The 57,671-nt window shown below is 74.3% G+C and carries 45 protein-coding genes and 1 tRNA gene; 28 read left to right on the top strand and 18 right to left on the bottom strand.

Annotated features, from left to right (window positions below; translation table 11 throughout):
• Positions 1-63: 63 nt before the first annotated feature.
• From ACFY15_RS21150 to pepN, 3 genes are all read left to right on the top strand, one after another.
• Positions 64-3,396: a S8 family serine peptidase gene (locus ACFY15_RS21150; RefSeq protein WP_390691050.1), complete on the top strand. Its 3,333-nt coding sequence runs from the start codon at positions 64-66 to the stop codon at positions 3,394-3,396.
• A 316-nt stretch (positions 3,397-3,712) separates the two neighbouring features.
• Entirely contained in the window at positions 3,713-4,741 is a 1,029-nt protein-coding gene (locus ACFY15_RS21145) for an aspartate-semialdehyde dehydrogenase (protein WP_390691049.1), read from the top strand.
• Between the two features lie 150 nt (positions 4,742-4,891).
• Positions 4,892-7,465, top strand: a complete 2,574-nt coding sequence (gene pepN / locus ACFY15_RS21140) for an aminopeptidase N (RefSeq protein ID WP_390825930.1) — start codon at positions 4,892-4,894, stop codon at positions 7,463-7,465.
• A 229-nt stretch (positions 7,466-7,694) separates the two neighbouring features.
• On the opposite strand, the gene ACFY15_RS21135 is transcribed toward pepN, so the two are convergent.
• Entirely contained in the window at positions 7,695-7,949 is a 255-nt protein-coding gene (locus ACFY15_RS21135; protein ID WP_390825929.1) for a hypothetical protein, read from the bottom strand.
• A gap of 245 nt (positions 7,950-8,194) precedes the next feature.
• On the opposite strand from ACFY15_RS21135, the gene ACFY15_RS21130 reads away from it, so the two are divergent.
• Together ACFY15_RS21130 and ACFY15_RS21125 are read left to right on the top strand one after the other, a co-directional pair.
• Positions 8,195-8,779, top strand: coding sequence for a hypothetical protein (locus ACFY15_RS21130; RefSeq protein ID WP_390825928.1), 585 nt, complete (start codon positions 8,195-8,197; stop codon positions 8,777-8,779).
• 93 nt (positions 8,780-8,872) lie between these two features.
• Positions 8,873-9,187, top strand: a complete 315-nt coding sequence (locus ACFY15_RS21125; RefSeq protein ID WP_390825927.1) for a 4a-hydroxytetrahydrobiopterin dehydratase — start codon at positions 8,873-8,875, stop codon at positions 9,185-9,187.
• 38 nt (positions 9,188-9,225) lie between these two features.
• Here ACFY15_RS21125 and ACFY15_RS21120 read toward each other — a convergent pair whose 3' ends face one another.
• From ACFY15_RS21120 to ACFY15_RS21110, 3 genes are all read right to left on the bottom strand, one after another.
• The gene (locus ACFY15_RS21120) at positions 9,226-10,128 is read right to left on the bottom strand and encodes a LysR family transcriptional regulator (RefSeq protein WP_390825926.1); all 903 of its coding nucleotides are present in this window, start codon (positions 10,126-10,128) and stop codon (positions 9,226-9,228) included.
• A gap of 9 nt (positions 10,129-10,137) precedes the next feature.
• Positions 10,138-11,082, bottom strand: coding sequence for a DMT family transporter (locus ACFY15_RS21115; RefSeq protein WP_390825925.1), 945 nt, complete (start codon positions 11,080-11,082; stop codon positions 10,138-10,140).
• A gap of 206 nt (positions 11,083-11,288) precedes the next feature.
• Positions 11,289-12,266: an EamA family transporter gene (locus tag ACFY15_RS21110; RefSeq protein ID WP_390825924.1), complete on the bottom strand. Its 978-nt coding sequence runs from the start codon at positions 12,264-12,266 to the stop codon at positions 11,289-11,291.
• Between the two features lie 165 nt (positions 12,267-12,431).
• On the opposite strand from ACFY15_RS21110, the gene ACFY15_RS21105 reads away from it, so the two are divergent.
• Positions 12,432-12,941 carry a MarR family winged helix-turn-helix transcriptional regulator gene (locus ACFY15_RS21105; protein ID WP_390687340.1) on the top strand — a complete coding sequence of 170 codons (510 nt, stop codon included), beginning with the start codon at positions 12,432-12,434 and terminating at the stop codon, positions 12,939-12,941.
• 134 nt (positions 12,942-13,075) lie between these two features.
• On the opposite strand, the gene ACFY15_RS21100 is transcribed toward ACFY15_RS21105, so the two are convergent.
• Genes ACFY15_RS21100 through ACFY15_RS21090 form a run of 3 tightly spaced genes read right to left on the bottom strand, consistent with a single transcriptional unit; the run spans position 13,076 to position 15,587 of the window.
• On the bottom strand, positions 13,076-13,315 hold the full coding sequence (locus ACFY15_RS21100; protein ID WP_390687341.1) for a hypothetical protein: 240 nt from the start codon (positions 13,313-13,315) through the stop codon (positions 13,076-13,078).
• A 20-nt stretch (positions 13,316-13,335) separates the two neighbouring features.
• Positions 13,336-15,342 (bottom strand): 4-alpha-glucanotransferase, encoded by a 2,007-nt coding sequence (locus tag ACFY15_RS21095; protein WP_390825922.1) that lies wholly within the window; start codon positions 15,340-15,342, stop codon positions 13,336-13,338.
• 17 nt (positions 15,343-15,359) lie between these two features.
• On the bottom strand, positions 15,360-15,587 hold the full coding sequence (locus tag ACFY15_RS21090) for a hypothetical protein (protein WP_390687343.1): 228 nt from the start codon (positions 15,585-15,587) through the stop codon (positions 15,360-15,362).
• A gap of 228 nt (positions 15,588-15,815) precedes the next feature.
• Here ACFY15_RS21090 and ACFY15_RS21085 point away from each other — a divergent pair, with 228 nt between their 5' ends.
• Complete coding sequence (locus tag ACFY15_RS21085) at positions 15,816-18,818, top strand: beta-N-acetylglucosaminidase domain-containing protein (protein ID WP_390825921.1); 3,003 nt, start codon at positions 15,816-15,818, stop codon at positions 18,816-18,818.
• A 53-nt stretch (positions 18,819-18,871) separates the two neighbouring features.
• Here ACFY15_RS21085 and ACFY15_RS21080 read toward each other — a convergent pair whose 3' ends face one another.
• Positions 18,872-19,420, bottom strand: coding sequence for an HNH endonuclease (locus tag ACFY15_RS21080; RefSeq protein WP_042810104.1), 549 nt, complete (start codon positions 19,418-19,420; stop codon positions 18,872-18,874).
• Positions 19,421-19,668: 248 nt separating this feature from the next.
• Here ACFY15_RS21080 and ACFY15_RS21075 point away from each other — a divergent pair, with 248 nt between their 5' ends.
• The 14 genes from ACFY15_RS21075 to ACFY15_RS21010 all read left to right on the top strand — a co-directional run bounded on the left by ACFY15_RS21075 (position 19,669) and on the right by ACFY15_RS21010 (position 38,852).
• A complete protein-coding gene (locus ACFY15_RS21075) occupies positions 19,669-20,745 on the top strand; it encodes a mechanosensitive ion channel family protein (protein WP_390825920.1) in 1,077 nt (358 codons plus the stop codon).
• A gap of 125 nt (positions 20,746-20,870) precedes the next feature.
• On the top strand, positions 20,871-22,073 hold the full coding sequence (locus ACFY15_RS21070) for an ROK family protein (protein WP_390825919.1): 1,203 nt from the start codon (positions 20,871-20,873) through the stop codon (positions 22,071-22,073).
• Between the two features lie 70 nt (positions 22,074-22,143).
• Positions 22,144-23,487 (top strand): ABC transporter substrate-binding protein, encoded by a 1,344-nt coding sequence (locus ACFY15_RS21065; RefSeq protein ID WP_390825918.1) that lies wholly within the window; start codon positions 22,144-22,146, stop codon positions 23,485-23,487.
• Positions 23,488-23,491: 4 nt separating this feature from the next.
• Positions 23,492-24,433, top strand: coding sequence for a carbohydrate ABC transporter permease (locus ACFY15_RS21060; protein WP_390825917.1), 942 nt, complete (start codon positions 23,492-23,494; stop codon positions 24,431-24,433).
• Positions 24,430-25,272 (top strand): carbohydrate ABC transporter permease, encoded by an 843-nt coding sequence (locus ACFY15_RS21055; RefSeq protein WP_390825916.1) that lies wholly within the window; start codon positions 24,430-24,432, stop codon positions 25,270-25,272. The genes ACFY15_RS21060 and ACFY15_RS21055 overlap by 4 nt, the downstream gene beginning before the upstream one ends.
• Before the next feature lie 5 nt (positions 25,273-25,277).
• Entirely contained in the window at positions 25,278-26,543 is a 1,266-nt protein-coding gene (locus ACFY15_RS21050; protein ID WP_390825915.1) for a 6-phospho-beta-glucosidase, read from the top strand.
• Positions 26,534-27,523 (top strand): N-acetylglucosamine kinase, encoded by a 990-nt coding sequence (locus ACFY15_RS21045; protein ID WP_390825914.1) that lies wholly within the window; start codon positions 26,534-26,536, stop codon positions 27,521-27,523. Before ACFY15_RS21050 ends, ACFY15_RS21045 begins: the two co-directional genes overlap by 10 nt.
• A 199-nt stretch (positions 27,524-27,722) precedes the next feature.
• Positions 27,723-29,108, top strand: a complete 1,386-nt coding sequence (locus tag ACFY15_RS21040) for a hypothetical protein (protein WP_390687352.1) — start codon at positions 27,723-27,725, stop codon at positions 29,106-29,108.
• A 5-nt stretch (positions 29,109-29,113) separates the two neighbouring features.
• Positions 29,114-30,139, top strand: a complete 1,026-nt coding sequence (locus ACFY15_RS21035) for a glutamate ABC transporter substrate-binding protein (protein WP_390687353.1) — start codon at positions 29,114-29,116, stop codon at positions 30,137-30,139.
• Positions 30,140-30,207: 68 nt separating this feature from the next.
• Entirely contained in the window at positions 30,208-31,470 is a 1,263-nt protein-coding gene (locus ACFY15_RS21030) for a hypothetical protein (protein ID WP_390825982.1), read from the top strand.
• Entirely contained in the window at positions 31,467-34,397 is a 2,931-nt protein-coding gene (locus ACFY15_RS21025; protein WP_390825913.1) for a tetratricopeptide repeat protein, read from the top strand. Before ACFY15_RS21030 ends, ACFY15_RS21025 begins: the two co-directional genes overlap by 4 nt.
• A 3-nt stretch (positions 34,398-34,400) precedes the next feature.
• Positions 34,401-36,329, top strand: a complete 1,929-nt coding sequence (locus ACFY15_RS21020; RefSeq protein WP_390825912.1) for a protein phosphatase 2C domain-containing protein — start codon at positions 34,401-34,403, stop codon at positions 36,327-36,329.
• A 152-nt stretch (positions 36,330-36,481) separates the two neighbouring features.
• Complete coding sequence (locus ACFY15_RS21015; protein WP_390687356.1) at positions 36,482-37,807, top strand: VWA domain-containing protein; 1,326 nt, start codon at positions 36,482-36,484, stop codon at positions 37,805-37,807.
• 46 nt (positions 37,808-37,853) lie between these two features.
• Positions 37,854-38,852, top strand: a complete 999-nt coding sequence (locus ACFY15_RS21010; RefSeq protein WP_390825911.1) for an FHA domain-containing protein — start codon at positions 37,854-37,856, stop codon at positions 38,850-38,852.
• A 12-nt stretch (positions 38,853-38,864) separates the two neighbouring features.
• Here the strand turns inward: ACFY15_RS21010 and ACFY15_RS21005 are convergent, their stop codons facing one another.
• On the bottom strand, positions 38,865-39,908 hold the full coding sequence (locus tag ACFY15_RS21005; RefSeq protein WP_390687358.1) for a methyltransferase domain-containing protein: 1,044 nt from the start codon (positions 39,906-39,908) through the stop codon (positions 38,865-38,867).
• A 109-nt stretch (positions 39,909-40,017) separates the two neighbouring features.
• On the opposite strand from ACFY15_RS21005, the gene ACFY15_RS21000 reads away from it, so the two are divergent.
• The gene (locus ACFY15_RS21000; protein WP_390687359.1) at positions 40,018-40,422 is read left to right on the top strand and encodes a globin; all 405 of its coding nucleotides are present in this window, start codon (positions 40,018-40,020) and stop codon (positions 40,420-40,422) included.
• Positions 40,423-40,488: 66 nt separating this feature from the next.
• Here ACFY15_RS21000 and ACFY15_RS20995 read toward each other — a convergent pair whose 3' ends face one another.
• Genes ACFY15_RS20995 through ettA form a run of 3 tightly spaced genes read right to left on the bottom strand, consistent with a single transcriptional unit; the run spans position 40,489 to position 43,370 of the window.
• Entirely contained in the window at positions 40,489-41,220 is a 732-nt protein-coding gene (locus ACFY15_RS20995; protein WP_390687360.1) for a hypothetical protein, read from the bottom strand.
• A complete protein-coding gene (locus ACFY15_RS20990; protein WP_390687361.1) occupies positions 41,217-41,696 on the bottom strand; it encodes an acyl-CoA thioesterase in 480 nt (159 codons plus the stop codon). Before ACFY15_RS20990 ends, ACFY15_RS20995 begins: the two co-directional genes overlap by 4 nt.
• A gap of 9 nt (positions 41,697-41,705) precedes the next feature.
• A complete protein-coding gene (gene ettA, locus ACFY15_RS20985; protein WP_390687362.1) occupies positions 41,706-43,370 on the bottom strand; it encodes an energy-dependent translational throttle protein EttA in 1,665 nt (554 codons plus the stop codon).
• 202 nt (positions 43,371-43,572) lie between these two features.
• On the opposite strand from ettA, the gene ACFY15_RS20980 reads away from it, so the two are divergent.
• Positions 43,573-44,151 carry a hypothetical protein gene (locus ACFY15_RS20980; protein ID WP_390825910.1) on the top strand — a complete coding sequence of 193 codons (579 nt, stop codon included), beginning with the start codon at positions 43,573-43,575 and terminating at the stop codon, positions 44,149-44,151.
• A 2-nt stretch (positions 44,152-44,153) separates the two neighbouring features.
• Here ACFY15_RS20980 and ACFY15_RS20975 read toward each other — a convergent pair whose 3' ends face one another.
• The 5 genes from ACFY15_RS20975 to ACFY15_RS20955 all read right to left on the bottom strand — a co-directional run bounded on the left by ACFY15_RS20975 (position 44,154) and on the right by ACFY15_RS20955 (position 51,705).
• Complete coding sequence (locus ACFY15_RS20975; RefSeq protein WP_390825909.1) at positions 44,154-45,980, bottom strand: bifunctional phosphatase PAP2/diacylglycerol kinase family protein; 1,827 nt, start codon at positions 45,978-45,980, stop codon at positions 44,154-44,156.
• A 48-nt stretch (positions 45,981-46,028) separates the two neighbouring features.
• Complete coding sequence (locus ACFY15_RS20970) at positions 46,029-47,339, bottom strand: TQXA domain-containing protein (RefSeq protein WP_390825908.1); 1,311 nt, start codon at positions 47,337-47,339, stop codon at positions 46,029-46,031.
• A 188-nt stretch (positions 47,340-47,527) separates the two neighbouring features.
• Complete coding sequence (locus ACFY15_RS20965) at positions 47,528-47,935, bottom strand: single-stranded DNA-binding protein (RefSeq protein WP_390687366.1); 408 nt, start codon at positions 47,933-47,935, stop codon at positions 47,528-47,530.
• 100 nt (positions 47,936-48,035) lie between these two features.
• Positions 48,036-50,081, bottom strand: coding sequence for a GTPase (locus tag ACFY15_RS20960; RefSeq protein WP_390687367.1), 2,046 nt, complete (start codon positions 50,079-50,081; stop codon positions 48,036-48,038).
• A gap of 4 nt (positions 50,082-50,085) precedes the next feature.
• Positions 50,086-51,705, bottom strand: a complete 1,620-nt coding sequence (locus ACFY15_RS20955) for a dynamin family protein (protein ID WP_390687368.1) — start codon at positions 51,703-51,705, stop codon at positions 50,086-50,088.
• Positions 51,706-52,027: 322 nt separating this feature from the next.
• Between ACFY15_RS20955 and ACFY15_RS20950 the strand changes: the two genes are divergently transcribed.
• A tRNA-Arg gene (locus ACFY15_RS20950) sits at positions 52,028-52,100 on the top strand.
• A 347-nt stretch (positions 52,101-52,447) separates the two neighbouring features.
• Positions 52,448-52,990: a hypothetical protein gene (locus ACFY15_RS20945; RefSeq protein WP_390825907.1), complete on the top strand. Its 543-nt coding sequence runs from the start codon at positions 52,448-52,450 to the stop codon at positions 52,988-52,990.
• A 4-nt stretch (positions 52,991-52,994) separates the two neighbouring features.
• Here the strand turns inward: ACFY15_RS20945 and ACFY15_RS20940 are convergent, their stop codons facing one another.
• Entirely contained in the window at positions 52,995-53,765 is a 771-nt protein-coding gene (locus ACFY15_RS20940; protein WP_390825906.1) for an alpha/beta fold hydrolase, read from the bottom strand.
• 82 nt (positions 53,766-53,847) lie between these two features.
• Here ACFY15_RS20940 and ACFY15_RS20935 point away from each other — a divergent pair, with 82 nt between their 5' ends.
• The 3 genes from ACFY15_RS20935 (at position 53,848) to ACFY15_RS20925 (ending at position 57,542) form a co-directional block, all read left to right on the top strand.
• Positions 53,848-54,549: a 4'-phosphopantetheinyl transferase family protein gene (locus ACFY15_RS20935; protein ID WP_390825905.1), complete on the top strand. Its 702-nt coding sequence runs from the start codon at positions 53,848-53,850 to the stop codon at positions 54,547-54,549.
• Between the two features lie 220 nt (positions 54,550-54,769).
• On the top strand, positions 54,770-56,023 hold the full coding sequence (locus ACFY15_RS20930) for a S8 family serine peptidase (RefSeq protein WP_390825904.1): 1,254 nt from the start codon (positions 54,770-54,772) through the stop codon (positions 56,021-56,023).
• Between the two features lie 223 nt (positions 56,024-56,246).
• Positions 56,247-57,542: a hypothetical protein gene (locus tag ACFY15_RS20925; protein WP_390687373.1), complete on the top strand. Its 1,296-nt coding sequence runs from the start codon at positions 56,247-56,249 to the stop codon at positions 57,540-57,542.
• Positions 57,543-57,671 lie beyond the last annotated feature (129 nt).

The following is a 57,671-nucleotide window of genomic DNA, read 5'->3' as shown; positions in this document are numbered from 1 at the left end:
CAAAGCTGACCGGTCATCCGGCACCGAAATCCGGACCGTATCGATCTCTAGCCAGGGATGCTGATGACCCTCGAATCCCCCAGCACCACCGGGGCCATACCCGGCGCCCGGCGCGCGGCGCGCGTCGCGGCGGCCGCGGGCCTGGTGGCCGCGCTCTGCGCCACCGGCGCCGTACCCGTCTTCGCGGCGACCGGCGACAACCCGTCGGCCCCGGCTCCGGCCAAGTCGGCCGACCAGAAGCTCGGTTCGGCGGACGCCGAACTGCTTCAGGAGGCCAAGGCCAAGGGTGACGCGACCGTCACCGTCATGGTCGCGACCGCGCCGGGCCAGACCAAGCAGGTCTCCGACCAGCTGCACGCCGTCCAGGGTGCTTCGGTGGGCCAGACGTACGACAAGCTCGGCTACGTCCGCGCCACCCTCCCGACCGACAAGGCGGAGGCGGCGCTGAAGGCGGCCGCCAAGCTGGAGTCGGTGCACGGCATGGACCTCAAGCAGGAGATCCAGCTGCCGGACCCGCGCCCCGATTCGGGCAAGGACGGCGCCGGCAAGAAGACCGCCGCCGAGACCTACCCCGGTCCGGACAGGAACACCCCGGCGAAGAACCCGTACAACCCGTCCTTCGAGACCGGTGCGGTGGACTTCGTCCAGAAGAACCCGCAGGCCGACGGCCGCGGCGTCACCATCGGCATCCTGGACTCCGGCGTCGACATCGCCCACCCGGCGCTGCAGAAGACCACCACCGGCGAGCGCAAGATCGTCGACTGGGTCACCGCGACCGACCCGATCCTGGACAACGACGCCACCTGGCGCCCCCAGGTCACCCCGGTCACCTCCACCGGCGGCAGCTTCACCGCGGGCGGCCAGAGCTGGAAGGCCCCCGAGGGCACCTTCCAGTGGAGCCGCTTCAGCGAGTCGATCACCGCCACCGGTGACATGAAGGGCGACGTCAACCGGGACGGCGACACCACCGACAAGTTCGGCATGCTGTACGACCCGGTGGCCGGCACCGTCCGCGTGGACACCGACCAGGACGGCGACTTCACCAACAACGAGCCGATGAAGCCGTACAAGGACGGCTACCAGATCGGCTACTTCGGCACGGACAACCCGGCGACCGACGTCGCCGAGCGGATCCCCTTCGTGATCCAGATCCGCAAGGACGTCCCGATGGACCCGTTCGGCGGGGACTGGGTCGGCAAGAAGGCCGACTTCGTCAACATCGGCATCATCGAGTCCGAGCACGGCACGCACGTCGCCGGCATCACCGCCGCCAACAGCCTCTTCGGCGGCAAGATGAACGGCGAGGCGCCCGGCGCGAAGATCGTCTCCTCGCGCGCCTGCTCCTGGTCCGGCGGCTGCACCAACATCGCGCTGACCGAGGGCATGATCGACCTCGTCGTCAACCGCGGCGTCGACATCGTCAACATGTCGATCGGCGGTCTCCCGGCGCTGAACGACGGCAACAACGCCCGTTCCGAGCTGTACAAGAACCTCATCGACACCTACGGCGTCCAGCTCGTCATCTCGGCGGGCAACGAGGGCCCCGGTGTCAACACCATCGGCGACCCCGGCCTCGCCGACAAGGTCATCTCGGTGGGCGCCGCGGTCTCCAAGGAGACCTGGGCCGCCAACTACGGCTCCGGCGTGACCAAGAAGTACAACATGTTCCCCTTCTCCTCGCGCGGTCCGCGTGAGGACGGCGGGTTCACGCCGACCATCACCGCCCCCGGCGCGGCCATCAACACCACCCAGACCTGGCTGCCCGGCAGCCCGGTCAAGGAGGCGGGCTACTCCCTGCCGGCCGGCTACTCGATGCTCCAGGGCACCTCGATGTCCTCGCCGCAGGCGGCGGGCGCCAGCGCCCTGCTGATCTCGGCCGCCAAGCAGGCGAAGATCGCCCTGCCCCCGGCCAACCTGCGCGTGGCGCTGACCAGCACCGCGAAGAAGATCGACGGCGTCCCGGCGCACGCCCAGGGCGCGGGCCTCATCGACATCAACAAGGCGTGGGAGTCCATCCAGCGCGGCGCCAAGGCCAACGAGTTCACGGTCAAGGCCCCCGTCGACACCGCGCTCGACCAGTTCCTGAAGACCCCGGGCTTCGGCACCGGCCTCTACGACCGCGAGGGCGGCCTGAAGGTCGGCCAGAAGAAGGTCTACGACGTCGTCGTCACCCGCACCACCGGCCCGAAGTACGGCACCCGCCACAACCTGAGCTGGCGCAACAACGACGGCACCTTCAAGGTCGTCGGCGGTGGCGGCTACGACTACGTCACCCTGCCGCTGAACAAGCCCGTCACCATCAAGGTCGAGGCCAACGTCAAGTCGGCCGGCGTCCACAGCGGCATCCTGCAGCTCGACGACCCGACCACCGAGGGCATCGACAAGCAGATCCTGGCCACGGTCGTCGCCTCCACCCCGCTGGCGCAGCCGTCCTTCGCGCTCTCGGACACCTCCTCCGTCCAGCGCAACAGCCACAAGTCGTACTTCGTGACGGTCCCGCAGGGCGCCAAGACCCTCGAGGTCGCGCTCGGCGGTCTCGCCGCGGGCAGCCAGACGCGCTTCATCTCGATCCACCCGTACGGCACGGGCGTCGAGGACAGCGCCACCACCCAGTGCTACCCGAACTACGACAACCCGGCCAACAAGTGCCGCCCCGACCTGCGCTCGTACGACAACCCGCAGCCGGGCGTCTGGGAGATCGAGGTCGAGTCGCGCCGCACGTCGCCGCTGCTGGACAACCCGTTCAAGCTGGACGTCTCCGTCCTCGGCGCGGGCTTCGACCCGGCCGTCAAGGTCCTCCCCGAGGTCAAGCAGGGCACCCCGGCCCCGGTCCAGTGGACCGTGAAGAACACCGGCGCCGCCATCTCCGGCGGCAAGCTCCAGGGCGGCCCGCTCGGCTCCGCGAAGGTCGACAAGCCGACCATCGCGGCCGGCGAGACCAAGACCACCGAGGTCACCGTCGGTGAGGGCGTCTCCCGTCTGGACGTGGCCATCAACCACACCTCCGACGCCGGCGCCGACCTCGACCTCGAGGTCTACAAGGACGGCGTGAAGGTCGCCTCCTCGGCCGACGGCGACTCCGACGAGTCCGTGAGCATCGACAAGCCCGCCGCCGGCACCTACACCGTCAAGGTCATCGGCTACGCGGTCCCGTCCGGCTCCACCACGTACGACTACCGTGACGTCTACTTCTCGTCCGCCCTGGGCACCGTCCAGGTCGACGCGGCCGCCGCGGTCAACCTCGCCAACGGCGCCTCCGCGCAGGTCTCGGCGAACGTCCTGGTCTCCAGCGCGGCCCCCGAGGGCCGTCAGTTCTTCGGCCAGGTCCAGCTGCTCAACGGCCGCGGCACCGCCGCCGGCACCGGCAGCGTGCAGATCGACAAGGTCACCCCGTAAGGGCGTGAGCTGAAGGCATGACGAAGGGGCGGGTGCTCGACGAGCACCCGCCCCTTCCGCATGTGATCCGGTTTCCGGTGTTCTGGTTCCTGGTGCGCCGCGTTCGGACAACGATCACGACTGAACGGACACCAACCGCCCGCGACCAGGCAAAACGGACCGTCGGCCGCCCTGGAACACGGCCGTCACGGACTCGCCACCGGGGTTCACGGGTCCGACACTGTCCGCACCTCGGACAATGGATTGGACAAGCCTCGTGGGGTCGAACGCATGATGGCTTCACGCGCGCCCGCGTCCACGTATCGAAGGAGTCACCGTGAGGGTCGGAATCGTCGGAGCCACCGGACAGGTCGGCGGAGTCATGCGCAGCATCCTCGCCGAGCGGAAGTTCCCGGTCGACGAGCTGCGGCTCTTCGCCTCGGCCCGCTCCGCCGGCACGACCCTGGAGTGGCAGGGCCGCGAGATCACCATCGAGGACGCTTCCACGGCCGACTACTCCGGCCTGGACATCGTGCTCTTCTCCGCGGGCGGCGCGACCTCCAGGGCCCTCGCCGAGAAGGTCGCCTCCCAGGGCGCCGTCGTGATCGACAACTCCTCCGCCTGGCGCAGCCACCCCGAGGTCCCCCTCGTGGTCTCCGAGGTGAACCCGCACGCGATCAAGAACCGCCCCAAGGGCATCATCGCGAACCCGAACTGCACCACCATGGCCGCGATGCCCGTCCTGCGCCCCCTCCACGAGGAGGCCGGCCTGACCGCGCTCGTCGCCACCACCTACCAGGCCGTCTCCGGCTCCGGCCTGGCCGGCGTGGCCGAGCTCAAGGGCCAGGCCTGCGCGGTCTCCGAGGCCGCCGACCAGCTGACCTTCGACGGCGAGGCGGTGGAGTTCCCCGAGCCGGCCGTCTACAAGCGCCCGATCGCGTACAACGTGGTCCCGCTCGCGGGCAACCTGGTCGACGACGGCAGCTTCGAGACCGACGAGGAGCAGAAGCTCCGCAACGAGTCCCGCAAGATCCTGGAGATCCCCGGGCTCAAGGTCTCCGGCACCTGCGTGCGCGTCCCCGTCTTCTCGGGCCACTCCCTCCAGGTCAACGCCCGCTTCGAGCGCCCGATCGGCGTCGAGCGCGCCTACGAGCTGCTGAAGGACGCCCCGGGCGTCGAGCTGTCCGAGATCCCGACCCCCCTCCAGGCCGCCGGCAAGGACGCCTCGTACGTGGGCCGCATCCGGGTGGACGAGACGGTCGACAACGGCCTCGCGCTGTTCCTCTCCAACGACAACCTCCGCAAGGGCGCGGCGCTGAACGCGGTACAGATCGCGGAGCTCGTGGCCGAGGAGCTGCGCGGCTGACCGTGCCGCTGCGGCCGGAAGGGGCGGTGCCATTGCGGCGCCGCCCCTTCCGCTTGTCCGCCCGTGTTCGCCTCTGGATTACTCCGGCCCGGTGAAGCGGCCCGCATGGAAGGATGGCGGGGCAACGTCACCATCAAAGGAGATGAACGCGTGCCTGGCACGAATCTCACCCGTGAAGAGGCTCAGCAGCGGGCGAAGCTGCTCACCGTCGACTCGTACGAGATCGAACTCGATCTCAGCGGCGCGCAGGAGGGCGGTACCTTCCGGTCCGCGACCACCGTGCGCTTCCAGTCGGCCGAGGCGGGGGCCGGGACCTTCATCGACCTGGTCGCGCCGGCCGTGCACGAGGTCGTGCTGAACGGCACGGCCCTGGACGCCGCCGCCGTCTTCAAGGACTCGCGGATCGCCCTGGACGGCCTCGCCGCCGGGGCCAACGAGCTCCGCGTCGTCGCGGACTGCGCCTACACCAACACCGGCGAGGGCCTGCACCGCTTCGTCGACCCGGTCGACCAGCAGGCGTACCTGTACACCCAGTTCGAGGTGCCGGACGCGCGGCGCGTCTTCGCCAGCTTCGAGCAGCCCGACCTGAAGGCGACGTTCCAGTTCACGGTGACGGCCCCCGAGGGCTGGACGGTCATCTCGAACTCCCCGACACCGGAGCCCGAGGACCGCGTGTGGTCCTTCGAGCCGACCCCGCGCATCTCCTCGTACATCACCGCCCTGATCGTGGGCCCGTACCACGCGGTGCACAGCTCCTACGAGGGCAAGGACGGCCAGGTCGTCCCGCTCGGCATCTACTGCCGCCCCTCGCTGGCCGAGTTCCTCGACGCGGACGCGATCTTCGACGTGACCCGGCAGGGCTTCGACTGGTTCCAGGAGAAGTTCGCGTACGACTACCCGTTCGCCAAGTACGACCAGCTCTTCGTGCCGGAGTTCAACGCGGGCGCGATGGAGAACGCGGGCGCGGTCACCATCCGCGACCAGTACGTCTTCCGGTCGAAGGTGACGGACGCGGCGTACGAGGTGCGCGCCGAGACCATCCTGCACGAGCTCGCGCACATGTGGTTCGGCGACCTGGTCACCATGGAGTGGTGGAACGACCTGTGGCTGAACGAGTCGTTCGCCACCTACACCTCGATCGCCTGCCAGGCCTACGCCGAGGGCTCGAAGTGGCCGCACGCCTGGACCACGTTCGCGAACTCCATGAAGACCTGGGCGTACCGGCAGGACCAGCTGCCGTCCACGCACCCGATCATGGCCGACATCCGCGACCTGGACGACGTCCTGGTCAACTTCGACGGCATCACGTACGCCAAGGGTGCCTCGGTGCTCAAGCAGCTCGTCGCGTACGTCGGCATGGACGCCTTCTTCAAGGGCGTGCAGGCGTACTTCAAGGCGCACGCGTTCGGCAACACGCGCCTGTCGGACCTGCTGGGCGCCCTGGAGGAGACTTCTGGCCGCGACCTGACCGCCTGGTCGAAGGCGTGGCTGGAGACGGCCGGCATCAACGTGCTGCGGCCGGAGGTCGAGACGGACGCCGACGGCGTCGTCTCCTCCTTCGCCGTGCGGCAGGAGGCCCCGGCCCTGCCGGCGGGCGCCAAGGGCGAGCCCGTACTGCGGCCGCACCGCATCGCCATCGGCCTATACGACCTGGACGGCGGGAAGCTGGTCCGTACGGACCGGATCGAGCTGGACATCGACGGCGAGCTGACGGCCGTGCCGGAGCTGGTCGGGCGTGCCCGTCCGGCGGTGGTCCTGCTCAACGACGACGACCTCTCGTACGCCAAGGTCCGCCTGGACGAGGTCTCGCTGGCCAACGTCACCGCGCACCTGGGCGACTTCACCGAGTCGCTGCCGCGGGCGCTGTGCTGGGCGTCGGCGTGGGACATGACGCGTGACGGCGAACTGGCCACGCGCGACTACCTGGCGCTGGTGCTGTCCGGCATCGGCAAGGAGTCCGACATCGGCGTGGTGCAGTCTCTGCACCGCCAGGTGAAGCTGGCCATCGACCTGTACGCCGACCCGGCGTGGCGGGAGCAGGGCCTGGCCTCCTGGACCGGGGCCACGCTGGAGCACCTGCGCGCGGCCGAGCCGGGCAGCGACCACCAGCTGGCGTGGGCGCGTGCCTTCGCGGCGACGGCGCGCACCGAGGAGCAGCTGGACCTGCTGGGCGCGCTGCTGTCCGGTGCCGAGACGGTCGAGGGCCTGGTCGTGGACACCGAGCTGCGCTGGGCGTTCCTGGAGCGGCTCGCCGCGACGGGGCGCGCCGACGAGGCCGAGATCACGGCGGAGCTGGAGCGGGACGCGACGGCGGCCGGCGAGCGCCACGCGGAGACGGCTCGGGCCGCGCGTCCGACGGCGGAGGCCAAGGCCGAGGCCTGGGCCGCCGTGGTGGACTCCGCCGACCTGCCGAACGCGGTGCAGGAGGCCGTGATCGGCGGCTTCGTCCAGACCGACCAGCGTGAGCTGCTCGCGCCGTACGCGGAGAAGTACTTCGCGGTGGTCAAGGGCATCTGGGAGAGCCGCAGCCACGAGATCGCGCAGCAGATCGCGGTGGGCCTGTACCCGGCGCTCCAGGTGTCCGAGGAGACCCTTGCGGCGACGGACGCCTGGATGGCCTCGGCCGAGCCGAACGCGGCCCTGCGCCGCCTGGTGTCGGAGTCCCGGTCGGGCGTCGAGCGCGCCCTGAAGGCCCAGGCCGCAGACGCGGCAGCGGGAGCCTGACGCTTCCCCCTGGGCCCGCCTCCCCCCTGCGGGGGGGGGCGGGGCCGGGGGCGGTGCCCCGCAGGGCGGGACCTGGACGGCTGGCCGGGGCCGGGGGAAGGCGGGGCCGCGGTTCGCCCCAGATCGCTACGCGCTCCTCATTTCCCAGCGTCCGGCGGCCGCCCGGGGCTGATACCTGCACCAAAGGACGATCAGACCGCCCTGCGGAGCCTCCAAGCGCGCCAGATCGCTACGCGCTGCCCGGGTCCCGGCGTCTGCGGCCCGTCTGGGGCTGGTCATAAGCGGGCTCGACGTTGGCGACGGCGGTGGTGAACTCGCGGCCGGACGCCTTACGGATGTAGGCCAGTTCCATCCAGCGCTCGACGCCGGTGTCCGAGACGTTCTCGTTGATCACGGCCATCAGCACGCCCTCGACGCCGGACGCAATATCGCGAACGCGACGCCGCAGGAGGCGGCGGGGGACGTACGCGTACGTCTCACTCATCGTCCGGCTCCGTCTGCTCGGGTGCGCTGCGCAGAAACCTCGCCCACCCAGCTGCCGCGCGGGCCAGCAGTCCGGAACTGGGATGGCAGCAGCCCTGCGAATCGGGGCGTTCGTCCGCGCTGTTCATGTTCGTGCGGAGATGATGGGCTGGCAGGCGGACGGGCAGACAGGCCATCGCGTGGCCATCGGTGGTCATGTGGCGGCCACGGCCGGGGATGGACGCGATGACGCCTCAAGCTGGGCCCATGAGTCAACGCAATGACGCACTGCGGGCGGCGAGACTCCGCGTCGGCTGGCGCACCATGGATCAGGCCGCGAAGGGCCTGTCCGAGCACGGGCGGCGGCTTCTCCAGGACCGGCACTTCGATGTGTCACCGCGTACGTGGCGACGTTGGGAAGGTGAGCGGCCGGGCTGGCCGCCGGAGGAGACCGCCATCGTGCTGCATGACGCTCTCGGCCGGTGGCCCGAGGACCTGGGATTCACAACGCCTGCCGGATGGATCCGCCCCGAGGCCCCTCAAGGGGAAGACGTGAACAGAAGACGGTTCGCCACTGTCACCGCCGCCGCACTCGTTCCTGGGCCGATGTCGTCCCAACACGTAGACCCGGCACTGATCGACTATTTCGAGCAGCAGCTCGAAGGGCACTACCGGGCCGACATGTACCTGGGTCCTCACGACCTGATCGGTACCGTGAGCGCGCAGTACCAGCTGATCGACAAACTGATCCGGTCCGCGAGAGGCGAGGTGCGCCGGGGGGCTCCTGCGGGTCGGGGCCGCCTTCGCTGCGCGCGGTTGAGACCCGCTCCGCACGCATGCTCCGTGAACTGATCACACTGGAACGGGCCATGCGGCCATGGCACGATGCACCCGCAGGCCGGGAGCTCACGGAGGTCCTGGCGCCGGTTGGCAAGGGGAGCTGACATGGGCGTACCGAGAGTGCTGTCCGAGCAGGAGCTCGCCGCGGGCCTGGCCGATCTGCCCGGCTGGGAGCGCGAGGGCCACCGGATCACCCGCACCTACGAGATCCGTTACCACGCCGCCGTGGCAGCCATCGTCACCATCGCCGACCGGTCCCGGCGCGTCCAGCACCACGCGGACCTGGACCTCCGCATCGACCACCTGCGGGCTTCCGTCACGACGCACGACGCGGGACACCGGCTCACCGCGGCCGACTTCGACCTCGCCCGCCGTATTGATGCCATCGTCGCCGCCCATCAGGCAATCCCGCTGGACTGACCTGAGGTTCGTGCACCCTACGGCCGGGCGGCGTCGCCTCAGGGGCGGGTGGACGCGGTGGTCCGGAGGGCCTGCAGGACGCGGGAGGTGGTGGGGGAGGTTTCCGCGCCGCGGCGGAGGGCCGCTACGACGTGGCGGGTCGGGTGGTCGTGGGGGAGGACGCGCAGGGCGACGCCCGTCGCGCGGGCCGAGACCATGCGGGGGACGAGGGCCACGCCCATGCCCGCCTCCACCATCGCCAGGATCGCGGTCCAGCCGGACGCCGAGTGCGCCTGCTGCGGGAGGAAGCCCGCCGCCTCGCAGGCGCTGCGGGTGATCTCCGACCAGGGGCCGCTGCCCCCGTAGATCCACCCCTCGCCCGCGAGGTCGGCCAGGCGGACGACGGGGGCGTCCGCCAGGGGGTGGTCCGGGGGGAGGGCCACGTCCAGGGGGTCTTCGAGGAGGGTGATCCGGGTGAAGCGGGCGTCGGCGGTGCCCGGGGGGTGGGCGGCCAGGGAGAGGGCCAGGTCGACGGCTCCGGTGGAGAGCAGGTCGTACGACTCCGCCGCCTCGGTTTCGCGGATGTGGACCTCGATGCCCGGGTGGTCGCGCTTCAGGGCGGCCACGGCCGGGACGACCAGGGACGGGACGGCGGTGGAGAAGGCGCCGACGCGGACCTCGCCGACGTCGCCCGCGAGGTAGCCGGCCAGCTCGGCGTCGGCTCGTTCGAGCTGGGCGAAGACGGCCTCGGTGTGCCGCAGTACGAGGTGGGCCGCGTCGGTGAGGCGGACGCCCCGGCCCTGGGCCTCCAGCAGGATAACGCCCAACAGGCGGGCCAGGTTGGTCAGTTGCTGCGAAACGGCCGAGGGCGTCATGTGCAGCGCCTCGGCCGTGGCGGTCACGGTGCCCCGGTCGGCCAGGGTCCGCAGGATCCGCAGCTTCTTGATGTCCCAGTCGGTCACGGGGTGAAACTACCGGCGGGCCGCGCTGCCCATGGCGACACCGCCCAGGATCAGGGCCATGCAGAGCAGCTGGGCCGGGCCGGTCCGCTCGCCCAGGAGGAGCAGGCCGAGGCCGGCGACGCACACCGGCTGGAGGTAGTAGACGACGCCCGCGCGGGCCGCGCCGATCAGGGAGACGGCCTTGTTCCAGGCGAAGAAGGCGACGGCGGAGGAGAAGACGCCGACGTAGAGGAGCGGGCCGATGGTGGCGGGCGTCGCTTCGAAGCCGCCCTGGACGGTGAGAGAGACGGCGTAGGCGGGGGCCAGCATCAGGGCGCCGAGGACGAAGGCGGTCAGGAGGAAGGCGAGGCCGCCGACCTCGGCGGGCTTGCGCTTGAGGAGCGCGCTGTAGGTGGCGAAGGAGAGGGCGGCGGCGAACATCCACAGGTCGCCGGCGCCGAGGTCGAGGCCCAGGGAGCCGTCACCGACGAGGAGCAGCACTCCGAGGGCCGCCAGCAGCATCCCGAAGGTGCGGCGGGCGCCGAGCCGTTCGCCGCCGAGGCGGGCGTACAGGGCCATGATGACCGGCGAAGCGGCCATGATCATGCCCATGTTGGAGGCGGAGGTGGTCAGGCCGGCCTGGTGGACGAGGGTGTTGTAGAGGGTGACGCCGAAGAGGGTCGCCAGGCTGATGTAGCCGAAGTGCCTGCGGAGCAGGGCCCGCTGCTGCCAGGCCTGGCGGGCGGCGAACGGGGTGACCGCGACGGCGGCGATGATCCAGCGCCAGAAGACGGCCTGGACGGGCGGGACCGTGCCGGCCATGCCGCGGGTGGCGACGAAGCTGCCGGACCAGACGACCGTGGCCAGCAGGGCGAGGAGTACACCGAGTCCCACGGCCCCCTTCTTCCCGGTGCTGCTCGTGGTCTGCTGCCGGTCCTCTCGAGGTGTGGTCCGGGCGCGGTCCGTGACGGCCACTTCTTGGGTCCCCTTCCGGGCGGTGGTGGGTGTGGTGGGATCACCGTCGCATCCCTGACCGTCCAGGTCCATCGAAAGATTTCGACGGGTTGGTTCAGGGGAAATGAAGAGTCCCCGGGGAGGTCGGGGGCCGACCTCTCCGGGGACCTGGGGAGGGGGGTGAAAGGGGTGAGGGGGTGAGGGGGCGCTTGGCAGCGGGTGGGGTCTCAGGCAACTTGGACCTTGGGGGCTTCGGCCTGGGGGGCCTGGGGCTGGAGGGTCTCCGCCTTGGCCGGGTCCGCCTTCGCGGCGTCCGTCTTCGCCGCGTCCGCCCTTGCCGCGTCCGTCTTCGCTGCGCGGCCCGGGAGCTGGCCGAAGACCGTGGCGCCGAAGGCGATCACCATGCCCAGCACCTGTACGGGGGTCAGCGCCTGGCCCAGGGCGGCCCAGCCGATGACGGCGGCGGTGAGCGGGGAGAGCGGGCCGAGCAGGGTGACCGAGGTGGCGGAGAGCTTGCCGATGCCGCGGAACCAGAGGAGGTAGGCGGCGCCGGTGTTGATCAGCATCATGTAGCCGTAGCCGAGGAAGGCCTTGCCGTCGAGCGCCGGCGGGGCGCCCTCGACCAGGGCGGCGATCGGGATGATGACCAGGCCGCCCGCGGTGAGCTGCCAGCCGGTCACGGCCAGCGGGCCGACGCCCTCGGGGCGTCCCCAGCGCTTGGTCATCACGGTGCCCGCGCCCATGGAGGCCGAGGAGACGATGCCGGCGATGACGCCGACGAGGTCGAGCCGGGCCTGCGAGGTCAGCACCACCATGCTCACGCCGAGCGCGGCGACGACCGCGGCGAGCACGGTCCGCAGCCTGGCCCGCTCCCCCAGCAGGAGGGCGGCCAGTCCGACGACGAACAGCGGGCCCGCGGATCCCAGGACGGCGGCGACGCCGCCGGGGAGGCGGTAGGCGGCGAGGAAGAGGAGCGGGAAGAAGGCGCCGATGTTGAGGGTGCCGAGGACCGCCGACTTCCACCACCAGGCGCCCTTGGGCAGGGTCCGGGAGAGGGCGACCAGCAGGAGACCGGCGGGCAGGGCCCGCATGGCGCCGGTGAAGAGCGGCCGGTCCGGCGGCAGCAGCTCACTGGCGACGAAATAGGTCGAGCCCCAGGAGACGGGGGCGAGTGCGGTCAGGACGATCGTGGTGACACGGTTCACGGTCACTCCTCGGGCAGGGCGCGGGCGGCGGCTTGGGAGGCGACCTACCCGGGGGCCCGTCCCGGCCTCCCCGAGTAGGTCGCTCGTAAGTAGCTTAGCACTAAGCTACTTTTAAGCAAGCTACTTTCTTGTGGGCGACTAACCGGAACCCGGATACTTGCGGGTATGACCGCACTGAAGAAGGACACTGCCCCGGACGCCGTCGACGCGATCACCGACCAGTGGTACGCGGTGCGCCCCGACCTGGACACCACGCCGATGGCCGTCTTCGGCCGGATCTACCGGATCTCCAAGGCCATGGGGGACGCGGTGGAGCGGGTGTACAACCGCCACGGGGTGTCCCGCGGGGAGTTCGACGTCATCGCCACGCTGCGGCGGTCGGGGAGCCCGTTCACACTCTCGCCCCGCGAGCTGTCGGCCACGCTGATGCTCACGACGGGCGGTATGACCGGGCGGCTGGACAAGCTGGAGAAGGCCGGGCTGCTGACCCGCAGCCCCGACCCGCACGACCGGCGCGGGCTCCAGGTGACGCTCACCGAGCGCGGGCTGGCCCTGGTGGACAAGGCGGTCACCGCCGGCATCGAGGTGAACCGGGCCGCCCTCGCCGACTTCGCCCCCGAGGAAATCGAGGCGCTCGGCGGGCTGCTGCGCAGGCTCCTCGCCGACATGCCGTGAGGCCGCCGGGACCGGGCACCCCGCGTCCGGGTACGCCAAGGCGCCGGAGGTCGCCACGGGTCCGGCTCAGGCCGGCTCCGCGGACCTCCGGCGCCCGGAAGCGATGGAGTTGTGGGACCGCGCGGGGGGGCGGTTCAGCCCTGGTTCTGCTGCTTGCGCGACTTGTCGCCGATCATCACGAGGCCCGTGATGATCAGGAAGATCACGATCGGCAGGGCCACGTACAGACCGAGCGTCTCGCCGATGCTCAGTCCCGGGCCCGGGTCGTCGCCGTCGTCGCGGGTCAGCGCGAGGGCGGGAGACGTCATCAGCAGCATCATCAGCGCAGTTCCGGCCGAGACGGCGCCGGCGCGCAGAGCGTTCTTCTTGTCCACGGTGCAAACGTAGCGAACACCTAAAGCAGGCGCGCGCCCGGGGGTGCCGTACGGGTCCGCACGCCCTCCCGCACCGCGCCCAGCAGGGCGTTCGCCCGCGGCGAGGCCGTCAGCGCCTCCAGGGTCAGGGGCCGGCCCGCCGCGTCGGCCACCGGCAGCCGCCAGTTGGGGTACTGGTCCCAGGTACCCGGGAGGTTCTGCGGCCGCCGGTCCCCCACCGCGTCCGGCAGCCATACGCCGACCAGCCGGGCCGGCGTGCGCAGCAGGAAGGCGTACAGGGCCCGTACGGCCTGCTCCTCGCCCTTGGCCTCCAGCCCCAGCCGGTCCAGCATCCGCAGCCACTGCGCGGTGTCGGCGGCGTCCTCGGCCCGCTCCCGCTCCAGGGGGCGGGTCAGCAGGCCCAGCCGGTCGCGGAGTTCGACGTGGGCACCTGCCAGTTTGGCTGCGGTGGGCGGCAGGTCGTGGGTGGTGGCGGTGGCCAGGCAGTCGGCCCGCCAGGCCTCCGGGGCCAGCGGCAGCCCGTCGCCGGACCAGTCCCGCTCGAACCAGAGCACCGAGGTGCCGAGGATCCCGCGCCGGGCCAGCGCCTCCCGTACCCGGGGCTCGACCGTACCGAGGTCCTCGCCGACCACCACGGCGCCCGCCCGGTGGGCCTCCAGGACCAGGACCGCGAGCATGGCCTCGCCGTCGTAGGAGACGTACGTGCCCCCGGCGGGCGGGGTGCCCTCCGGGATCCACCAGAGCCGGAACAGGCCCATGACGTGGTCCACGCGCACCGCGCCCGCGTACCGGAACACCCCGCGCAGCAGGGCCCGGAAGGGGGCGTACGCGTGGGCCTCCAGGACGTCGGGGCGCCAGGGCGGCAGCCCCCAGTCCTGGCCGCGCGCGTTGAAGGCGTCCGGCGGGGCGCCGACGGAGACGTGCCGGGCGTGGAAGGGGCCGGAACGGGCGTCGGAGCCCTCGGGGTGCACGCCGACGGCCAGGTCGTGGACGATGCCGACCTCCATCCCGGCCTCCCGGGCGGCCCGCTGGGCGGCGGTCAGCTGGGTGTCCGTCAGCCAGACCAGCCAGGCGTGGAAGTCGGCCCGCTCCTCGCGGTCCTCGCCGGCGGCGGCCGCGCACCAGGCGGCGTGCAGGTCGAGCCCCTGGCCCTGGGCGGCGCGGTATGCCCGGTAGGCGGCCTCGCGGGCGGGGGTGCGCGGGACGGCGTACAGCAGTTCCAGGGCGGCCCTCTTCAGGGCCCACACGGCGTCGCGGTCGATCAGGGCGCCCTTCTCCAGCACCTCGCGGCGCAGCTCACCACCCCGCGCGGCCAGTTCGGCGAGGGCCTCGCGGTCCGGGCAGGCCTCCCACTCGGGGAGGTCCTCGACGCGCAGGTACACCGGGTCGGGGAAGCGGCGGGAGGCGGGCCGGTAGGGGGAGGGGTCGGTCGGAGTGCCGGGGACGGCCGCGTGCAGCGGGTTGACCTGGATGAACCCGGCGCCGTGGGCGGAGGCGGCCCAGCGGGCCAGTTCCGCGAGGTCGGCGAGGTCGCCCATGCCCCAGGAGCGTTCCGAGAGCAGGGAGTACAGCTGGACGAGCAGCCCGTGGGCCCGCTCCGGGGCCCCCGGGGCCCGGTCCGGGGCCACGATGAGGGTGGCCCCGGCGGTGCGGCCGTCGGGGGTCTCGGCGGTCAGCCGGTGCACCCCGAGGGGCAGGCGCGGGTCCCACGCGGTCTCCCCGGCCCCGTCCTCCAGGGTCACCCGCAGCCGGGTCCCGTCCGGCAGCCCGGCCAGGGCCGCGGGATCGGGCTCGCCGCGCCACTGGACCAGGGTCGGCGGCAGCAGCCGCCCGGCCGCCTCCCGTTCGGCGGATTCGGCCGTCCTCCGTACGTCCTCGGGGGTGTCGGCGGTGACGGTGACGCCGATCAGGCCGAGCACGGCGCGGACCGTGGCCGGGGGCACCTGGACGGTGACGTCCTCGGCGGGCTGGTAGGAGGTGGCGACGCCGTGGTGGGCCGCGAGCCGGGCGAGGTCGTCCATCTGCATCCTTGGGGCTGGAAGGGCTAGGAGATCGCCTCGCTCGTGAGCGGGGCCTCGTGCACGAGCGGGGTCTCGCTGGTCAGCGGGGCGTACGCCGCTCCGGGCAGCGGGGTCTCACTGGTCAGCGGCGCGTCCGCGCACCCGGACAACGGGGATGTGCCCGCCGGGGGCACGTCCCCGGGGCCCGACTGCAGGGGCAGGTGGGCGAGCGGGGCGCGGCTGCGGGCGGCGGGCGCGGTGCGGGCGGTCATGGGGGCTCCCTCGTACGTGCTTCGGACCGGTGCTCCGGATCCGGCCGGTCCGGCGGACGCGCCCATGCAACACGTGCTCCGGACACCGCAGCCATACCCAGTCCGGGGCACCGCATTCCTGGCCGATCTTGGTCAGATCACCCCACCCGGATTGACACTTCAGCCGCACGGGTGGTGGGCTCGGGCTCATTCGTACGGGCGGGTGACGACTCGGAACGGGGAGGCTCCGTGCAGCTCAGGGGCAGGAAGCGGAGCACCGCCGCGGCGGTCGCCGTCATAGGTTCGCTGCTGGGCGGGGCGGTGGCCTCGGTCCCGGAGGGCATGCTGGCCGCGATGCCCAAGTCCCCGACCGTGCCGCGTCCCGACGGCGGGTCCGCCACCGTCGCCTCCGGCGGTTCGGGACCGCTGCTCGACCCGGCGTACGACGTTCCGCGAGCTCCCTCCCAGGGTCCGGCAGTGTGGCCGCGACCGCAGTCGGCGTCGGCCGATCCGGCCCGCGAGGTGCCGGTGGCGGCGGAGGCCGTGCTGGTGGTGCCGGAGGACGTGGACCCGTACGCCGCGGACGTGGTGCGCACCGCCCTGCGCGCGGCCGGCGTACGGACCCTGCACGACCGGCCGCCGGGGGCGGTGCTGCCCGAGGGGGCGCTCGTCGTCAGGCTCCAGGGGCCGGACGCGGAGGTGGCGCTGCGGGCGCTGGGCGCGGCCCCGGCCGGTGACCTGCCCGAGGGCGGCTACCGGCTGGCGGTGGGCAGGACCGGCGGCCGGGACACGGTCGCGCTGGCCGGGGTGGGCGCGGACGGGCTGTTCCACGGCGCGCAGACGCTGCGTCAGCTGCTGGCCGCCGGGGGCGGGAAGGTGCCCGGGATGCTGGTGCGGGACTGGCCCGTCGCGCCGGTGCGCGGGGTCACCGAGGGGTTCTACGGGCAGCCCTGGACCCGTGACCAGCGGCTCGCCCAGCTGGACTTCCTGGGCCGCACCAAGCAGAACCGGCTGCTGCTGGCGCCCGGTGACGACCCGTACCGGACGACGGCCTGGCGCGAGGAGTACCCGGCGGCGGCCCGCGAGGAGTTCCGGGAGCTGGCCGAGCGGGCCCGCGCCAACCACGTGACGCTGGGCTGGGCGGTGTCGCCGGGGCAGTCCATGTGCCTGGCGTCGGCGGAGAACCGGGCGGCGCTGCTGCGCAAGGTTGACGCCATGTGGGACCTGGGCTTCCGGGCGTTCCAGCTGCAGTTCCAGGACGTCAGCTACGCGGAGTGGGGCTGCCGGGCCGACCGGGTGCGGTACGGGACGGGGCCCGTGGCGGCGGCGAAGGCGCACGCGGAGGTCGCGGGCGAGCTGGCGGCGCACCTGGCCGAGCGGCACCCCGGGGCGGCCCCGCTGTCGCTGCTGCCGACCGAGTACTTCCAGGACGGCGCCACCGCCTATCGGACGGCCCTGGCCGGGGCGCTGGACGCGCGGGTGGAGGTGGCGTGGACGGGCGTGGGCGTGGTGCCGCGCACCATCACCGGCAAGGAGCTGGCCGGGGCGCGGTCGGCGTTCGGGCACCCGCTGGTCACGATGGACAACTACCCGGTCAACGACTGGGACCCGGACCGCATCTTCCTCGGCCCGTACGCCGGGCGCGATCCGGCGGTGGCGAGCGGTTCGGCGGGGGTGCTGGCCAACGCGATGCCGCAGGGCACCCTGTCGCGGATCCCGCTGTTCACGGCGGCGGACTACGCCTGGAACCCGAGCGGGTACCGGCCCGGGGAGTCGTGGGCGGCGGCGGTGCGCGACCTGTCGGGCCCCGACCAGCGGACCCGGGCGGCGCTGGCCGCGCTGGCGGGGAACACGGCGTCCTCGGGGCTGAAGCTGGAGGAGTCGGCGTACCTGAAGCCGCTGATGGAGGAGTTCTGGCGGGCCCGCGCGGCCGGCGACAAGGCCGCGGGGGAAAGGCTGCGTGCGGCGTTCACCGTGCTGCGCGAGGCCCCGGCGCGGCTGCCCTCCCTGTCCGGGGAGGCGGGGCCGTGGCTGGAGCGGCTGTCGCGGTACGGGGCGGCGGGCGAGCTGGCGGTGGACCTGCTGCGGGCCGAGGCCCGGGGCGACGGGGCGGCCGCCTGGCAGGCCTCGCGGGACCTGGCGGCGGCCCGTGGCGCGCTGGCGGAGCGGGACGGGGTCCGGGTGGACTCCTCGGTGCTGGACCCGTTCCTGGCGAAGGCCGCGGCGGAGTCGGACGCCTGGACCGGTGCGTCCCGGCCGGCGGGGGCGGTGCGGCGGGAGCCCGGCTCCTGGACCGTGGCGCTGGAGGAGCCGCGTCCGCTGGCGGCGGTGACGGTGATGACCGACCCGCTGGCTCCGGGCTCGCGGGGCGCGGCGGTGGAGGTGCACGTACCGGGCGAGGGCTGGCGCCGGATCGGGGAGGCCGCGGGTTCCGGGTGGACCCAGGCCGACGCGGGCGGGGTCCGGGCGGACGCGGTGCGGCTGTCGTGGGCGGGCGAGGACCCGGTGGTCCACCAGGTGGTCCCGTGGTTCGCGGACGAGCCGCAGGCGGGATTCGAACTGGCCGACGGGGGCCGGGTGGACCTGGAGATCGGCGGGGCCGCGCGGACGGTGTCGGCGCAGCTGTCGGCGGTCCGCCCGGGCGAGGTGCGGGGCGCGCTGTCCCTCTCGGGCCCTCCGCCGGCGGGCATCGAGGTCCGCCTCCCGGGCCAGGTCACGCTCCCGCGCGGCGGCCGGCTCTCCCTCCCGGTCGAGATCCGCCTGCCGGCGTCCACCCCGGCCGGCACCTACGCGATCCCCGTCACCTTCGACGGGCAGGTGCGCACGCTCACGGTCCGGGCGGTCCCGCGCACCGGCGGCCCGGACCTGCTGCGCACGGCCCGGGTCACCTCCTCGGGGGACGAGTCGGCGCGGTTCCCGGCGTCGGCGGCGGTGGACGGCGACGAGGGGACCCGCTGGTCCTCGAAGGCGGTGGACGGGGCGTGGTGGCAGGCGGAGCTGGCCGCCCCGGCCCGGGTGGGGCTGCTGACCCTGCACTGGCAGGAGGCGTACGCGTCGTCGTACCGCGTGGAGACCTCGTCGGACGGGGTCACCTGGCGGGCGGCCGCCTCCGTCTCCTCCCGGGGCGGTACGGACACGGTGCGCCTGGACCCGTCCGCGGACACCCGCTACCTCCGCGTCACCTGCGATCGGCGCGCGACCCCCTACGGGTGCAGCCTCTGGTCCGCGACGGCCTTCGCGGTGGCTCCGTAACCCTGCGGCGGCCCGCCGCCGCGCCGGGTCGGTGCCCGCGCGGCGGCGGCCCGTCAGGAGGCGGCGGCCGTCGCCCCCACCCCGATGCGCTCCAGCGCGTCGTCCGCCCCGTACGGCTGGAGGTAGGGCATCCACCGCGGATCCCTGTGCCCGGTCCCGATGATCCGCCAGGCCAGCCCCGAGGGCGGGGCCGGCTGGTGCCGCAGCCGCCAGCCGAGTTCCAGCAGGTGGCGGTCCGCTTTGACGTGGTTGCAGCGGCGGCACGCGGCGACCACGTTGTCCCAGACGTGCTGGCCCCCGCGGCTGCGCGGGATGACGTGGTCCACGCTCGTGGCGACGGCCCCGCAGTACATGCAGCGGCCGCCGTCCCGGGCGAACAGCGCGCGGCGGGTGAGTGGAACGGGCCCCCGGTAGGGGACCCGCACGAAGCGCTTGAGCCGGACCACGCTGGGAGCGGGGACCGCCTGGGTCGCGCTGTGCAGGAAGGCGCCGGATTCCTCGAGGGAGATGGCCTTGTTCTCCAGGACGAGGACGAGCGCGCGGCGGAGCGGTACGACGCCGAGGGGCTCGTACGACGCGTTGAGGACCAGGACGTGCGGCACGGACTGCCTCCTTGTACGCCGGCGGCGCGTGGCTCGCGCCGGGACGATCTGTTCTCCAGTCTCCCCTTACGGCTGGTCGAAACGCCACCACGCGCCGGTAACGGGCCCGGGGTGTTTTCAACCACACTCCCTTCATCCCCAGGTGAGGATGGTCTCTCCCTCGAACACGGCAACGAGGTCGGGCCCGTGCCCGGTTAGTGTGGAAGGCCTGCCCGCACATCCCGTTCCGTTTCCGCGGGCAGGACGCCATGCCTGGAGGTTCCCCCGTGCCCTCGCCCGCGACCCTGCTCCCGTTGGCAGCGACCACCGACGACGCCGCCGAGAGCGTGACCAACGCCGCGAGCTTCATCGAGGAGAACTGGGCCACCTGGCTGAGCATCGGCCTGCGGATCCTGCTGATCATCGTGATCGCGGCCGCGCTCCGCTCGGTCGTCCGCAAAGCCCTGACCAAGCTGATAAGCCGGATGAACACGAGCGCGGAGGCCGTCGAGGGCACCGCGCTCGGCGGGCTGCTGGTCAATGCCGAGCGGCGGCGCCAGCGTTCCGAGGCGATCGGCTCGGTGCTGCGCTCGGTGGCCTCGTTCCTGATCCTGGGCACGGCGGCGCTGATGGTGCTGGCGGCTCTGAAGATCGATCTGGCCCCGCTGCTGGCGAGTGCCGGTGTGGCCGGCGTGGCGATCGGTTTCGGTGCCCGCAACCTGGTCACGGACTTCCTGTCCGGCGTGTTCATGATCATGGAGGACCAGTACGGCGTCGGTGACAAGATCGACGCGGGCGTGGCCTCCGGCGAGGTGGTCGAGGTCGGCCTGCGCGTGACCAAGCTGCGCGGCGACAACGGTGAGATCTGGTACGTCCGCAACGGAGAGATCAAGCGGATCGGCAACCTCAGCCAGGGCTGGGCGACCGCGGGCGTGGCCGTGCAGGTCAAGCCGACCGAGAACCTCCCCCGGCTCCGCGCGACCCTCCAGGAGGTGGCGGACACCTTCGCCAAGGAGTCCCCGTGGGACGAGCGCCTGTGGGGCCCGGTGGAGGTGCTGGGCCTGGACGAGGTGCTGCTGGCCTCGATGACCGTGAAGGTGTCGGCGAAGACGATGCCGGGCCAGCAGTTCGCCGTGGAGCGCGAGCTGCGCTGGCGGATCAAGGAGGCCTTCGACGCCGCCGGCATCCGGATCGTCGGCGGCCTGCAGGCGGCCGACGAGGAGGAGGCCCCGGCCGACCCGTCGGCCTCGGTCGCCCCGCCGTCGGCGCTGGCCAACCCGGCCTCGCCGCAGTCCCTGGCCACGACCCCGATCCCGGCTCCGGCCTCCCCCCGGCTCCCCAAGTAGCCCGCACCGCGCCACCACGGCACCACCGCCCCGCCGGGCTTCCGGCGGGGCGGTTTCATTGACACCGCCCGGCAAGCGATAGGAAACTTACCTAACAGTTCGCTTCGGTGAGGGAGAGCCTCGTCATGCCCGCCGCCACGCCCGGAACGCCCAGCCTGCTGCGCGCCATGAACGACCGCGCCGCCCTGGAGCTGCTGCTGACGCACGGCCCCCTGTCGCGGACCCGCATCGGACAGCTCACCGGCCTCTCCAAGCCCACCGCCTCCCAGCTGCTGGCGCGACTGGAGGCCGCCGGGCTGGTCGTGGCCACCGGAACGGACGGCGGCCGGCCCGGCCCCAACGCCCAGCTGTACGCGCTCGACGCCCGCGCCGCCCACGTCGGCGGCCTCGACGTGACCCCCGACCGGGTGCTCGCCGCCGTCGCCGACCTCACCGGCACCGTCGTCGGCCGCTTCGAACTGCCCTACGCGGAGGGCGCCGACGCCGTCGGCCAGGTCACCGGCGCCCTCGCCGGCGCCCTCGCCGACGCCGGACTCCACCGGGACGCCCTGCACCGCGTGGTCATCGCCACCCCCGGAGCCTTCGACCCCCGCTCGGGCCGGCTGCGCTATGCCAGCCACCTCCCCGGCTGGCACTCCCCCACCCTCCTCGACGAGCTGGCGGCCGCCCTGCCCGTCCCCGTCGAATACGAGAACGACGTCAACCTCGCGGCCGTCGCCGAGCAGCGCCTCGGCGCGGCCCGCGGCCACGAGGACTTCGTCCTGTTGTGGAACGAGGAGGGCCTCGGCGCCGCCCTGGTGCTCGGCGGCCGGCTGCACCGGGGCTGGACCGGCGGCGCCGGCGAGGTCGGCTTCCTGCCCGTCCCCGGACACCCTCTGGTCCGGCAGGTCACCCGGGCCAACACCGGCGGCTACCAGGAGCTGGCCGGCGTCCAGGCGCTGCCCGCGCTCGCCGCGCGGGCCGGGGTCGACACCTCGGGCCTCCCCCACGAGGCCCAGGTACCCGCCGCCGTCGGGCTGCTGCGGCGGGCCGCCGCCGAGCCCGAGGGGGCGTACCTGGACTTCCTCCGGTCGTACGCCACCGCGCTCGCGACCGGCCTGGCCTCGCTGGTCGCCGTACTCGACCCGGAGATCGTGGTCCTGGCCGGCGACGCGATCGCCGCGGGCGGCGACCCGCTGCGCGCACTGCTGGAGGCCGAGCTCGCCGAGCTGGCCCCCTCCCGGCCCCGGCTGGTCTCCGGCGAGGTCCTCGAACGGCCCGTCCTGCGCGGCGCCCTGGAGAGCGCCCTGGCCGCCACCCGCGAGGAAGTGTTCGACACCTCCCGGTAGCACCACCTCCGTCCAGCCCCGACCGGCATCCCCCCTCGGAAGTTCCTCCCCCCAGAGAGCGAGCCCCGCCATGCCCACAGCCGGACGAACGACCCCCGCGGCCACCGCACTGGCCGCCGTGTCCGCCCTGGTCCTCCTCGCCACCGCCTGCACCGGACAGGGAGCCGCCACGGCCTCCGACGACCCGAAGGCGGACACCACCCTCACCTTCTGGCACGGGTGGTCCGCGCCCGGCGAGGTCAGGGCGATCGAGGAGAACATCGCCCGCTTCGAGAAGGCCCACCCGAACATCAAGGTCAAGGTCACCGGCAACATGACCGACGACAAGATCAACCAGGCGCTGCGCGCGGGCGGCGACAAGGCCCCCGACGTGGTCTCCTCCTTCAGCACCGACAGCGTCGGCAAGTTCTGCAACTCGGGCGCCTTCGCCGACCTGAACCCCTTCCTGCGGAAGTCCGGGGTCGACAAGACGAAGGTCTTCCCCGCGCCCCTGCTGGAGTACACGCAGTTCAAGGGGAACCAGTGCACGCTCCCCCTGCTGAGCGACGCCTACGGGCTCGTCTACAACAAGACCGCCTTCGCCGCCGCCGGCATCACCGAACCGCCGCGGACCTGGAGCCAGTTCACCGAGGACGCCCGGAAGCTGACCAAACCCGCCGGGGACTCGTACGAACAGCTCGGCGTGATGCCCGTCTTCCACGGCTACGAGACCGCCCCCATGCGCCTGGCCGCCCAGTGGAGCCCCTCGTACTTCACCCCCGACGGCCGCTCCAACCTGGCCGGGGACCCCGCCTTCGCGAAGATGCTCACCGCACAGAAGGACCTGGTCGACCAGCTGGGCGGGTACGAGAAGCTGGAGCGGTTCCGGGCCGGCTTCGGCGACGAGTGGAGCGCCGAACACCCCTTCCACAAGGGACTGGTCGCCATGCAGATCGACGGGGAGTGGCGGGCCTCGATGGCCGAGGAGGCCGGGGTCGGCTTCGAGATCGGCACCGCGCCCCTGCCCGTACCGGACGACCAGGCCGCCGACTACGGCAAGGGCTACCTCTCCGGCACCGTCATGGGGATATCGGCGGCGAGCCGCAGGCAGAACGCCGCCTGGGAACTGGTGCGGTACATGACCACCGACACCGAGGCGGTGGTCTCCTTCGCCAACGCCATCCACAACGTGCCCTCGACGCTGGCCGCCCTCGCCTCCCCGCAGCTGAAGGTGACCCCCGGGTTCCGGACCTTCCTCGACATCGCCCGCCACCCGAAGTCCAGCACCACCCCGGCCCGCGCGGACGGCGGCACCTACCAGCTGACCTTCCAGAACTTCGCGTACCGCACCGAGAAGGGCGACGTGCCCGACCTCCGGGCCGGACTCGCCGCCACCGACCGGCAGATCGACACCGACATCGCCAAGGCCGAGTAGTCCGATGGCCCCGACCGTCCTCGCGGCCAGACGCCGCCGCTCCGCCCTGCGGACCCTCGCGTTCCTCTCGCCCTGGCTGATCGGCTCCGCCGTCTTCTTCGCCTACCCGCTGCTGTCCACCGCCTACTTCTCCTTCACCCGCTACGACGGCTTCCGGCCGCCCGCCTTCAGCGGCACGGCCAACTGGAGCTACGTCTTCACCGACTACCCGCTGTTCTGGCCGGCCCTGCGCAACACCCTGTGGCTGGTCGCCGTCATGGTGACCTGCCGGGTCGTCTTCGGCCTCGGCGTCGGCCTGCTCGTCACGAAGGTCAGGACGGGGGCCGGGATCTTCCGCACCCTGTTCTACCTGCCCTACCTGGCCCCGCCGGTGGCCGCGACCCTCGCCTTCGTCTTCCTCCTCAACCCCGGCACCGGCCCCGTCAACACCCTCCTCGACGGGGTGGGACTGCCCGGCCCCGGCTGGTTCACCGACCCCGGATGGTCCAAACCCGCGCTGACCGCGCTCGCGCTGTGGGGAGTCGGCGACCTGATGGTGATCTTCATGGCCGCGCTGCTCGACGTACCGAAGGAGCAGTACGAGGCCGCCGCGCTGGACGGGGCCGGCGCCTGGGCGCGCCTGCGCCACATCACCCTGCCGAACATCTCCCCGATCATCCTGTTCGCCGTGGTCACCGGGGTCATCCAGGCCATGCAGTACTACACCCAGCCGTTCGTCGCCGGGAAGGCCGCCGCCGGCGTCATCGGCGGCTCCGGGCAGCAGTTCGAGCCGGGCTACCCCGACGGGTCCACGCTGACCCTGCCCCAGCTGGTCTACAACCTCGGCTTCCAGCGGTTCGACTACGGGGCCGCCAGTGTGCTCGCGCTGGTCCTGTTCGCCCTGTCCATGGCCTTCACCGCGCTGCTGATGCGCCGCCGCGGCGGACTGACGGGAGCGGACGGATGACCGTACGCACGGGACGCCGGGCCGTACTGCACTGGATCGCCGTCCACGCGCTGGCCGTGGCCGCCGCCCTGTTCTTCGTCCTCCCGTTCGTCTTCCTCCTGCTCACCTCCCTGATGGGCGACCAGCAGGCCCTCACCCGCGACCTGTGGCCGCGCACCTGGGAATGGGGCAACTACGCGAAGGTCTGGCACACCCCCGGGTTCCTCACCTGGTGGCGCAACACCCTGCTCTACGCGGGCCTGGGCACCCTGCTCACCGTCGTCTCCTCGGTACCCGTCGCCTACGCCCTCGCCAAGTTCCGCTTCCGGGGCCGGCGGCTCGCCCTGCTGCTCGTCATCGCCGCGATGATGCTGCCGCCGCAGGTGGTCGTTCTTCCCCTGTACCTCTTCTGGGCGAGACAGCTCGACCTGTCGGGCACCCTGTGGCCGCTGATCGTCCCGATGGCCTTCGGCGACGCCTTCTCCGTCTTCCTGCTGCGCCAGTTCCTGCTGACCATCCCCGACGAGTACCTCGACGCGGCCCGCGTCGACGGCTGCGGCGAGCTGCGCACCCTGCTGCGGGTGGTCCTGCCCATGGCGAAGCCCGGCATCGCGGCCGTCGCCCTGTTCCAGTTCTTCGCCGCCTGGAACGACTACTTCGGCCCCCAGATCTACGCCTCCGACAACCCCGCCGCCTGGACCCTCAGCTACGGGCTGGAGTCGTTCAAGGGCGCGCACCACACCGACTGGAACCTCACCATGGCGGCCACGGTGCTCGTCATGGCACCGGTGATCCTCCTCTTCTTCCTCGCCCAGAAGGCGTTCGTCGAGGGCGTCACCCTGACCGGAGTGAAAGGCTGAGCCCGATGAAACTCGCAGTGGTGGGCGGCGGTTCCACCTACACCCCCGAACTGGTCGACGGGTTCGCGCGGCTGCGCGACACCCTGCCCGTCACCGAACTCGTCCTGGTCGACCCCGCCGCCGAGCGGCTGGAGCTCGTCGGCGGGCTGGCGCGGCGGATCCTCGCCCGGCAGGGGCACCCCGGCCGGATCACCACCACCTCCGACCTGGACGCGGGCGTCGCCGACGCGGACGCGGTGCTGCTCCAGCTGCGGGTCGGCGGGCAGGCGGCCCGTCTCCAGGACGAGACCTGGCCTCTGGAGTGCGGCTGCGTCGGCCAGGAGACCACCGGCGCGGGCGGGCTGGCGAAGGCCCTGCGCACCGTCCCCGTGGTGCTGGACATCGCGGATCGGGTGCGGCGGGCCGCCCCCCGGGCCTGGATCATCGACTTCACCAACCCCGTCGGGATCGTCACCCGGGCCCTGCTCCAGGCCGGGCACCGGGCGGTCGGGCTGTGCAACGTCGCCATCGGCCTCCAGCGGAAGTTCGCCGCGCTGCTGGGCGCGGCGCCCGACGACGTCCACCTCGACCACGTCGGGCTGAACCACCTGACCTGGGAGTTCGGCGTACGCCTCGGCGGGCCGGGCGGCACGGACGTGCTGCCGCGGCTGCTGGCGGAGCACGGGGAGGCCATCGCCGCCGACCTGCGGCTGCCGCGTGCGGTGCTGGACCGGCTCGGCGTGGTGCCCTCGTACTACCTGCGCTACTTCTACGCCCACGACGAGGTGGTGCGCGAGCTCGGCGCGAAGCCCTCGCGGGCGGCCGAGGTCGCCGCGATGGAGCGCGAGCTCCTCGCCCTGTACGCGGATCCCGCGCTCGACGAGAAGCCCGCGCTGCTGGCCAAGCGGGGCGGGGCCTTCTACTCGGAGGCGGCCGTGGACCTCGCGGCGGCCCTGCTGGGCGGCGGCGGCCCGTCCGTCCAGGTCGTCAACGCCCGCAACGCCGGCACGCTGCCCTTCCTCCCGGACGACGCGGTCGTCGAGGTCCAGGCGGCCGTCGACGGCTCCGGCCCGGTACCGCTGGCCGTACCCCGCCCCGACCCGCTGTACGCCGGGCTCCTCGCGCACGTGACGGCGTACGAGGACCTCGCGCTGGACGCCGCGCTGCGCGGCGGGCGCGAACGGGTCGCCCGGGCGCTGCTCGCACACCCGCTGGTCGGGCAGTTCGACCTGGCCGAGGCGCTGACGGACCGGCTGCTCGCGCACAACAAGGAGCACCTGCCATGGGCGTGAACCGCCCCTCCCCGGCCGCGGTCCTCGCGCTGGACGCGGGGAACAGCAAGACGGACGCGGTCCTGGTCGGCGCCGACGGCACGGTCCTCGGCGCCGGCCGCTCGGGGGGCTTCCAGCCGCCCCGGGCGGGGGTGGAGGCGGCCGTGGACGTCCTCGGTGAGGCCGTGGCGGCGGCCGCCGCGGCCGCCGGCCTGGCCGCGGCGCCCTTCGCCGAGCGGGTGTCGGCCTGTCTGGCCAACGCCGACCTGCCGGTGGAGGAGCGGCAGCTGGCCGGCGCGATCGCGGCGCGGGGCTGGGGCGCGGCCACGGAGGTGCGCAATGACACCTTCGCGGTCCTGCGGGCCGGGGTGGACCGGCCGCGCGGGGTCGCCGTGGTGTGCGGGGCGGGCATCAACTGCGTGGGGATGCTGCCCGACGGGCGCACCGCCCGCTTCCCCGCCCTCGGGCGGCTCTCCGGGGACTGGGGCGGCGGGGGCGGCCTGGCGGAGGAGGCCGTGTGGTGGGCGGCGCGGGCCGAGGACGGGCGCGGCGGGCCCACGGCGCTGGCGCGGGCCCTGCCGGGGCACTTCGGGCTGGCGGAGATGGCCGGGCTGATCGAGGCGGTGCACCTGGGCGGGATCCCCCGGGGGCGGCTGCACGAGCTGGTGCCGGTGCTGTTCGCGGTGGCCTCGGCGGGCGACGCCGTGGCTTCGGCGATCGTGGAGCGGCAGGCCGAGGAGGTGGTGGCGCTGGTGTCGGTGGCGCTGGAGCGGCTCGGGCTGCTGGAGGAGGAGGTGCCGGTGCTGCTGGGCGGCAGCGTGCTCGCGGCCCGGCATCCGCAGCTCAACGGCCGGATCGGGGAGCTCCTGTCCGGTCGGGCCCCGCGCGCCCGGGTCTCGGTGGTCACCGCCCCGCCGGTGCTGGGCGCGGCCCTGCTCGGCCTGGACGCCCTGGGCGCGGCGGCGGGGGCGCACGGCAGGCTCCGTACCCAATTCGGCTGAACCCGTGCCGGGGAGGGGTCCGGGCGGAACCGCGGGGGCGGGCCGGGCGTATTCACGGTGAAGGGGCGGTGGGGATGCCGGGGGAGGGTGGCCGGGGCGGTCCGGGGAGGGGATCGCCCAAGATCGAGCGCCGGGTGCTGTGGTCCGGCGCCACTACGGCCATACTGCTGCGGAGCAGAGGGACCGAGGGGGAGGCAGGGTGGCCATCACGACACGCCCGTCCGCGCCCGGGGGCGGCGCCTCCGGGGCACCCGCCGGGCCGGCCGGGCGGGGTACCGCCTGGGCCGAGGGCGTGGAGCGGCTGCGGGCGGCGGCGACGACCGAGCCGGGCCGGCTGCGGATCATCGGCGCGGTCATGGCGGCGCTGGTGCTGCTGTTCGGCGCGGTGGCGGTCTGGGAGGTCTCCGGCCGGGTCACCGCCGCGCAGGACGTGGTGGGCCGCAGCCAGCCGCTGAGCGCGGACGCGGCGAGTATCTACCGCTCCCTGGCCGATGCCGACACGGCCTCCTCCAGCGGGTTCCTCGCGGGCGCGCAGGAGCCCCGCGAGGTCCGCCAGCGCTACGAGAAGGACATGGCGAACGCCTCCCGCCTGCTGGTGAGCGCCGCGGCGAACACCGGGGCGGGCGGGGAGTCCCGCAAGGAGATAGCGCTGCTGGGCGAGCAGCTGCCCCGGTACACGGGCCTGATCGAGCAGGCCCGTGCGAACAACCGGCAGGGCCTGCCGCTGGGCGGCGCGTACCTGCGCTACGCCAACGAGCAGATGAGCACGGTGCTGCTGCCGGCCGCCCAGCGGCTGTACGAGGCGGAGACCGGCCGGCTGTACACGGACTACGACGAGGCCCGGGGCTGGCCGCTGGCCGCGACGGGCGCCGGGCTGCTGGCGCTCGCCGCGCTGGTGTGGGCGCAGCGGCGGGACTACCTGCTCACCCACCGGGTCTTCAACCACGGTCTGCTGGCGGCGACGGCGGCGGCGGCCGTGGTGCTGCTGTGGCTGACGGTGGGGCAGGCGGTGGCCCGGTCGGGGCTGGGCGAGGCCCGGGCGGGCGGGCAGGAGTCGCTGAAGGTGCTCAACGACGCCCGGATCGCCTCCCTCCAGGCGCGGGCGAACGAGAACCTGACGCTGATCGCGCGGGGTGCCGTGCTGGCCGCGGACAAGAAGTCCGACAAGTACGACGTCGACTACGAGAAGAACATGAAGCAGCTCGACGCCGGGCTGGCGCGGGCGCTGGAGCTGGCCGACGACGCGAGCGGCCGGGATCCCGTGTCGAAGGCGCTGGCGGGTGCGGCGCAGTGGAAGCAGCGGCACGCGGCGGCCCGGGAGGCGGACATGAGGGGCGACTATGAGCTCGCCCTGACCCAGGTGATCGGGGGCAAGGGGCGCAAGGACAGCAGCGGTGCCTCGTTCGACACGGTGGACGCCTCCCTGGAGCAGGCCGTGGCCCATGAGCAGAAGCAGTTCACCCGGGCCGCCCGGGGCGGGCTCGGCGCACTGGGCGGGCTGGTGACGGGCTCGGCGGCGCTGACGGTGGTCGGTGCGGGCGCGGCCCTCCTCGGCATCGGTCGCAGGCTTTCGGAGTACAGGTGAGTGCGATGCGGATACGGCGGACACGGGCGGAGCGGGCCGGCCGGCTGCGGCGTGCGGCGGGGCGGCTGCGCGGCTGGGGCGGGGTGAGCGCGATGGCCGCCGCCTGTGCCATGACGGCCGCCGCCGTGCTGCTGCCGCTGGCGCGGTCCTCACCGGGCACCGCGCACCACCCGGGCGTGGTGCACGAGCCCGCCTCGATGGCGGCGGCCCCCTTCGTGCCCGCCGACACCTGCCCGGACCCGGAGGCCAGCCTGCGCCCGTCCGCGCTGGACGGGCCGACGATCGAGCGGATCCGCAAGGCGGGCAAGCTGGTCGCGGGCGTCGACCAGAACAGCTTCAAGTGGGGCTACCGCAATCCGGACGGGCACCTCGACGGCTTCGACATCGACCTGGTCAAGGCCATAGCCAAGGACATCCTGGGCAACGAGGAGGCGGTCATCTACCGGGCCATTCCCACCAGCCAGCGGATCCCGGCGCTCCAGGAGGGCCGCGTCGACGTCGTCGTGCGGACCATGACGATCAACTGCCAGCGGCTGGAGGACGTGGCCTTCTCCACGGCCTACTTCGAGGCGGGCCAGCAGGTCCTGGCGCCCAAGGGCTCCCCGATCACGGGGTACGACGCCTCGCTGAAGGGCCGCCGGATCTGCACGGCCGCCGGCTCCACCGCGGAGGCGGCCCTCAGGTCCCAGGGGTACGGCGCGGTGGCGGTCTCGGTGCCGAACCAGCTGGACTGCCTGGTGCGGCTCCAGCTGGGCGAGGTCGACGGGATCATCACCGACAACGCGCTGGCCGCCGGGCAGGCGGCGCAGGACCCGTCGGTGCAGCTGGTCGGCGCGCCGTTCACCCGCGAGTTCTACGGTGTGGCGATGAACAAGGACGCCTCGGACCTGGTGCGCCGGGTCAACAAGGTGCTGGAGAACTACCGCGCGGGCGGTGACCAGAGCCCGTGGGCGACGTCCTACCGCAAGCACTTCGAGGACGTGCTGCCGAAGGCCGCGGTGCCGCCCGCGCCCAAGTACCGGGAGGGCTGAGGCCGGTGGTGGGGGTACCGCCCGCTCACGGGGCAGGATCGGAACCGTACGTGAGCCAGACGGGGCTGATGGACCGGGACGACGTCGACCGCGCGCTGACGCGGCTGGGCGCCGAGCACGAGGCCGTCGAGACCTCGCTGCTCGCGCTCCAGGACCATGCCGGGCGCCGGCTGCTGGAGGGCGCGGCGCTCAGCGGGGTCACCAAGGAGCGCTGGGCCGCCGCCGACGCGGCCGTCACCCGGCTGTGGACGTACTTCGACGCCTACAGCGGGGCGCTGGCGGCCGCCCGGGAGATCCGTGAGCGGCGGCGCTGGCCGAGCCGCGAGGACCTGGCCGAGCTGACGGAGCGGCTGCGCGGGCCGGGCGTGACGATCGCCGGCGCCGGGGCGGAGGGCGCCGCGCTGGCGGAGCGCTTCTCCCTGGCCGAGCTGGTGGCCCGGATGAACGAGCTGTACGCCGCCTCGCTGGACGTGGTGGTCGCCGCCGACACGGTGTGGTCGGCGCTGCCCGCGCGGATCGACCTGCTCGCCGCCGAGCTGCACCGGACGCGCTCGCTGGCGCACTCGGTGGGGGTCCGGCCGGGCGAACACCCCGCGGGGGACGACCTGGAGGAGATCACTGCCGAACTGGTGCAGCTGCGGGAGGCGGTGATCGCGGACCCGCTGGCCTTCTGGGTGCCGGCGGCGGGGAGTTCCGCCCCGGGCGGCGGCCGCCCCGACACCGCCCGCTACGACCGGGCGGCCCGTGCCCTGGACGACGTACGCCGGGAGGTCGAGGCGGTCCTGACCGTACGGCAGGACGCGGAGGCCCGGTTGATCGCGCTGCGGGACGTGCTCTCGCGGGCCGACCGGACCCTGGCGGAGGCGCGCACGGCACGGGGCGAGGTGCTGGCGAAGATCGCGGCGTCGGAGGTCCCGGCGGTCAGCGGCCCGCCGACGGCCCTTCAGGAGCATCTGGCGGCGGCGGCCGAGTACCGGCGGCAGTCGCAGTGGCACCGGCTGTCCCCGCTCCTGGACGCCCTGGAGGACCGGGCCGACGAGGAACTGCGGCGGGCCCGTGAATCGTTGACCGCGGTGACGGCGCCCCTGGCGGTGCGGGCCGAGCTGCGCGGGCGCCTCGACGCGTACCGGGCGAAGGTGGCCCGGCACGGCCTGGCGGAGGATCCGCTGCTGATCGAGCGCTACGACACGGCCCGGCGGATGCTGTGGAGCGCGCCGTGCGACCTGCGGGCGGCGGAGGGGGCGGTGCTGCGCTACCAGCAGGCGGCGGCCGAGGCGCTGGCCCCGCAGGAGGACCGACGGCCCGACGGGCCCGGGGACGAGGAGGCATGAGCCTGATCGGAACACCCTGCCTGCGCTCCGGCTGCCCGGGCGCCTACGAGGACATGGGCGGCGGCGAGGTGTACTGCGACACCTGCGGGCTGGCCCCGGTGGGTGCGGTCGCGGCGGGCGCCGAGGAGCTGGTGTCCCCGCCGACGGGGATGACGAGCGCCGCCCGGCACGGGGACTCCCGGGGGTCGGCGGGCTCGCACGGCTCCGGCCGGTCCTCGGCGTCGGCGCGCTCGGCGTCCTCCCGGTCCTCGTCCTCGCGCCGCTCGGTATCCGGGCGGCTGTCACGCTCCCTGCCCGGCTCGGGGTCCAGCAGGTCGGTCTCGGTGCGCAGTTCGGGATCGGCACCCGGCTCGTCGGGGCGCAGCCGACTGGGCGCGGGCCTGGTCAGCGTGCCGGAGGTGCCGCGTCCGGACCCTTCGTCGGCGGTGCTGGAGAACCCGGAGGTGCCGGAACGCAAGCGGTTCTGCTCGCGCTCGGACTGCGGGGCTCCGGTGGGCCGTGCGCGGGGGGACCGGCCGGGCCGGACGGAAGGGTTCTGCACCAAGTGCGGGCATCCGTACTCCTTCGTCCCGAAGCTGCGCTCCGGGGACGTGGTGCACGGCCAGTACGAGGTGGCGGGCTGCCTCGCGCACGGCGGGCTGGGCTGGGTCTACCTGGCGGTGGACCGGGCGGTCTCGCACCGCTGGGTGGTGCTCAAGGGCCTCCTGGACACCGGGGACCAGGACGCGATGGAGGCGGCGATCTCCGAGCGGCGCTTCCTCGCGGAGATCGAGCACTCCAACATCGTGCGCATCTACAACTTCGTGGAGCACCTCGACCAGCGGACGGGTTCGCTGGACGGGTACATCGTCATGGAGTACGTGGGCGGCAAGTCGCTGAAGGAGATCGCGAACGAGCGGCGCCGGCCGGACGGGCGGCGCGATCCGCTGCCGGTGGAGCAGGCGTGCGCGTACGGCATCGAGGCCCTGGAGGCCCTCGGTCACCTGCACAGCCGCAACCTGCTGTACTGCGACTTCAAGGTGGACAACGCGATCCAGCAGCAGGACCAGCTGAAGCTGATCGACATGGGCGCGGTGCGGCGGATGGACGACGGGGAGTCGGCCATATACGGCACGGTGGGCTACCAGGCACCGGAGGTCGCGGAGCTGGGGCCTTCGGTGGCCTCGGACCTGTACACGGTGGCGCGGACGCTGGCGGTGCTGACGTTCGACTTCCAGGGCTACACGAACGTGTTCGTGGACTCCCTGCCGAATCCGGAGCACATCGAGGTGTTCCAGCGGTACGAGTCCTTCTACCGGCTGCTGGTGCGCGCCACCGACCCCGATCCGGGGCGGCGGTTCGCGTCCGCGCAGGAGATGGCGGACCAGCTGACGGGCGTGCTGCGGGAGGTGGTCGCGCTCCAGACGGGCCGGCCGCGGCCGCAGCTGTCGACCCTGTTCGGCCCGGAGCTGCGCGTCCCGGACACCCAGCTGTACGAGGACGCCCCGGACGCGGAGGTCTCCCGCCTGGGCCCCCGTCCCCTTCCCCGCCGGGGCTTCGCCCTGGGCCGCCGCACAGCGCGCGCGGTCGCGGTCGCGGGCTCCGCGGCGGGTCCGGAGCCGGAGGGGCTCGCGGAACAGGGCGCTCCGGCACCGGAGGCAGCAGGCCCCGGGTCCGTGGCCTGCGGGGGCGGGACACCGGAGGCGGGGGGACGCGCCTCCGGCGGACCGGCCCCCGAGGGCCCCTGGTCCGGCCCGGCCGGGTCCGGGGTCCCTGGGGCGGCGGGACCCGCCGGGGCGGCGCCCCGGGCGTTCGGGCTCGCCGAGCCGGGCCCCGTGTCAGGCGGCCGCATGCCGGTGTCCGGCGGGGCCGCGGCCGGGGTTTCCGCGCTCGGGACCACCGCCACGCACGTGGGTGGCGCCGGCTTGCCCGGACCCCGGCAGGCACCGGCGGCACCCGCGGCTGCGGCCGTCTCCGCTCCCTTCACACCGGCCGCGGGACCGGCACCGGAGGCGGCGGGCGGGCTGGCTCCGCTCGACGCCGCCGACACCGCCCTGGCCCTGCCCGTACCGCTGGTGGACCCGGCCGACCCGAACGCCGGGTTCCTGGCCGGCCTGCTCGCCTCCGCCCCCGCCGACCTGCTCGGCGCCCTGGGCGCGGCCCCCGCCGACTCCGCCGAGCTGCGGCTGCGGGAGCTGCGCGCCCGGCTGGAGCTGGGCGAACTGGTCCCGGCCGCACGGGCCCTGGCCGAGCTGGAGGCCAAGTACCCCGACGACTGGCGGGTGGTGTGGGCGCGCGGCGTCGCCTCACTGGCCACCGGGGACAACGAGATAGCGGCCCTGTCCTTCGACGCCGTCTACGACGCCTTCCCGGGGGAGCCCGCGCCGAAGCTGGCGCTCGCGCTGTGCGCGGAGATCCTGGGCCAGCTGGACAACGCGGCCGAGTACTACCGGCTCGTCTGGATCACCGATCCGGGTTTCGTGAGCGCGGCGTTCGGCCTGGCCCGAGTCCAACTGGCTTGCGGGGACCGGGCCGCCGCGGTCCGGACGCTGGAATCCGTACCGGAGTCCTCGATCCACTACACCGCCGCACGGGTGGCGGCCGTACGGGCACGCCTGCGCGACCGGTCCCCGCAGGAGGGGCTGCTGGCCGACCTCGGAGCGGCTTCCGACCAGGTCGAGGCGTTGCGGCGGTTCGGGCTGGACCCGGAGCGGCAGGAGCGGCTGGCGACGGAGGTTCTGGGCGCGGCCCTGGACTGGGTACTGTCGGGCAGCCGGGGTGCCGACCCCGGCCGGAGCTCGTTGCTCGGCAGTCAAATGGACGAGCGGGGGCTGCGCTTCGGCCTGGAGCGCTCCTACCGCGTCCTCGCCCGGCTGGCACAGCGGGGCGAGGAGAGGATCGAACTGGTGGAGCGGGCCAACCGTTTCCGTCCCCGGACGTGGGTGTGAGTGATGTCGATGCATCGGCCGTCGGGCTGCCCCAGCTGTGCGGAGCCCCTGGAAGAGGGTGACCGTTTCTGCGGGGTGTGCGGTTACGCCCTCTCCGCCCCGCCCCCTCCCCCGGACCACGCGCCGACCCTGCCCGACCGGGCGCCGGGCGGGGGCTTCGGGCCGGGCGTGGCACCGGGGGCCGTAGTCGGGACGGCGGGCGTCCACGCCGCCGGGCGCGCGTCCGGCGCCGCGCCCGGGGGCCCCGGCGGCCCGGCAGGCGGGAACCCGGCCCCCTTCGGCCCCGGTCCAGGGGGCGATCCCGATCCCACGCCGGGCTTCGGCAGCCCGACCGGGTCCGCCGCGTACGCGGCCCGCGTCCCGGCTCCGGCGACCGGCGGCACCGCCGGCGGGCCGGGCCCCGGCGCGATGGCCGCCGGGAACGCCGGCGCCCGGGCGGGCGCCCAGGCCCACGGCGGCCACGGCGCACCGGTGGGCGGGTACTCCGGCGCCCCCGGGCAGCAGGCCGGGCCGGGCTTCGGCTCGGCCGTCGGGGTCCCCGCACCCGGCTGGGAGGGCACGCCCGTGGCCCCGGGATCCGCCGCCCCCCGGGCGTCCGCGTCCGCCGACGACGCCCCCTGGGGCGCCCCGGCGGCCGGGTTCGAGGCCCCGGACGGCGCCCACGGCCCGGCCGGCGGCACCGCGCCCGGGGCGGGGTTCGGCGCCACCCCGCAGGGCGACCGGCGCGAAACCCCGTACGGCACCGCCCCGCAGGGCGACCCGCACGAGACCCCGTACGGCGGCACCCCCCGTACGGCGGCGCATCCGGACGCCCATGACACTCCGCAACCGGACCCCGACGCCGCCACCCCGCAGGGGACCCGGCACGAGGACCCGTACGGCGGCGCCCCGCAGGGGACCCCGCACGAAGGCCCCCGCACCGGCACCCCGCAGGGGAGCGGCGGCGGCCGGACCTGCGTGGCCTGCCGCGCCGGGTACGTGGACACCGACGGGTACTGCGAGCACTGCGGCCACGCCCAGCCGCGCGAGCGGGACCACCTGGAGGAGGAGCTCTGCAGCGTGGCCGCCGTCAGCGACCGGGGCCTGCGCCACCACCGCAACGAGGACTCCTTCGCTGTGGCGGCCACGGCCCTGCCCGACGGATCGGCCGCCACCGTCGCCATCGTCTGCGACGGCGTCTCCTCCGCCAGCCGCCCCGACGACGCGTCGGCGGCCGCCGCCGGCGCCGCCAGCGAGGCACTGCTCGACGCGCTGCCACGGGGCGCGCACCCGGCGGAGGCCATGCACGAGGCGATCCTCACGGCGGGCGCCGCCGTGAGCGCCCTGGCCCCGCAGCCCCCCGGCGCACAGAACGCGCCCGCCTGCACCCTGGTCGGCGCCGTCGTCGGCAACGGCCTGCTGACCATCGGCTGGGTAGGCGACAGCCGCGCCTACTGGATCCCCGACGACCGCACCACCCTCCCCCGCCGGCTGACCGAGGACGACTCCTGGGCCGCCCAGATGGTCGCGGCGGGCCTGATGGGCGAGGCCGAGGCCTACGCCGACGTCCGGGCCCACGCCATCACCGGCTGGCTCGGCGCCGACGCGTACGAACTCGACCCGCACACCGCCAGCTTCAGACCCGACCACCCCGGTGTGGTCGTCGTCTGCACCGACGGCCTGTGGAACTACGCCGAGTCCGCGGCCGACCTGGCCCGGATCCTTCCGCCGGACGCCGCCGAGCGCCCCCTGCACTGCGCGCAGGTCCTGGTCGGGCACGCCCTCGACGGGGGAGGGCACGACAACATCACCGTCGCCGTCGTGCCGTTCGCGCCCCCTGCGGCGGAACAGGAGACGGAGCACGAAGCGGAACCCGAACGCGGACCGGAACCGGAAGCCGCCGCGGAAGAGGGCCCCGGCTCCGTGGCCGAGCGGCCGCGCCCCCCGGCCTGAGCACGCGCCCCCGGTACGAGCCCGAGCCCCCGGCCCACGCCCGGGCCCGAGCCCGCCGGCCCGAGCCCGTCGGCCCGAGCCCGCGCCACCGCCCGAGCCACGCCACGGGCGCCCGGTCCGCCCGCCCCGAGAGCCCCCGAGGAGTCACCCCGATGGCGAACTTCGCCAAGCCGCGCGCCCCGCGCTTCAGCGTGGAGGTGTACCAGAACGAGTTCCTCCCCGAGGGCGGGCGGGACGTGCACGCCATCCTGACGGTCACCTCCACCGGCGGCGCCACCGCCACCTCCGCGCGGGCACTCGGCCAGGACGCGGCCGTCGTGATCATGGTCGACTGCTCCGGCTCGATGGAGTACCCGCCGGAGAAGATGCGCGGGGCCCGCGAGGCCACCGCCGCCGCGATCGACACCCTGCGCGACGGCACGGCCTTCGCCGTGATCGCCGGGACCCACGAGGCCCGCGAGGTCTACCCCGGCCAGGGCCTCCTCGCCACCGCCGGCCCGGCCACCCGCGCCGGGGCCAAGGAGGCCCTGCGCGGCCTGAGCGCCGGCGGCGGCACCGCCATCGGCACCTGGCTGCGGCTGGCCGACGGCCTGCTGCGCCGGTCCCGGGCCGCCATCCGGCACGGCATCCTGCTCACCGACGGCCGCAACGAGCACGAGGACCCGGCCGCGCTGCGCGCCGTCCTCGACGCCTGCGCGGGCCGCTTCACCTGCGACGCGCGCGGGGTGGGCACCGACTGGGAGGTCAAGGAGGTGACGGGTATCGCGAGCGCCCTGCTCGGCTCCGCCGACATCGTCGCCGATCCGGCCCACCTCGCCGAGGACTTCACGCTCCTGATGGAGAAGGCCATGGGCAAGGAGGTCGCGGACGTCGCGCTGCGCGTGTGGACCCCGGTCGGGGCGGAGATCCGGTACGTCAAGCAGGTCTCGCCGTCCGTCCAGGACCTCACGGGCCGCCGTACCGAGGCGGGTCCCCGCGCCGGGGACTACCCGACGGGCTCCTGGGGCGACGAGTCCCGCGACTACCACGTGTGCGTGCGGGTGCCGGGCGCCTCGGTGGGCCAGGAGATGCTGGCCGCCCGCGCCTCGCTCGTCCTCCCGGGCCCGGACGGCGAGCCGCGGCCCCCGCTCGCCCAGGGGCTGGTCCGGGCGGTGTGGACGAACGACCTCGCCGCGTCGACCGCGATCAGTCCGCAGGTCGCGCACTACACGGGACAGGCGGAGCTCGCGCAGGCTATCCAACAGGGCCTGGAAGCCCGCAAAATGGGCGATGTCGACGGCGCCACGGCCAAACTCGGGCGTGCCGTGCAGTTGGCGAGCGTCTCCGGGAACGCCGACACCGCCAGGCTGCTGGCCAAGGTGGTGGATGTGGTGGACGCGGCGGCGGGTACTGTGCGCCTGAAAGCCAAGGTCGCCGATGCCGACGAGATGACCCTTGAAACGCGTTCGACACAGACCGTCCGAGTGAAGAAGACCTGAGAAGAAGCCTGCCGCGATGCCGCAGGGAGAAGGGGGAAGCGCCGCGATGCCGACCTGCCCGAACGGGCACCAGTCCGCCTCCGACGACTGGTGCGAGGTCTGCGGCCACCGTATGGCCGCCCCGACGAGCCCCCCTCCGGCGCCCTCCTACGGCTACGGCTTCCCTCCCACCACCGGTGAGCCGACCGCCCAGGCGGAGCTGTGCCCGCAGTGCCGGACCCCGCGCGAGGCCATGGCCCCGTTCTGCGAGGAGTGCCGGTACAACTTCCTGACGCGGACGGCGACCCCGTACACCCCGCCGCCCGCCCCGGACGCGGCCCCGGCCGGCACGGGTGCGCAGCCCGTCGCGGGCCCGGCCGGCGGCGGGGCCCCGCCGCCCCCGCCGCCGCTCCCCCCGCAGCCGGTGTACTCCCAGGACCACTTCGAGTACCAGGGCTCCCGGCCCTCCCGGGTCAACCGCCCAGCCGAACCGCTCCAGGCCGAGGACGACTGGCTGCTGCCGCCGCCCGCCGCCCCGGAGCCGCCCGCCCCGCCGGTGGCGGCACCGGCCCCGCCGCCCTCCGTGCCCGAGTACGCCCCGTCGGAGCCCGCCGCCCGGCCCGACTACCCGCCGCACCCCGTCCCGGAGCAGCAGGGCAGCGCCTCCTGGACGGCGACGATCGGGCCCGACCGCTCGTACTTCATGGCGATGATGCGGCGCAGCGGCCCCGAGGCGGCCGGGCTCAACCTGCCCGCCTACTCCCCGGAGCTGCACCTTCCGCTCTCCGGCGGCCAGATCACCATCGGCCGGCGCCGCGCCTCGACGGGCGAGTCCCCCGACATCGACCTCTCGGTGCCGCCGGAGGACCCGGGCGTCTCGCACAGCCACGCGGTGCTCGTGCAGCAGCCGGACCTCAGCTGGGCCGTGGTGGACCAGAACTCGACCAACGGCACCACCGTCAACATGGGCGAGGAGCCGATCCAGCCCTACGTCCCGGTCCCCCTCGCCGACGGCGACCGGGTCCACCTGGGCGCCTGGACCACCATCACCATCCGGCGCGGCTGAGCGCCCGGACGGCTAGCCTTCCGCCGCTCCGGCGGCCTCCCCCAGGGGCCACACGTAAGGCCCCTGGGGGTCGTCGAGCCAGGCCCACTGCCCCTCGCGGGTGACCGTGACGCCGAACCGCTCGCGCGGCGGCCTGCCCTCGCCGCGCCACAGGTCCAGCGCCTCCCGGGGCCGCAGTGCGCCCGCGGTCAGGATCAGCAGGAACTGGAGGCGCTCGTTCTCCACCAGCTCGTACGGGACCCCGTGCAGCGGCCCTCCCTCGCCGGGCCGCGGCGGACCCGCCGTGGCCCCGCGCAGCGGGACGAAGTAGGCGGAGGTGTGCAGGAAGCGGCCCTCCGCGAAGTCGGCGTCGTGGACCGTGAGCGCGATCAGCCCGGTCGACAGGGGGGCCAGGATCCGCGCCCCCGGCCTGCACTGGCCGAGCCAGGCGTGCGGGATCAGCGGCAGGGTGCAGGTCACCAGGATCCGGTCGAAGGGGGCGCGGGAGGGGCAGCCGCGCGCCCCGTCCCCGGTGACGACGGCGGGCCGGTAGCCCAGCAGCGCCAGGTGCGCCCGCGCCGACTCGGTGATCTCCTCGTCCAGGTCCACGGTGGTGACGTGCTCCTCCCCGAGCCGGTGGCAGAGCAGGGCGGCGTTGTAGCCGGTGCCCGCGCCGATCTCCAGCACGTCGTCCCCGTCGCGGACGTCGAGGGCCTCCAGCATCCTCGCCATCAGGGAGGGCTGGCTGCTGGAGGAGAGCAGCTCCCCGTCGCGCAGCCGGGTCGCGAGCGGCTCGTCGGTGTAGACACCGCGCAGCCAGCGGGCCCGGCGCTCGGGGTCCGGGTCCTCGCCCCACAGCCGCTCGTGGCCGGCGCCGCGGCCGGTCCAGAAGTACGGCACGAAGACGTGCCGGGGCACGGCCGCGAAGGCGGCCCGCCAGGCCGGGTCCTCCAGCACCCCGGCGGCCGTGAGCTCACGCACCTGGGCGGCGTGCGCGATCTCCCGCAGATCGCGAGCCGGCTCCTGGGGTTCCCGCGCGGTGTGTGCGGTGTGCGCGCGCCTGCCTCCCGTGCCCATGTCTCCACTGTGCGACGGGCGGCCGCCGCGTGCGAGCCCTCCCGGCCCGCCGCCGGAGAGCGGTCCTAGGACCGGGGTCCTCCGTCCGGGTGTCTGAGACGATGGTCGGGTGAATGACGATCCGCAGAGCAACGTCCAGGAGACGACCTTCTTCGAGCAGGTGGGCGGCGAGGCGACCTTCCGTCGCCTGGTCCACCGCTTCTACCAGGGTGTCGCGCAGGACCCGCTGCTGCGTCCGATGTACCCGGAGGGGGACCTCGGGCCCGCCGAGGAGCGGTTCGCACTGTTCCTGATGCAGTACTGGGGCGGCCCGGGCACGTACAGCGAGAACCGCGGGCACCCGCGCCTGCGGATGCGGCACGCCCCGTTCCAGGTGGACTCGGCGGCGCACGACGCGTGGCTGAAGCACATGCGGGAGGCGCTGGACGAGCTGGGCCTGGCACCGGAGCACGAGGCGCAGCTGTGGCGGTACCTGACCTACGCGGCCGCCTCGATGATCAACACCGCGGGCTAGCGGCCCGCGTGCCCAAGGCCCCGCCGCCCCGGGAGGGGTCGCGGGGTCTTCGGCGTGTCTTTCGGATCAGGCCTGGAGCGGCCGTACCTGGAGGGCGCCGAGGCCGCCGCCGGGACCGGGCGTCCGGGTCGCGACGGATCCGTACGGGGTGCTCAGCCGGAGCCACCCGCCGGAGGCGAACAACGCCACGGGGGCGGGCGCGCCGGGGCCGCCTGCGGACGCGGGGGCCGGCACGGCGGCGCGGACGGGCCGCAGGAAGCCCAGGGACTGGGCGGCGTGCGCGGCGCGCAGCGGGAGCTCGGTGTCGCCGAGCGTCCGCGACCAGATCTCGCGGCCGATGCGGTCGCGCTCGGAGCGGGTCCGGTGCTGCGGGGGCAGGGCCTCGTCCCGGGCCCGGAACTCGGCGACGGCAGCGGCCAGGACCGCCCGTACCGCCTCGGGGCGGGGCAGTCCGGGCACGGGCCGCCAGCCGCCCTGGGGCGGCAGGACGCCCGTCCAGGGCGGGCCGGTGACGGCGCCGGGCACCCGGGCCCCGGCGCCGGTCTCGTCGACCGACTCCAGCAGCTCGCCCGCGCTCACGGTGACGTCCAGCGGCGTCGCGAGGGGCGCGGCGAGGCGCACCGCACGGACGGCCAGGACCTCGAAGGACGGGGGCCGCCCGAAGACGGCGAGCGCGCCGCCGCCCGCCCGCGCCTGCAGGCGGACCGCGGCGGCGCGGTCGTAGTGCACCAGCCGGCCCAGGAAGGCGGCGAGGTCCGCCGCTTCCCCGGAGTCGGCGAAGTGCAGCTGGTCGGTCATGCCGCGAGGCGCCCTTCCGCGCCGCCGGAGCGTCCGGTGACACGGCCGGCGGGCTCCTCCAGGTACTCCTGGAGGAAGACCCGCTCCTCGTCGGTGATGCGGCGGGGCCGCCCCTCGGCGAGGTTGTAGGGAACGACGACCGTCTCGGCCCGGACGTAGACCGTCTCGGGCGCGTCCTCGGTCGCCTCGTCCTTGACCTCGTAGCGGATGGTCAGGGACGCGGCGCCTATCCGGGTGACCCAGGACTCGATCAGCACCGGCTCGTGCCGGTGCACGAGGGGCAGCTTGTAGTCGATCTCGTGACGGGCCACGACGGAGCCGCCCGTGAAGGACTCGCTGCCCTCCCCGGGCGCCAGGCGGAACATGAAGTCAATGCGCGCCTCCTCCAGGTAGCGGAGGAAGACCACGTTGTTGACGTGCCCGAAGGCATCCATGTCCGCCCAGCGGAGGGGGCACCGGTAGTGGTGTCTGGCCATGTGCGCGACCTAGCCCCGGGTGAGCTTCTTGTAGGTGGCGCGGTGTGGACGGGTGGCGTCCGGGCCGAGCCGCTCGACCTTGTTCTTCTCGTAGGACTCGAAGTTGCCCTCGAACCAGAACCACTTCGAGTCGCCCTCGTACGCCAGGATGTGCGTGGCGACGCGGTCCAGGAACCAGCGGTCGTGGGAGACGACCACGGCCGCACCGGGGAACTCCAGCAGCGCGTTCTCCAGCGAGCCCAGGGTCTCGACGTCGAGGTCGTTGGTGGGCTCGTCGAGGAGCAGCAGGTTGCCGCCCTGCTTGAGGGTGAGTGCGAGGTTCAGGCGGTTGCGCTCACCGCCGGAGAGCACGCCAGCCGGCTTCTGCTGGTCCGGGCCCTTGAAGCCGAAGGCGCTGACGTACGCGCGGGACGGCATCTCGACGTTGCCGACGTTGATGTAGTCCAGCTCGTCCGACACGACCGCCCAGAGGGTCTTCTTGGGGTCGATGTTGGCGCGGCCCTGGTCGACGTACGAGATCTTGACGGTCTCGCCGACCTTGATGTCGCCGGAGTCCGCGGTCTCCAGGCCCTGGATCATCTTGAACAGCGTGGTCTTGCCCGCGCCGTTCGGACCGATGACGCCGACGATGCCGTTGCGCGGCAGCGTGAAGGACAGGTCGTCGATGAGGACCTTGTCACCGAAGGCCTTGGTGAGGTTGTTGACCTCGACGACGATCGAGCCCAGACGCGGGCCCGGCGGGATCTGGATCTCCTCGAAGTCCAGCTTCCGCATCTTGTCGGCCTCGGCCGCCATCTCCTCGTAGCGCGCGAGACGGGCCTTGGACTTGGCCTGGCGGCCCTTGGCGTTGGAGCGGACCCACTCCAGCTCTTCCTTGAGGCGCTTGGCGCGCTTCTCGTCCTTCTTGCCCTCGACCTTGAGGCGCTCGGCCTTCTTCTCCAGGTAGGTGGAGTAGTTGCCCTCGTAGGGGTGCGCGCGGCCGCGGTCGAGCTCGAGGATCCACTCGGCGACGTTGTCGAGGAAGTAGCGGTCGTGGGTGACGGCCACGACGGCGCCCTTGTACTGGGCCAGGTGCTGCTCCAGCCAGTTCACGGACTCGGCGTCGAGGTGGTTTGTGGGCTCGTCGAGGAGCAGCAGGTCGGGGGCCTCCAGCAGCAGCTTGCAGAGGGCCACGCGGCGCTTCTCGCCACCGGAGAGGTTGGTGACCGGCCAGTCGCCGGGCGGGCAGCCCAGGGCGTCCATGGCCTGCTCCAGCTGGGCGTCGAGGTCCCACGCGTTGGCGTGGTCCAGGTCGTCCTGGAGCTTGCCCATCTCCTCCATCAGCTCGTCGGTGTAGTTCGTCGCCATTTCCTCGGCGATCGCGTTGAACCGGTTGAGCTTGGTCTTGATCTCGCCGACGCCGTCCTCGACGTTCTCCAGGACCGTCTTGGACTCGTCGAGCTTGGGCTCCTGCATGAGGATGCCGACCGTGTAGCCGGGCGACAGGAAGGCGTCACCGTTGGACGGCTGCTCGATGCCCGCCATGATCTTCAGAACGGTGGACTTGCCGGCGCCGTTGGGGCCGACCACGCCGATCTTCGCTCCGGGCAGGAAGTTCAGGAAGACGTCGTCGAGGATCACCTTGTCGCCGTGCGCCTTGCGCGTCTTGCGCATGGTGTAGATGAACTCAGCCAAGAGAAACCGTCCGGCAGATCGATGGTGGGCAGATACACCCCATACTGCCGTACGTCCATCCCCCGGGGAAAACGTACGTGGTCAGGGCCCTGATCAGCGCCTCGCTCCCACCGGGGAGGGGATTCCCCCGCGGGCGGCGCGCACGCGCGGCAGGATGGCGTCCGGTCCCGGTCCCGCCGCACCCCCGGAGGAAGCAGCAGCCATGGAGAGCACCGTGATCGCGCTCGCCGGTACGACGATCGCCGTGGCGGGGACCCTCCTCGCCCCCGTCCTGTCGCAGCGGCTGCTGTCACGGGCGCAGTCGGACCAGTTCGAGCGGCAGGAGCGGGCGGCCGACGCCCAGTGGGCACGCGAGCAGCGCGTCGCCGAGCTGGACAAGCGGCGCGCGTGCTACGTGGCGGCGAACTCCGGCTACCGGCGGCACCGGGTCGAGCTGATGAACTACCTGTGGCGGGTCCACAAGGGGGAGGTCACCCCGGAGGCCCGGGCGGCGCTGGAGGACGCGCGGCACTCGATGCACGCCTCCTTCGCCGAAGCCCAGATGGCCGCCTCCGACACCGTCCTGGCCGAGCTGGACTCCATGGCGCAGACCCTCGCCCACGCGTACAACCAGGTCATGCGCCTGCACGAGGGCGTCCCCGGGGCGGACGGGGCGGACGGGGCGGACGGGGCCTTCGAGGAGATACGGGTGATGCTGCTGCGGGCGAACGACCAGTGGGTGGGGATGCGGACCGCGATGCGGGCGGACCTGGGGGTGGAGCGGGGCCCGGCCGGGCCGTGAGGTCAGCGGGGGCGGTAGACGGGGAGGGCGTCGGGGAGGGTGTCGAGGACGAGGGCCGACGGGGCCTGGGCGTACTCGCCGTCGTAGGCGAACGGGGTGCCGGGCGGGATGTCGGAGATGTGCAGGCGGCGCACGCGGATGGCCACGTGGGCCGGGGAGCGGGTCAGCGGTCCGGCGAGGGCGGCGGCGAGGAGGCGGGGGCCGGGGCGGCCGCCGCCGTGGACCAGGCGCAGGTCGAGCAGGCCCTCACCGAGGCCGTCGCGGCGGCGGGGGGTGGGCCCGGAGCCGTGGTAGGTGCCGTTGCCGGCGAAGAGCAGCCAGGCGCTCCGGGGCCGCCCGGCCAGCGTCAGCCGTACGGGGCGCTCGGCGCGCAGCACCCGCCAGGCGGCCAGGAGCGCGGCGGGCCCGCCCCCGATCCGCGGGGCCCAGCGCAGCCGGTGGCGCAGCAGCTCGGGGTAGACCCCGAAGCTGAAGGTGTTGAGGAAGTACCCCCCCTCCCCGCGACCGCCTCCCGGGGCATCGGCCGGCACCCTCCCGGAGCCCGATCCGCAGGCGGACGCCGCGCCGGAAGCCGGGGCCGCGCCGGAGACCGAGGCGGACGCCCCGCCGGAAACCGGAACCGGGCCCGAGACCGAGGCGGACACCCCGCCGGAAACCGGAACCGGGCCCGAGACCGAGGCGGACACCCCGCCGGAAGCCGGAGCCGGAGCGGCGGCGCGTGCCGGACCGGGGTCCGGGGCGGGGGTCGGCGCCGCGCCACCGGCGGGCGGGGGCCCGGACGCGCCGGTGGCCGGGGGGCGGGGGGCGGCGGACGGCGGACGGGCTCCGGCGGGCGCGGCGCGGAGGCCGGGGGCCGGGGTGAAGCGGCCCACCGCGACGCGGACCGCCTGGCCCTCGGCGACGGCCCGGCAGGTGTCCTGCGGGCCGCTGAGGCCGAGGTCGAGGGCGAAGTGGTTCAGGGTGCCCCCGGGGAACACCGCCAGCGGCACGCCGGCCCGCAGGGCGGCGGTCGCGGCGGCGTTGACCGTACCGTCGCCCCCGCACACCCCGAGCACGGCCGCCCGGTCCGCGGCCGCGGCCAGCTCCTCCTCCAGGGCGTCGCCCCCGCACTCCACGACCTCCGCCCGCGGCAGCCTCTCCCGCAGGACTCCGAGCACGTCGGCGCCGACCGTTCCCGCGCCGGTGTTCACCACCACCGTCAGCCCGTCCCCGTCCGGCAGCGCCGGCACGCCTGCCGCAGGCCGCTCGTCACCCGGGACGGCCCGCGCCTGCTGCGCGCGCCGCGCGAGCCCGCGGACGGCGAACCCGGCCGCGACCCCGAGCAGCGCGCCCGCCGCCACGTCGGACGGATAGTGCACCCCGGTGTAGACGCGGGAGAACGCCACCGCCGCGGCCAGGGGTGCCACCACGGCCCCCCACACCGGGGACTCCAGCGCCAGCCCGACCGTGAAGGCGAAGGCCGAGGCGGAGTGCCCGGACGGGAAGGAGGTGGTCCAGGGCGGCACGGCCGGCTGCCGCACCAGGGGCACCCCCTCCAGCAGGGGCCGGGGCCGCCGCACGGTCCACTTCCCGACGGTGTTGACGGTCGCGGAGGCCAGTGCGAGCGAGGCCGCCGCCCGCAGCGCCGCCTTGCGGGTGCGCGGCGGGCCGAAGGCGGTGAGCGCCGCCCCGACCCCGCCCCACAGCACCCCGTGGTTGGCGGCCTGCCCGAGCGCGGGCAGAGCCCGCTCGGCCGCCGGCCAGTGCCGCCGGGCCACGGCGTCGAACAGCCGCCGGTCCCACTGCGCGGCGGTGCCCCGCCAGGTCAGTTGCTGATCCCGATCTGCCATTTCACGCCCTTACCCGGCCCCGGCCGGATGAAGCACCCCACCCCTCGTTCAGCCCTCCCTCTCCCCCTCCTCCCCTTCCAACCCTTCCAACGGACGCCTGCGCACCATCAGGACCACCATTCCGCCCAGCACCACCAGCCCCACCGCCAGGGCGGCGATCACCGGGGTGGCGGCGGAGCTCCCGCTGACGGCCAGCCGCTCCTCCTCCGGTGACTGCGTCTCCGTGACGGCGTCGGGGGCCGGGGCCACCTCGGCGCTGCCCGCCAGCGTGCCCACCTTCCCGGCCGGTCCGGCGGGCGGCTGCGGCCAGACCGCCGTGGCGGTGGCGGAGGCCGCCGACTCGCTGGAGCCGGCCACGACCTGTGCCTCGGCCGGGATCCCGCTGCTGAAGACGCGCCCGACCGGCACCTTCGTCGAGCCCTGCACGATGACCGAGGCCGTCCCGTCCGGGGTGCCGGCGGGCACCTCGAAGTACAGCCGGCTGCCGTTGGCCGCGGAGCCCACCGGCTGCCCGTCGGCGTCGACCACCCGCACGCCCATGGCCACGGCCCCCGCGTCGGGGGTGACGGTCACGCTCTGCGCCCCCGTGTGCACGGTCACCGGGCCGAGCCGGGTGCCGGCGGGCCCCGTCACCGTTCCGGTCACCCGGCCGGGGTCCAGCCCCAGCGAGGCCGGCGGCTCCGGCAGCCGGCCCGCCTCCCGCTGGAGGTAGTCGGCCAGCTTCTCGGCCGCCTGGTCGGTGGCGTCGACCTGGGCCCCGTCCGCGAGCCGCCAGATCGCCACCTGCGTCCCGGCGGCGGCGCTCTCCGCCGTCAGCGCCCCGGCCCCGGCCGCCTTCGCCAGTCCGGCCAGGTCGTTGTGCTGCGGGTAGGAGTGCTCCAGCACCCAGCGGATCCGGCCGCCGGCCTCGGTGTTCCCGCTGAGGGGGATGCCGCCCCAGCCGCTCTCGGTGAACCGGGCCTGGGGCTGCGCGTTGCCCGCGACGCCGACCCCGTACGTCTGGAGCGTGCCGCCGCCGTCGACCCGCATCTCGTACAGCCCGGCGGGGATCTGACGGACCGAGCCGTCCCCGGCGTGCAGGACCGCCTGGCCGTAGGTCTTCAGGCCGTCGAGCACGGCGCTCGCCCCGCCGGCCGCCGCGCTCGCCACCGCCTGACCCGACTCGGCCGAGGCCCGGGCGCCCGGGGCGGCGGTGAGAGCCGCGGCCAGCAAAGCCACCGCCAGCGGCCGCCGCGCGGAACCCCGCACCGCGGCGCCCGCGGCGGCCGGAGCGGCCCCGGGACGGGAGGCACCCGCGCCTGGGCCGGGACGGGAGTCGGGAACAGGGCCCGCCGGGGCGGCGCCGGAAGCGGCACGCACGCCCGGAAGCGGAACCGCCGGTCTGGCGGCGTCGGCGGCCGCCGGGACGGAGGCCGGTCCGTCCGTGGACGCGGCGTGGGACTCGAAGGACGCGCAGGACGCGGGAACAGCAATCGACACAGTCTTCCCCTTCGGGCCAAAGACCCAGGTGCCCGTGAGTACCGGGGAATCCTAGCCTCATCGAACACTCATACCACCGCCGCCTTCTGAGGGCCCATCAGCGGAGCCTCCGTCTTGACCACACGGCGGAAGGCCGCGGTTCCGCGGTTCAGGTCGTGTCCGACGGCGAACGCGTCGATGTCCGCGGAGAACCAGCGGACCCCGTCGCCGTCCGGCGGCCCCTCCCTGACCCGCAACCGCCCGTGTACCACCAGCGGTTCCCCGACCGAGACGGAGCTGGCCAGGTTCACCGCGAGCACCCGTCGGGCCCACACGGTGTAGAAGCTGGTGGTGCCGTCCGTCCAGACGTCGGTCCGCCGGTCGAGGTACCGCGGGGTCACCGCGAAACGGAACCTCGCCGACGGGCCGGTGGCCGTCTCCTTGAAGTCGATCTGCGTCGCCACGTGCCCCACCAGCGTCACCAAGGTGTCGTTCATCCCGGCCGCCCTCCCCACGTTCGTACGGCCCGCACGGACGGTCCGCGCGAGGTACGACCATGCTGGCCCGGGCCCCCGACCCGCCGCTCCGGCCTGTGGACTACTGGCGGGTTGTGGACAACCTCGTCCCCCCTGCGGAGACGGTCGCGTACTGCTCCCGGACCTCCCGGTAGCGCAGCAGTTCCGCCGCCACCGGCTCCAGCACCCTGGCCCGCCCGCAGCCCGCCGCGGCCTGCCGCAGCCGCCGCTCGGCGTCCTGCCCGTACCGGCGTGCGGGCCCGCGGGCCGCGAGCGAACAGGCCCACTCCACCAGCGGCCCGCCGACGATGCCCGCCACCATGAACAGCACGGGCGGCAGCAGCCTCGGTTCCAGGACCCCGGCGATCTGCCCGACCAGCCACAGCCCGCCGAAGACCTGCACCAGCGTCATGGCGGCCTGTGCCAGCACCGCCGCCGGCCACCAGGCGGGCCGGGGCGGCTTCGTGCCGGGCAGCTGGGCGGGCGCGCCGAGGGTCACCGCCAGCTCGTCCAGCGCCTCCGGCAGCCGGGCGGCCCCCCGTACGGCGGTCTCCCGTACGGCCTGCGCCCAGGGTTCGGGAAGTCCGACGGCCGCCTCGTCCGCGACGGTCCGCACGGCCTGCTCCACCCGCTGCCGGGCGGTCACCTCCTCCTCGACCGGCGCCGGGGCGGCCGTCGAGGAGCGGCCGATCACCGCGAGGGCGGACAGCCCGGCCAGAGCGCGGGGGGCGCGCCGGTTCTCGTACCAGCGCCACAGCCGCAGCCAGGGCGTCCCGCAGGCCTTTCCGGCGTTGCGCCGCCAGGCCCGTTCGGCGGCGAGACCGGCCGCGTACGCCCCGACCGCCTCGGCGAGCCGGTCCTCGAACTCGGCGCGCGCCGTCTCGCCGATCTCCGGCCCGGAGGGGCCGTTGGGCCCGTGGGCGACGTACAGCGGGCGCAGGCGGGCGGCGGCCCGGTCGACGTCGGCGGCGATCCGCCGGGTCGCGGCGCCCTTCTCCTGGGTGAACTGGCCGAGGAGTTCGCGCAGTTCTCCGACCCCTTCGCCCGTCAGGGCGGACAGCCCGAGGACGGTGGCCCCGGGCTCGCCGTGCTCGCCGAGCGCGATGCCGTCCTCGTCCAGGAGCCGGCGCAGATCGTCCAGGACGAGGTCGGCGGCCTCGCCGGGCAGCCGGTCCACCTGGTTCAGCACGACGAACGTCACCTCCGCGTGTCCGGCCAGCGGCCGCAGGTACCGCTCGTGCAGGACGGCGTCCGCGTACTTCTCCGGGTCCACGACCCAGACGACGGCGTCGACGAGCGCCAGCACGCGGTCGACGTGCTCACGGTGGACGCCGAGTGCCGAGTCCAGGTCGGGCAGGTCGACGAGGACCATTCCGCGCAGGGCCTCTGCCTCCGAGGTCTCGCGGGGCCGGCGCCGCAGCCGTCCGGGGATCTCCAGCCGGTCCAGCAGTCCGGCGGCCCCGTCCGACCAGCTGCAGGCGATCGGCGCGGCGGTGGTCGGCCGGCGCAGCCCGGTCTCGGAGATCTGCACTCCGGCGAGTGCGTTGAAGAGCGTGGACTTGCCGCTTCCGGTGGCTCCGGCGACGGCGACGACCGTGTGCTGGGCGGACAGGTTCCGGCGCGCGGCCGCCTCGTCGAGGACCCGGCCGGCCTCGGCGAGGGTCTTGCCGTCGAGGCGGGTGCGGGAGAGCCCGACCAGCTGACGGAGTGCGTCGAGGCGGGTGCGCAGGGCTTGGGCCTCGGGGCTGAGCGGGGGCGCGGGGGCCTTGCCGCCGTCGCTCCCGGCGCCGGAGACGGCGCGGACGAGGGCTTCCTCGCCCACGTCCGGCTCCTCGTCGGGTTCCTCGGCCGGGAGTTCCCCCCCGGCGGCGCGCGAGCGGCCCCTGCCGAAGCCGGCCTTGCGGACCGTCCGATGGCGCGAGCGGGCGATGAACCCGTCGTCCCAGCGGTCGGCCGCGCGGTCGGCGGCCCGGTCGCCCGTACGGCCGTCCGCGGCGCCGTCCGGGTGGCCGGTGGCCGGTTCGGCGCTGCGGCGGGCGGCCCGGCTGCGGACGCGTACCCCGTCCCCGGCCTGGTCGTGGACGTGGTCACGGTCTCCGGCCTGATCGCGGTCGGTCAAGGCGGTCACCCCGTCACCTCTCCTTCTGCAGTACGGACAGCGCCGCAATCAGTTCGGCCTGTGGCTCCGGGGTCACTTCGAGCGCCTGGAGCGGTGCGAGCCGGCGGTCCCGTTCGGCGCGCAGGATCTGGTCGAGGTGGTCGCTGACCGCCTCCCCGCCCCGGTCGCGCAGGCGCAGGGCGGCCTGGACGCCGATCCGCTCGGCGAGCTTCTCCCCCGCCGGGCGTGCCCGTTTGCCGCCGAGGAGGGCGGCGACGAGGAGGGCGGCGATGCCGTCGGGGTCGGGCGCGGGCTGTCTGTCGAGCTTGGCGACCTCCTCCTCGGCGAGTTCCTCCAGTACGCGCCGCCAGCGCCGCACGGCCATGCCGATACGTTCCGCCGCCTCCCGGTCGGGCCCGGGCAGCGGCACCGCCCCGGCTGCCGGCTCGCGGCGCCACACCTCGGCGATGCGCTCGTCGGCGGCGGCGACGGCGCACTGGAGCAGCGCAGCGAGGGATTCCGCGAGGGAGTCGAGCAGTTCGTCGGCGCTGGTGTCGAGGGGATAGCCGCGCCAGCGGGTGAGGGCGTCCCCGGCGAGGACGGCGCCGCTGTCGAGGCGGCCCTGCACCCGTTTGCCCTCCCTCCTGTACGCGTCCTCGACGGCCGAGGTCAGCCGGACGGCCGCGGCGTGCTGGGCGGCGACGGCGGAGGCGAGTTCCGGCATCCGGCGCCGGAGGGAGTCGAGCGCGCCGAGCGCGGTCCGGCCGACGGCGTACTGGCGGGCGGCGGGGTCCTGCACGTGGTGGCCGAGCCAGGCGAGCAGCGGTGCGACGGCGCTGGCCGGCAGCAGACCGCCGCCGCCGGCCGACTCGGGCAGCTCGGGCACCGTGAACCGCGGTACGTCGCCCAGTCCGGCCCGGTTGAGCAGTGCCCCGTACTGGCGCGAGACCTCGGCGAGCACCTGGTGCGGGACCCGGTCGAGGACGATGATCAGGGTGGCGTTGTACTGCTTGGCGGTGCGCAGCAGGTGCCAGGGGATGGCGTCGGCGTACCGCGAGGCGGTGGTGACCATGACCCAGACGTCGGCGGCGCAGATCAGCTGGGCGGCGAGGGTCCGGTTCTCGACGACGAGGGAGTCGATGTCCGGGGCGTCGAGGAGGGCGAGTCCTCGCGGGAGGGTGGAGACGGTCTCGATCCGCAGTTCGCGGGTGGCGGGGCCGCGGTGCGCTCCGGGCGGGCGCCCCTTCCGGGCGGGGAGCAGGTCGTCCTCGTCCTGGGGCGCCCACACGCGCATGAGGTCGGGGAGGACCCGCATTCCGGCGAACCAGTGGTGGTCGTCGGGATGGCAGACGAGCACCGGGGTGCGGGTCGTGGGGCGCAGCACTCCGGCTTCGCTGACCTGGCGGCCGACGAGGGAGTTGACGAGGGTGGACTTACCGGCTCCGGTGGACCCGCCGACGACGGCGAGCATCGGCGCCTCGGGCGCCTTGAGCCGGGGGACGAGGTAGTCGTCGAGCTGCGCGAGCAGCTCGGCTCTGGTCTGGCGGGCGCGCGGGGCGCCGGGCAGGGGCAGCGGCAGACGCACGGACGCGACCCGGTCGCGCAGGGCGGACAGGGCATCGAGCAGCTGAGGCCGAACATCCAAGGTCACCACATGCGAAGAATGCCCAATTTGGGACCATTTTTGAAGCTTATACGCCCTCTGCGCGCCGACCGCGACTCCACAGGGACATCATGGACACGGAGGACGAGTGGGACGCAGGCATAACGAGTGCACAACACCCAGGCCGCCGCGGCGCAAAAGCGGTGCGAGAATCGCACCTGCCTGCGATTATCGGGACCGCTTCACCGAACCTCCACAACGTGGCACGCCAGCGAAGCAACCGGGACAAGGCAACCGGAGCCCTATCCTTGACCCGGCACGGACCGCAGTCCCACCCCCACCAAGGGGCTCCAGGCCAACACGGTCACCACCGGCCCCCGTAGCTCAGCGGATAGAGCAGGCGCCTTCTAAGCGCTTGGCCGCAGGTTCGAGTCCTGCCGGGGGCACTCTTCCTCTTCCTCCCCGAGGGGCCCTTCACGGGCACCCCGGGGAATGCCGTCCACCACTGGCGGAAAATCACCCGACCGGACCCTTGCAGGCGCAAAACGGCCGTCGCCCGGACGGGCGCACCGGCACGCCGGGCGCCGCTCCGGGAGTTGGGGGCCGCCGCCGGGACGGGAGTTGACCGGGAATGCTCCTACGGCGTGGTCCGGGCACGGGTGTTCGTGCCCGCGGCGGGCCGACCGCATCGGGAACCACTCTCAGGTATGACTCCGTATGCGACTTGCGGCAGAGCCGAGGTTCGTACCGGGGAGGGACGCGCGAACGCCCCCCGGCGCGAACACTTGTAGGCATGAACCGCCGTCCGCTCGTGATCGCCGCCGCCATCGTGGGAGCCCTCGCCACCGCCGCCTTCGCCCTGCCCAACCTCCCGCCCAACCCGGTCAGCAACGCCCTCAACGACCGGTTCTTCAAGGAGAAGGGCAGGCACTTCGCCACCGCCGGCGTCGCCGAGGCGCACACCAGCGGGGACCGGACCCTCGCACTGCCCAGCTGGATGCCGAGGGACGCCACCGACATACGCATACAGGCCCGCACCGACGGCAAGGCCCGGCTCATCCGGTTCACCCTCGGCAGGACGCCCCTCGACGGACCGCATTGCGCCGCCGAGACCCCGAAGAAGACGGGCGGCCCGCGGCTGGGCGCCCGCTGGTGGCCGCGCGACACCCGGGGCGAGGAGCGGCCCGAGTGCCGGGACCGCTATCAGTACCAGGTGGCGGTGCGCGGCAGGAAGGTCTACGCCTGGACCGACGGGACGCCCTCCCCGGGGGCGCGGATACCGGAGGGCGTCCCGGCCGTCCCCCAGCCGGGGGCCGTCCCGGCCGTGAGCCGCTGACGGGTCAGTCCCGCGCGAGCGCCTCGGCCGCGGCCCGGGCGAAGCCTTCGGGGTTGTCGAGCATGATGTTGTGCCCGCATTCCGGCACGGGGACGACGGCGACCCCGGCGGCCTCCAGATCCTCGGCCCCGGCAGGGGATCCGTCCGCCTCCGGGTGGAGGAAGCTGCGCGGGACCTCCAGCTCCAGCAGCAGCTCGCGCATCGTGGGCGTGGTGCCCGCGGCGAGGTTCATGGCACTGCGGTACAGGCCGGTGCGGCCGGCCAGCCGCATGGTCGACCACCAGTGGTCACCGACCCGGTCGCGGACCTCGGCCCAGCCACCTGCCAGGAACTCCTCCTCCGTGTAGGAGGCGATCCCGCTGCTGCCCGCCGCGCCCGGGGTGGGCGGCAAGGGGTCCAGGTTGGCGTCGACCAGGACCAGGCGGGAGACCAGGTGCGGGTGCCGGGCGGCCAGCACGATGGCCACCGCCCCGCCCATGCTGTGGGCGATCACCTCGGCAGCGTCCACGCCGGCGGCGGTGAGCGCCCGCGCCACGGTGTCCGCGTGGGCCTCCAGGGTGTACGGGAATGCCTCGGGGCGGTCGCTGTGCCCGTGTCCGAGGAAGTCGAGCAGCAGCGAGCGCCGCCCGGCGAGCCGGGGGTGCACGGCGCTCGCCGCGAAGTAGGCGGGCGCGGTGGAGCCGAGCCCGTGCAGGTAGACGCGGGCCGGCTCCTCCCCCGGGAGCTCGACCCAACGGATCCGGTCGCCTTCCGGCGTCACGACGGCATGGTGCACGGTGTGTTTCCCCCTGAATCGTCCACGGTGGATCGGGCACGAGGTTAACCGGGACGCCAACTGCCCCGACTACTCTCGGGAGGTGATCGAGGAACTGAACCAACTCGGCGGTGCGGCACCGCGGCCCGGGGACCTGCCGACGGGTTCCGGCGCGGCGGTGTGGTCGCTGGACACCGCGCGCGAGGTCATCGGCGGATACGACGCCGGCGGGGCGGCGGAGCTGCTGGACGCCGACGAGCGCAAGCGGGCGGCCCGGTTGCTGCGGCCCGGGGACCGGCGCACCTACCTGGCCTCGCACCTGGGGCTGCGGGTGCTGCTCGGCGGGTATCTGGGGATGGCGCCCGGGGAGGTGGCGTTCGTCCGGGAGGACTGCCCGAACTGCGGTGGCCCGCACGGCCGGCCCGCGGTGGCCGGGGGCGGGGTGCACTTCTCGCTGTCCCACAGCGACGGCCTGGCGTACTTCGCCTTCGCCGGTGTACCGGTGGGGGTGGACGTCGAGGGGCTACCGAGCGCGGGGGCGGTGGCCGACGTCCTGAGCAGCCTGCACCCGGCGGAGACGGCCGAGATCACCGCCCTCCCGGAGGACGGGCGCCAAGCCGCGCTGGCCCGCGTCTGGTCCCGCAAGGAGGCCTTCCTCAAAGCCACCGGCACAGGCCTCGCCGAGGGTCTGGTCGAGCCCTACGTGGGCGCGGCCATCACGCCCGCCGAAGTGCCGGGCTGGACCCTGCGCGACCTCCCGGCCCCGTCCGGCTACGCCGCCGCCCTGGTCCTTCGCGCACCCTGACGACGTGAGTGCCCCCGCCGCCGCGCGGCCGGCGGGCGGCAGCGGGCGGGCATCCCCCGTCGGCGGAACCGCACGGCCCGCACCCCTGGCGGGGCGGCCCGCCGTCGCGGCACCGTGCCCCCTTGGCCCCGGCGCGCCGCGCCCGCCGCGGCGGCGTGTCGCGGGGCCAGTCGGCGCACCCTCCGCGCGGGCCCGCGCGGGCGGGCCGAGCATCGGGCGCATGACCGCAATGACCGCACTCCTCCCGGCCGCAGCCCTGCTGGCGGCGGCCACCACCGTCCTGCCACCGCACCCCGCCGCGCACGCCGACGGCGCCACCGCGCCCACCGCCCCCTACGTCGTCGTCCTCAAGGACGCCACCACCCGCGCCCCGGCCCGCGCCCTGGCCTCCGAGGCGGCGCGGGCGGGCGACCGGGTCGACGCGGTCTACGACACGGCCCTCAACGGCTTCGCCGTACGCACCACCGCGGCCCGCGCCGCGGCGCTCGCCGCCGACCCCCGCGTGGCCTCCGTCGAACCCGACACGGTGTACCGGATCTCCGACACCGCCGAGCGGATCCCCGACCGGCGGCCCGGCCGGCCCCCCGCCCCCGAGCGGCCCCCGGCCGCCGCCCCCGGGAGCCAGCCGCAGGCGCCCTGGCACCTCGACCGCCTCGACCAGCGCACACTGCCCCTCGACGGCTCGTACACGTACCCCGCCACCGGCGAGGGCGTCACGGTCTACGTGGTCGACACCGGGATCAACACCCTCCACCAGGAGTTCGGCGGCCGGGCCCGCAACGGCTACAACGCGCTGTGGACGGAGGGCTCCGCCGACTGCAACGGCCACGGCACGCACGTCGCGGCGACCGTCGGCGGGGCCACGTACGGGGTCGCGAAGGGGGTCTCCCTCGTCGGGGTGAAGGTGGCCGACTGCCGGGGCGACGCACGGCTGTCGCACATCCTGCGCGGCCTCGACTGGATGGTGAAGGACGCCACGCGCGGCGGTCTGCCGCTGCGCCCCGCCGTCGCCAACATGAGCCTGGGCGGCTCCCGCAGCCACTCCATGGACGCGGCGGTCATCCGCGCCGCCGCCTACGGGATCACCGTCACCGTGGCCGCCGGCAACGAGGGCCGCGACGCCTGCTCGGGCTCCCCGTCCAACGTCCCGCAGGCCCTGACGGTCGCCGCCACCGACGCCGCCGACCACCACCCGCCCTTCTCCGACCACGGCCCCTGCGTGGACCTCTCGGCCCCGGGCGTGGCCGTCGTCTCCGCCTGGAAGGGTTCCACGACCGCGCTGGCGCGGGCCACCGGCACCTCCATGGCCGCCCCGCACGTCGCGGGCGCCGCCGCGCTGGTCCTGGCGGGCGGCACCGCGCGCAGTCCGGAGCAGGTCCGCGCGGCCCTGCTCCGGGCCGCCGCCCCGGACCTGATCACCGGCCTGCCCGCCGGCACCCCGAACCTGCTCCTCCAGGTCCCCTCGGCGGGCTGACCCGCCCGCCCGGCCGGCAGTGCTTCACCGACCGGCCGGTATCCGATGTCCCATCAGACCGGGCCTGATGGGACATCAATGTCTGTGTGCTTCCGACCCGGGCAATCCATTGACTTCTCGACACCGCGACGCGTCAATGACGGCCATCCGCACCGGCTCGGCCTCCCCCACACAGCGGGTGGGGGGAGGGGTTCGTTCGTCATGACGAAGGAGTCGCGACCCAGTGAGTTCCAGAACCCTCAAACGAAGAGTGCTGGCCGGGGCGGGCGCCCTGTCCCTGGCCCTGACGGGCGGCGTCGTGGCCCTGACGGGACCGGCGCAGGCCGCGACCAGGACCACCCCCGTCCCCGTGAAGTGCGTCGCCCCGGCCCCGCAGCCGGGCGCCGACGGCACCCAGGACTACACGATCACGGTGCCGGACACCGCCAAGGCGGGTGAGACCGTACCGATCACCATCGACCCGGGCGAGACGCCGGTCGTCCCGATGTTCACGATCGACACCGTCAACACCATCAAGGCGAAGCTGCTCGTCGGAGGGGTCGCCCAGACGGTCACCAGCCCCGCCGTCCCCAGCCACCAGGAAGCCGGCAAGAAGTCCGACCCGCCCGCCTTCTCCGGCACGGTCAAGATCCCGGACGGCAGCGAGGGCACCACGGTCCAGATCACCATCGACCAGGTGGTCACGGACGCCGACCTGGGCGGCACCGTCTACACCACGACCTGCACCCCGGACCCGCGCCCCAGCGCCTCCGTCGGCTCGATCGCCGTCGAGGCCCTGCCGAAGGACCCGGTCACCACCCGGCTGACGCCCAACAGCGGCAAGGCCGGCACCGCCGTCGTCGCCACCGGCGCCAACTTCCCGGCCGGCCCCGTCACCTGTTCCGCCCTCCTCGCGGGCGCGGCCACCGGTGACACCGGCACCGGCACGGCGGACGCCTCCGGCGCCGCCACCTGCAACATCACCGTCACGAAGAAGGCCGACGCCATCAAGATCGACGGCTCGGTCCCGCCGGCCAAGCCCTTCGTGTTCGTCGAGGAGCAGGCCGGCGTGAAGAACCCGGTCGACGTCGAGGTGCTGCCCGGCCCGCTGGCCCTCGGCCCGAAGGACGGCCAGCCCGCCGTCAGCTTCGGCTCGGTGACCATCAACGGCAAGGCCCAGTCGGTGTTCGGCGCGTTCAACGCCGCGACCGTCCAGGACTTCCGCGGCGGCACCCTCGGCTGGGACGTGACGGCGACCCGTACGCCGTTCCTGAACCCGACGACGGGTCACGCCATGGCCAAGGCGCAGATCGGCATCCAGCCGTCCTGCACCGTGACCAACCCCGACAGCCCCAGCACCTGCACCGCGGGCGCGCCCGGCGCGATCACGGAGACCCCGATGAAGGTCGCCTCGCAGGCGGCCGGCGGTGACGAGCTGACCGGCGGCGAGTTCGCCGTGGGCGGCGCGGCGATGCTCCAGCTGCCGCCGTTCGCGTTCGCCGACACCTACCAGTCGGTCGTGACCTTCTCGATCGCCTGATCCCGCCAGCGCAGCCCCGGGGTGGGGGGGGGGGCCCCCCCCCCCCCCCCCCCCCCCCCCCCCCCCCCCCCCCCCCCCCCCGCGGCGCCCCCCCCCCCCCCCCCCCCCCGCCCGCCCCCCCCCCCCCCC

Origin of the sequence: Streptomyces sp. NPDC001373 (genome assembly GCF_042895815.1) — a bacterium.
Lineage (GTDB): Bacteria > Actinomycetota > Actinomycetes > Streptomycetales > Streptomycetaceae > Streptomyces.
This window is presented reverse-complemented; position numbering and strand designations above follow the sequence as displayed.

What these genes read in the sequence shown, in the direction of transcription:
- ACFY15_RS21045 (WP_390825914.1), top strand. Translation starts at nt 26,534, where the DNA reads ATGGGCGTGAACCGCCCCTCCCCGGCCGCGGTCCTCGCGCTGGACGCG.
- ACFY15_RS20930 (WP_390825904.1), top strand. Translation starts at nt 54,770, where the DNA reads ATGACCGCAATGACCGCACTCCTCCCGGCCGCAGCCCTGCTGGCGGCG.
- ACFY15_RS20945 (WP_390825907.1), top strand. Translation starts at nt 52,448, where the DNA reads ATGAACCGCCGTCCGCTCGTGATCGCCGCCGCCATCGTGGGAGCCCTC.
- ACFY15_RS20965 (WP_390687366.1), bottom strand. Translation starts at nt 47,935, where the DNA reads ATGAACGACACCTTGGTGACGCTGGTGGGGCACGTGGCGACGCAGATC.
- ACFY15_RS21005 (WP_390687358.1), bottom strand. Translation starts at nt 39,908, where the DNA reads ATGGGCACGGGAGGCAGGCGCGCGCACACCGCACACACCGCGCGGGAA.
- ACFY15_RS21025 (WP_390825913.1), top strand. Translation starts at nt 31,467, where the DNA reads ATGAGCCTGATCGGAACACCCTGCCTGCGCTCCGGCTGCCCGGGCGCC.
- ACFY15_RS20980 (WP_390825910.1), top strand. Translation starts at nt 43,573, where the DNA reads ATGGAGAGCACCGTGATCGCGCTCGCCGGTACGACGATCGCCGTGGCG.
- ACFY15_RS21010 (WP_390825911.1), top strand. Translation starts at nt 37,854, where the DNA reads ATGCCGACCTGCCCGAACGGGCACCAGTCCGCCTCCGACGACTGGTGC.
- ACFY15_RS21035 (WP_390687353.1), top strand. Translation starts at nt 29,114, where the DNA reads ATGCGGATACGGCGGACACGGGCGGAGCGGGCCGGCCGGCTGCGGCGT.
- ACFY15_RS21130 (WP_390825928.1), top strand. Translation starts at nt 8,195, where the DNA reads ATGAGTCAACGCAATGACGCACTGCGGGCGGCGAGACTCCGCGTCGGC.
- ACFY15_RS21055 (WP_390825916.1), top strand. Translation starts at nt 24,430, where the DNA reads ATGACCGTACGCACGGGACGCCGGGCCGTACTGCACTGGATCGCCGTC.
- ACFY15_RS21020 (WP_390825912.1), top strand. Translation starts at nt 34,401, where the DNA reads ATGTCGATGCATCGGCCGTCGGGCTGCCCCAGCTGTGCGGAGCCCCTG.
- ACFY15_RS21065 (WP_390825918.1), top strand. Translation starts at nt 22,144, where the DNA reads ATGCCCACAGCCGGACGAACGACCCCCGCGGCCACCGCACTGGCCGCC.
- ACFY15_RS21015 (WP_390687356.1), top strand. Translation starts at nt 36,482, where the DNA reads ATGGCGAACTTCGCCAAGCCGCGCGCCCCGCGCTTCAGCGTGGAGGTG.
- ACFY15_RS21125 (WP_390825927.1), top strand. Translation starts at nt 8,873, where the DNA reads ATGGGCGTACCGAGAGTGCTGTCCGAGCAGGAGCTCGCCGCGGGCCTG.
- ACFY15_RS21075 (WP_390825920.1), top strand. Translation starts at nt 19,669, where the DNA reads ATGCCTGGAGGTTCCCCCGTGCCCTCGCCCGCGACCCTGCTCCCGTTG.
- ACFY15_RS21050 (WP_390825915.1), top strand. Translation starts at nt 25,278, where the DNA reads ATGAAACTCGCAGTGGTGGGCGGCGGTTCCACCTACACCCCCGAACTG.
- ACFY15_RS20995 (WP_390687360.1), bottom strand. Translation starts at nt 41,220, where the DNA reads ATGACCGACCAGCTGCACTTCGCCGACTCCGGGGAAGCGGCGGACCTC.
- ACFY15_RS21095 (WP_390825922.1), bottom strand. Translation starts at nt 15,342, where the DNA reads ATGCAGATGGACGACCTCGCCCGGCTCGCGGCCCACCACGGCGTCGCC.
- ACFY15_RS21150 (WP_390691050.1), top strand. Translation starts at nt 64, where the DNA reads ATGACCCTCGAATCCCCCAGCACCACCGGGGCCATACCCGGCGCCCGG.
- ACFY15_RS21105 (WP_390687340.1), top strand. Translation starts at nt 12,432, where the DNA reads ATGACCGCACTGAAGAAGGACACTGCCCCGGACGCCGTCGACGCGATC.
- ACFY15_RS21060 (WP_390825917.1), top strand. Translation starts at nt 23,492, where the DNA reads ATGGCCCCGACCGTCCTCGCGGCCAGACGCCGCCGCTCCGCCCTGCGG.
- ACFY15_RS21030 (WP_390825982.1), top strand. Translation starts at nt 30,208, where the DNA reads ATGGACCGGGACGACGTCGACCGCGCGCTGACGCGGCTGGGCGCCGAG.
- ACFY15_RS20975 (WP_390825909.1), bottom strand. Translation starts at nt 45,980, where the DNA reads ATGGCAGATCGGGATCAGCAACTGACCTGGCGGGGCACCGCCGCGCAG.
- ACFY15_RS21070 (WP_390825919.1), top strand. Translation starts at nt 20,871, where the DNA reads ATGCCCGCCGCCACGCCCGGAACGCCCAGCCTGCTGCGCGCCATGAAC.
- ACFY15_RS21090 (WP_390687343.1), bottom strand. Translation starts at nt 15,587, where the DNA reads ATGACCGCCCGCACCGCGCCCGCCGCCCGCAGCCGCGCCCCGCTCGCC.
- ACFY15_RS20990 (WP_390687361.1), bottom strand. Translation starts at nt 41,696, where the DNA reads ATGGCCAGACACCACTACCGGTGCCCCCTCCGCTGGGCGGACATGGAT.
- ACFY15_RS21135 (WP_390825929.1), bottom strand. Translation starts at nt 7,949, where the DNA reads ATGAGTGAGACGTACGCGTACGTCCCCCGCCGCCTCCTGCGGCGTCGC.